We start from the raw sequence: 57,465 nt of genomic DNA on the forward strand, positions 1-57,465 counted from the left end.
GGTTCGTCAGAAGCCCCCGTGCTGACAGGCCGACGATCAGGGACGCCGCACCCGCTGAGGCGAACAGTGACAGTCCGTACTGCTTGACGGACGGGAACAGCATCAGGGCCGATGCTACCGTCACAATCCCCACCAGAATCTCCGTCAGCCGCCGCAGGACGCGGATCTGCGTCTGGTGCGAGCGGATCATGATGTCGTCGGTCTGCTCCCGCGATGCGAGGCGGTTGAGATAGACCTCCGTCATGATACGGAAGACCATGATTGCCGAGAAACCAAAGGTCAGGATCAGCAGAAACAGCAAAAAGAGCTGAAAGTTATCTTCCTGTGCCGCCGTAAAGCCTGTTGCAGCCGGGAGCGCTGACAGCATGGCCAGCAGGGCGACCATCAGCCGCGTCGGTCTGCGGAGGGACGAAACAATACGCCGGATCAACGCGGCCTTGCGCGATCCGGGGATTTTCAGAAGCTGTGTCGTGACAAGATTGCCGCAATAGAACGCCAGCACCCCCACCACCACAAGCATCAACACCGAAACGACGGACGCTGGAAGCCAGGTGAAATAGGATCTTATGGCAAACAGAGTGCTGACAAAATGCTGCATCACCAGATGAAAGACTCCTTGCATCGAAAGAAACTGGAAAAGCCCTGAAGGCCGGATTGATTGGAAAACCGTGATACCTCAAATGCCACGGGCAGCCGCAGGAATGCGACCCGTAAAAAACATCTTATTTTATGCCGCATTTTCCTGAACCTAACGTGTTGACACTCGGAAAGATCCCCCTTAAAACCCCGCCACAACGCCGGTTCGACCGGCAGGATGGCGGTGTAGCTCAGTGGTAGAGCAGGGGAATCATAATCCCTTGGTCGGCGGTTCAAATCCGTCCACCGCTACCATTCTTTTCCTGAAAAATTTGTTTTTTCCTGGCCAAAACGCTGATGCGTGAGGTCATTTCCTGTAGTCTGCGGGACATGATCAAAAAGCCCCTCGCCGTCGTGACCATGGTTTATAACGAACCGGAGCATCTTCAGGTCTGGCGGCGTCATTATGGCGCACAGGCTGGGGAAAGCGCTTGTTACATCATCGATCACGGGTCAGATGACGGGTGTACGACGCATCTGGGACAGGTGAATGTCGTTCGAATTCCCCGCTCTCCCCAAGACGACGAACGCCGCACCCGGGCGGTCGGAAAATTCTGTGACAGTCTGCTCGAATGGTATGACAGCGTCATCTATACGGATGTGGACGAAATCCTCCTCGCGGACCCCGTTTTCGTCCCGTCCTTGACTGAATTCGCGCTGCTGAACCGAAGCCCCGTGGTCACGGCGACAGGCTTTGACGTCATCCACCGTCCGGATGAGGAAGGCCCGTTCGACTACAGCCGTCCCGTCTCTTTACAGCGCCGCCATCTCCGCTTTTCGAGCGCGATGTGCAAACCGGTTCTCACCCGCATTCCCATCACCTGGGCTCCGGGTTTCCACTGCTGCGAAGAAGCGGTTCCCAGCCTCGCCGCACCTCTTTTCCTGTTCCATCTGCGTTATGCTGATCTGGGTTCGGGTCTGGCGCGGCTGGAGCGGACCCGCAGGCAGCCCTGGGTCTCGGAAGACGTCGGACGTCATCAGCGCCTCGACAATGCGGACTGGGAAAATATGCTGCTTGGAATGGCAGGACTGCCCAGAACGGAAAGCACGCTCGACAATCGGGACGCGCGCCTCATGCAGTGGCGCCAGCAGGTCGAGGACAGCACCCAGACGCGCCTGAACGACCTGTACCGCCTTGATCTGCATCTGAGCGGAACAGAACTCTGGCGCCTGCCAGACCGCTTCGTAGGGCGCGTCTGAGGCACAAAAAAACCGGCTCCTTACGGGCCGGTCTTTTTAAGGCGCTGAAGACAGAACGTCTTATTCTGCTTCGACTTCCGCCGCACGACGATCATGATCTTCATCGGAGGAACGCTCCGAAGCGTAGTCCCCTTCCTGCTCGGATGACGGGGCCTCGTCTTCACCACGCTCACCGCGTGCCTCACGACGGTCTTCGTAAGCCCGCTGCCGCTGCTGCTGGCGCTCGTTACGCTCCTGCTGGCTTTTCTCAGCGGCCTGATTCATGGCGTTGAGAATACGGAAATAATGCTCCGCATGCTGGAAATAGGCTTCTGCAAGAATGCGGTCGCCAGTTCCGGTTGCGTCGCGGCCAAGCTGGAGATACTTCTCGAACAGCTGCTGCGCCGTACCGCGGACCCTGAGATCAGGCCCGTTACTGTCAAACACATGGTTGCGGTTCAGAGGTGTCTGGGCATTACTGCTGCTACGTGACGGCCCACTGCCCGCACGATGATGCCGGCCTCTTATGCGCTTCATATTCATCGACCCGTGATGCACTTTCATGATGACGTGGACCGTTCTGCAAGCACAGAAAGTTCCGACCGCCGCTATCGAAAAAGACGTCTGTCTGTTCCGCTATGGCTGAACCCGGCTCAGCCAGTCTTCCATCGTCAGTGCAGAATGACGTGAACGATGGGCAAAGATACGCCTGAGAGTGTCTGTAAAACACCTTCAAATTCGTATGCATTGGCTTTAGCCATACCAAGTTCCGTCAGTCAAGCCAACGGTTTTTCGTTATCTCACGCCACTGTCTGTCCTCTTATGCAGGCAAATGCAGAACCAGCGCTCTTTCTACCCCCCCCAGATCTTTCCGGCGCCCTACGTCCCGCAATCCGTTTTGCACTCCAAGCGCAGACACGTCCTCGATCTGTCCGATCCCCATCTCAAAGATGGCATGTCCTCCCGGCACCAGCAGATCCGGCAGGGCGGCACACAGAATACGATACGCCTCAAGCCCGTCTGGTCCGCCATCAAGAGCCCGCGCAGGCTCATAGCGCACAACTTCGGGCATCAGATCCGACAGATCACCGGTCTCGATATAAGGTGGATTGGAGAGCACGATATCGAACCGGGCATTCAGGGCTTCCGCCCAGCTTCCGGCGAAAAAAACACTCCGTTGCTCAAGCCCCGTACGAGCGGAATTGCGTCGCGCCAAAGCTGCTGCCTGAGGAGACAAATCGACGCCCACACCTGTTGCCTGCGGGTATTCCGACAGGGCGGCGAGCAACAGACAGCCGGTTCCGGTGCCCAGATCCAAAATGGACAGCGGTGCATCCCGATCCGGGTGAATATCTAGCAATGCTTCGATCAGGGCCTCGCTGTCGGCACGGGGGATCAGCGTGTCACGCCCAGTCTCCAGATCCAGTGTCCAAAAACCCGTCTCGCCCGTGATGAACGCCAGAGGCTCCCGGTTCAGTCTGCGCGTCAGGGCATCGGCGAATCGTATCTGCTGGACGTCATCCACGCCATCCAGAGACAGCAATCCACCCAGATCCCGTCCTGTTGCCCAGCACAGCAGAAGCCGCGCTTCGCGACGCGCATCCTCAATCCCGGCCTGCTCCAGCGCCTGTGAGGCCTCGCGCAAAAGATCATCTTTGGCCATCATCTTCAAAGCGAACCTGCTATAGTTGGTGTCATGACGTCCAAACGTGCATTCCTCTTTTCCGCCCTGCTGCTTGGCTGCACACTCACGCCTGTTCAGGCACAGTCAGACCTGTCCAGAGAACTGCCCCCGTCCTTTACGGTAACGGACGAGCGTGCGCCCGAAGAAATTTCGGAAGTCTCGCGCCTGTATCTGGATGGCAATCTGGTTGCAACATTCAGACTCGGGCTGTCCAAGGCCCATGAGACGCAGACCATCGTGCTTCCGGTTGGCCGTTCCGATGTGGATTACGCCCTGTGCGGAGAAATCACCATTGTACGGAATGGCCATCAGGAAACCCATCAGGTGAGCAGCGAGGGCCAGCTCCACCATCCTGAAGGCCATTCCCTCGACGCCGTGGGCAGCAACAATTTCACGGACTTCTTTCTGGTCGATTACGACGACGCCGCTGTTGCAACCCACCGGCATGGGCGTGCTGCCGTCTGCGCGACACCCAACACCTGAGGTTCAGAACCCTGCGGCGGCGAGCAGTTCCGTCTGTTCTTCCCGGGTCAGTGCGTCGATGATCTCGTCGAATTCACCGCTCATGATCCGGTCGATCTTGTAGAGCGTCAGATTGATCCTGTGGTCCGTCACGCGACCTTGCGGAAAATTATAGGTCCGGATGCGCTCCGACCGATCGCCGGTCCCGACCTGTGATTTCCGATCTGCAGCTCGTGTGGCATGAAGCTGTGCACGCTCGCGTTCGTAAAGCCGCGCGCGCAGGATCTTCAAAGCCTTGGCCTTGTTCTTGTGCTGGCTTTTCTCTTCCTGCATCGCCACCACGATCCCGCTGGGCATATGCGTAATGCGGACCGCACTTTCGGTCTTGTTGACGTGCTGACCACCTGCACCGGATGCGCGATACACATCGATCCGCAGATCGTCGTCATTGATCGTGACATCAACCTCTTCAGCTTCGGGCAACACAGCAACAGTTACGGTTGAAGTATGGATGCGACCCTGGCTTTCCGTGGACGGGACACGTTGAACGCGATGCACACCGGATTCGTATTTCAGACGCGCGAAGACAGAACGGCCTGAAATGGTCGCCATGCCTTCCTTCAGGCCTGCGACTTCATTTTCGGAATATTCCATGACTTCGAAACGCCAGCCATTCTGTTCCGAAAAGCGGCGATAGGCATCGAACAGTTCCGCAGCGAACAAACCAGCCTCGTCGCCACCAGCGGCGGGTCGGATTTCAAGAATGGCGCTGCGTTCGTCAGCCGCATCTTTCGGCAGGAGCGCGAGACGCAGGGCGTGCTGGAGGTCGGGCAAGGTCGCCTCGATCTCTGCCAGCTCCATCTGCGCCAGTTCACGCATTTCCGGGTCGTCCAGCAGGGCCTGCGCCCCGGCTTTCTGCTCTTCCGCGCTTTTCCAGGCCTGAATGGACGCGACCACGGGTTCCAGCTCGGCATATTCCTGCGACAGACGGGTGAAATCCTCACCCGTCAGATCGCCGGAAGACATCAGGGCCTGAACTTCCTCTGAACGCGCGACAATTCGCTCAAGCCTGTCGTCAAACGCCATACGCTCAGGCGCGTCCTGCGCTCAGAAGACGCACCAGATCCGTGACCGGAACTTCCTGCTGCTCGCGGCTGGACAGATCCCGAAGCTGCACGACATCCTTGGCGATTTCCTCATCGCCCAGAACAATCGCGTGGGACGCGCCGGACTTCACCACGCGCTCCATCCGCTTTTTCAGATTGCCGCGCGTTTCGATCTCCGCCCGTAATCCGGCAGAACGCAGCGCGCGCGCAAGCGACGCAGCTTTCAGAACAGCCGGATCGCCCATGGGCACCAGCGTAATTCCCGCCGGAAGCTCCGGTGCGCTGTCCAGCAGCATTGCCAAACGCTCAATCCCGCCAGCCCAGCCGATCGCCGGGATGGCCGGACCGCCCATCTGCTCGACCAGCCCTTCATAGCGACCACCGGCCAGTACGGTGCCCTGAGCCCCGAGCTTCGAGGTCACAAACTCGAACGCTGTGTGGCTGTAATAATCAAGGCCGCGAACGATGCGCGGGTTTTCAACGAAGTCCACGCCGAATGCCTGAAGGCTGTCGCGCAACGTGTCCCAGAATTTCCGGGACTCATCGTTCAGATAGTCCGCAAAGGCCGGGGCATCGTCGAGCAGTTTACGGTCCTGCTCGGACTTGCTGTCCAGAATCCGCAGCGGGTTGGCTTCAAGCCGGACCCGGCTCTCTTCCGACAGCGCTTCCGCATGGTCTCGGAAATAGGCGACCAGAGCTTCACGCCATGCCTGACGGCTGGCCAGATCACCAAGGGTGTTGAGTTCCAGTGTGACGTGATCGCCCAGACCCAGTTCACGCAGGATGTCCTGCGCCATGGCGATCGTCTCGGCATCGCGCAGCGGACTTTCCGCACCGATCAGTTCCCCACCGATCTGGTGGAACTGGCGGTAGCGTCCCTTCTGCGGGCGTTCGTAGCGGAACATCGGCCCGTGATAGAACACCTTCTGCGGCAGCGACTGCGTCAGACCGTTCGTAACAAGCGCGCGGCAGATCGCCGCCGTGCCCTCGGGACGCAGGGTGATGCTCTCACCCCCGCGATCTTCGAACGTATACATCTCCTTGGACACGACATCGGACGTCTCGCCGAGCGTACGCGAAAAGACGCGCGTGTCCTCGAAGATGGGCGTGCTCCATTCCTCGAACCCATAGGTCCGCAGAACCCGGCGCGCCGTCTCCACGACATGGTGGTGGCGGCGCATCGTCTCGCCGATGAGGTCGTGTGTCCCGCGAGGGGGCTGAAGTCCGGACATCAGTGCGCTGCCGGGTCCATCTGCTTGGCCGTGGAGGCCTCGACCTTGCCCGCCTCGATGTCTGCGACCTTCTTTTCCACGAGGTCCACAATATGCTCGATCATGTCGCCACCCGGCATCGTGTGATCCTGACGACCGGCCGCATAAACCATGTGACGACCATTGCCGCCACCGGTCACGCCGAGATCGGTCATCAGTGCTTCACCGGGGCCATTCACCACGCAGCCGATGATAGACAGCGTCAGCGGCGTCTTGATGTGCTGGAGGCGATCTTCCAGCGTCTGGACCGTCTCGACGACATTGAAGCCCTGACGGGCACAGGACGGGCAGGAAATGATCTTCACACCGCGATGACGCAGGCCGAGGGACTTCAGGATATCCCAGCCGACCAGCACTTCCTCTTCCGGAGCAGCCGAGAGCGACACACGCATCGTGTCACCCACGCCAGCCCAGAGCAGATTGCCCAGACCGATAGACGACTTCACGGTGCCCGCACGCTTGGAGCCTGCCTCGGTGATGCCGATATGCAGCGGGTGGTCACAGCAATCCGCAAGCTGCTGATAGGCCGCAACCGCCATGAACACGTCAGATGCCTTCACGCTGATCTTGAACTCGTGGAAATCGTGATCCTGAAGGATCTTCGCGTGTTCCAGAGCGCTCTCGACCAGAGCTTCGGGGTTGGGTTCGCCGTATTTTTCAAGCAGGTGCTTTTCCAGCGAACCGGCATTCACGCCGATGCGGATGGAGCAGCCATAATCCTTGGCGGCGTTCACGACTTCCCGCACGCGCTCGGCGCTACCGATATTGCCCGGATTGATTCGCAGGCACGCAGCACCGGCCTTCGCGGCCTCGATGGCGCGCTTATAGTGGAAGTGGATGTCCGCAACGATGGGCACATTCACTTCACGAACGATTTCCGCCAGCGCTTCAGTGCTGGCCTCATCCGGACAGGAGACGCGAACGATGTCCACACCAGCCAGTTCGGACAGGCGGATCTGGTCGATCGTGGCCTGTGCGTCCGACGTCAGGGTGTTGGTCATGGTCTGCACGGAAATCGGGGCATCACCACCGACCGCGACCTTGCCGACATGGATCTGGCGCGACTTGCGACGTTCGATGTGCTGATACGGACGGTAGCTGCTCATGATTTACCTCTTCGTGCCCGGTGGAAACCGGAAGCTCTGACGCAGGGGGCTGTATTCAGGGACACTGAGCCCCCCTGACGGATATAAGGGTTTAATGCGGTGGCGACGATTGTTCCAGCGGCTGATGTTCAAGCTGCCGGGCATTCAGGTCATCGGCCGAAACGTCGCGCTCCGGCGATGGGGCTTTGTGCGGAACGGGTGCCGGAGCCGGTTTTGCAACCATAGGCGGCACGACGGCCGGTGCGTCCGTGGCGGTTGGTGATGGGGAGGCACTGGGCTGAACCGGAAGGGCCACACCCGATCCGAATGAGCCGGAACGGATGGCATCGGCCGTCACCTCAACATTGCGACGGACCTGCCCTTCCCGGCCCAGAGGCGCACTGGTCGCCCCCGCCGTGGTCAGGACCACACCGCCTGCATTCCCGAACGACATGTGAAACGGAGCACCCGCGGGATCGCCCTGCCAGCTTTCGCCCGGCTGCATGACGCGCGACATCAGGACGTGCCCGTCCTTGTCACGAACCTGCGCCCAGACGTGCGACAGCGCCCGCACGACGACAGCCCCTTCTGGAACAGCCGGGGGCAGATCCGTGGCAGGTTGTCCGGGTGTCGGGATTTTTTCAGGCGCGACGGTCTCAGTCGGGGGCGTTGGGACAGGTGCATCATCTTCATCAGAAGACGGAGCCGCTGGTACAGCCTGTTCCGGTGCAGACGCAGGCGGATTTTGCGGGGCCGCAGCCGTCTGCACAGGGCTGGAAACTGTTGGCGACCCAGCAGGAGTGGGCGACGCAACGACCGGCGTATGAGGTTCGGGCGTGGGTGCGCGTCCGGGCATAACAGAGGCGACCTGTGGGGAGGTCGTGGCAGGAGTTGCCGCACCCGGCATCAGTTCTGCCACGGCTGGAACCTGACGCTGCGCCGGTGTGTCATGGGCGGTAAAACGGTACCAGCCGACATAGGCCACAGCCACGACCACCAACCCGGCGCCCACCAGCACACCAACAGGCAACCCCCGATCCCCTTCGGGTTGCGGGAAAACCAGCTCCGTCTTGCGTGTCACCGCCCCACGCGTATCGCGCCGGAAACGCTCGACCAGCGCGTCCGCATCAAGCTGCATGGCATGTGCGTAAGTCCGCAGGAAGCCGACGGCATAAGCCACACCCGGCAGCCCCGAAAGATCGTCCGCTTCAAGCGCGGCCAGAAGTTTCGGGCGGATTCGCAGCCACTCCGCCACGTCTTCCAGTCGCCATCCCAGTTCCTCACGACGCTCGCGCAGCACCTTTCCAACACTGGGCTGGTCAGAAGACTGCGACAACGGGCGGCTGGAGGACGGAGAGGACATGACCGGATGATCCGTTAGCTGGCAGCGTGAATACGGTTTTCACGCTGCTTTATGGCATCAACGGCCTGCTGCACCAGCGTCGCAAGAATATCGGCGACCGGACGGATTTCCTTGACCATGCCGACGGACTGACCGGCCATGACGGAACCCGTCTCCACGTCACCTTCGATAACGGCACGACGCAGCGCACCGGCCCAGTAATGCTCGATCGAAAGCTGGGCTTCTTCCTTGGTCAGTTCGCCGCTCTGGAACTTCTGGAGCGCCTCACCCTGAAGGCGGGCGTAACGGCGGCCACCTTCATTCGACAAGCCGCGTACCGGAATGACCGGGAAGAGCTCGTCAAGCTGGACAGTCGTCACGGCATCGCGGGCATTGGCACGCAGGAAAGCTTTCTTGAAGTTCTCATGCGCGATGCTTTCTTCGGAAGCCGCAAACAGCGTTCCAAGTTGTGCACCGGCTGCGCCCTGCTCCAGATAAGACAGGACGGCATCACCACGTCCAAGACCACCAGCCACAAACACCGGCACGTCGCGGATATGAGGCAGGATTTCCTGCGCCAGAACCGTCAGCGACACGGGCCCGACATGGCCACCCGCTTCCGAGCCTTCGATCACGAGAGCCTCGATGCCCATGCGCACCAGCCGCTTGCCCAGAGCCAGAGCAGGCGCAAAACCGATCGCCCGCGCTCCGCCATCGCGGACCTTGCGGATCGTGGCGCTGTTCGGCACGCCGCCTGCGAGCACGATGTGAGAGACGTTATGCGCCAGACACACGTCCACCAGTCGGTCCAGCTCCGGGTGCATGGTGATAAGGTTGACGCCGAACGGGCGCTTCGTCATCGCCTGCGTGGCAACGATTTCCTCTTCCAGACGCTCGGGAGACATCGCGCCACAGGCGATGACACCAAACCCACCGGCGTTGGAAATGGCCGAGACAAGATGCCTCTCGCTGACCCAGGACATGGCCCCGCCGAGGATCGCAACGTCGCTTCCAAGGAAGTCACAGCCCGGCTTCCACAGCCGGTCCAGCGTCGCGCGGGCGTCCAGAGTCTCGCTCGGGGTCTCGGTCAGGGTTTCGCTCACGCGTCGGCTTCCTCTTTGGCATCAAGCCCATAAGCCGTGTGCAGTGCGCGCATGGCCAGTTCGGTATATTCGGAATCGATCAAAACCGAGATCTTGATCTCGCTCGTGGAAATGACCTGCACGTTGATGCCGCGATCGGCCAGCGTACGGAACATCCGCGCGGCCAGACCGGCATTGGAGCGCATACCGATGCCCACGACACTGATCTTCACCACGTTATGAGACGTGATCAGTTCGCCATACTGGACGTATTCGCGGGCCTTCTCCAGCACGGAGCGAGCAGCAGCCTCGTCGGCTTTGCTAACCGTGAAGGTCATGTTCGTCAGATTGTCCACGCCAACGCTCTGGACGATCATGTCGACATTGATGTTCGCAGCGGCCAGCGGATCGAAAATCGCGGCCGCGATGCCCGGACGGTCCGGAATGTTCCGCACGGAGATTTTCGCTTCGTCATGCGAGTTGGCAATCCCCGCAACCAGTTCCTTCTCCATGATCTCGTCCTCATCAACAACAATCGAACCACTGTCATCATCCGTTTCCGCGAACGATGACAGAACCCGCACCCGGACATTCTCACGCATGGCGAGGCCGACACTGCGGGTCTGAAGTACCTTGGCGCCTACGGAAGCCAGTTCAAGCATCTCTTCGTAAGTGATGCGATCTAGCTTCTTTGCGCGTTTCACGATGCGCGGATCGGTGGTGTAGATCCCGTCCACATCGGTATAAATATCACACTGATCGGCATGGATGGCAGCCGCGACGGCCACGGCGGAGGTATCTGATCCACCGCGCCCCAGCGTTGCGATCCGTCCATCAGGCCCTACGCCCTGAAAGCCTGCGACAACCGGCACGATCCCATCGTCCAGACAGGCCAGCAGCGCCGTGCCGTCCACGCTCTCGATAGCGGCTTTGCCGTGGGCGTCATCCGTCACAAGCGGGATCTGCCAGCCCTGAAACGACCGCGCTTTCACGCCAAGCGCCTGAAGCGCGATGGAGACAAGCCCGCTTGTCACCTGCTCGCCCGCCGCCACCACGGCATCATATTCCTTCGGATCGGCCAGCGGGTCGAGTTCCGCACAATATCCGACCATCCGGTTCGTCACACCCGCCATCGCCGACACAACAACTGCCACGCGGCGGCCGCGGTCATGTTCCGCCTTCACGCGTTTCGCAACGTTCCGGATACGCTCGATATTTCCGACGGATGTACCGCCGAATTTCATGACAACCGTCTTCCGTTTCCCAATTTCGCCAGTCATGGCGGCATGAGGATCGGCACGACCGGAAAGCTGGTCGTGGACGGGAGTATCGGGCATGGACATCGCGGATAAGGCTCCAGTACGTGTCTGGCGTTGCGCGCTCGGGTCTGGCATCGGGTACCGCAAAACACCCGGCGCCTGAACAGACTCTGCCGGTCCACATACTCGTCTCGCTCCGCCACGTCCAGATGACGCACGGCAGACAGGCACACAGAAGGACAGTTCTGATGCCCACAGAAACATCTCCGGGACAGGATTTCAGACGTTCATCCGTTTCGGAATCCGAAATTGCCCATTTCAGCGCTCTGGCAGAAGACTGGTGGAATCCGCGCGGCCCCATGGCCCCGCTCCATGCCATGAACCCCCTGCGGACCGAATGGGTCAGCCGTCACGTTGCCCCGCTGCACGCTGCGTCTGCCGGACCTCTGCGCCTGCTCGATATCGGCTGTGGTGCGGGTCTGGCCAGCGAGGCCTATGCCAAACTCGGGTTTGAAACACTCGGAATCGATGCCAGCGCCGCCGGGATCCGGGCAGCCGAAGCACATCTGGCTCAGCATCCCCTCCCTCCCGAAGCTGCCCCCCTGTCCTATCGCAATGGCAGTGCGGAAGACCTTGTTGCGGAAGGGGCGCGGTTCGACGTCGTCAATGCGCTTGAAGTCATCGAACACGTCAATGATCCGCAGGATTTTCTGATCATGCTGGCTACGCTGACGAAGCCAGGCGGCATGGTTGCTGTGTCCACGCTGAACCGCACGCCACGCTCTTTCGCTGTCGCCAAACTCGGTGCGGAATATCTGCTGCGGATGCTGCCTGTGGGCACGCATGACTGGAAGAAGTTCATCAAGCCGGACGAACTGGCCGCCATGGCCCGAAAGGCCGGTCTGCGGATGCTGGACATCGCAGGCATGAGTTATGTGCCGTTCAAATGGCGCGAGAGCCGCGACACTGGCATCAACTACATCGCGATTTTTCGCAAGGACTGAACAAAAAAGGCACTTGCAGCGGGATCATCCGCCGCAAGTGCCTTAGCCGGAAACACAGCCGATCAGGCCTGCGTGTTCATGAACGCGAAGGTCGTCGGGCTTCCGACTGGGGTGAAATTGTTCGTAAACGCAATTTCGCCCGTCTTTTTATCTACCCGGAACGAGGTCACGGCATCGGAACGCTGGTTGGCGCAGAACAGGAACGTTCCGGACGGATCGAACATCAGGGCACGGCCATAGTCCGCGTGCATCCACACTTCGTCCTGAAGTGTAAGTGTTCCATCGGTACCGATGGCGAACACGGCCAGCGAATCACCGAGCCGGTTAGAGACGTAAACGAACTTGCCACTGGCCGAGATCAGGATTTCTGCCGCAAGTGTCGAGCCGCGGAAATGCGACGTGACCGTACTGACGGTCTGGATATTGCTGATCGCACCGGTAACCGGATCGAAATTGGAAACAACGACCTTCGAATCCTGTTCGCACAGATTGTACAGAATCCGACCGGAATGATTGAACTGGAAGTGGCGCGGTGCCGACCCCGGCTCCATGTCGTAATATGGCGTCTTAGCCGGGATCAGCTTGCCCGTGTCGAGGTTCAGCGTCCAGACATACACCCGGTCCAGACCTGCATCATCGGCCAGCACGAATTTTCCGCTTGGATCGGAATGGATCATGTGGGGATGCGAGCCCGAATGATCGGAAACGGCAAAATTACCCTGCGGATTGTCCGCAGCACGCTCCGGCTGGCGCGGGCCTGTGTTGTGAACCACGTCCGATGCTTCGCCCAGAGATCCGTCCGAACGGATGGGCAAAACCGCCACATTCCCACCAACATAATTGGCCACCAGCACATAGCGGCCCGAATGGTGAATGCTCACATACGCCGGAACAGCACCCATTGAACTGACGACATTCAGCTTGCGCAGTGAACCGGTTTTGGGGTCGATGGCAAATGCCGTGACGGACCCGTCACCATTCTTGTTGAAATCGTCGATTTCGCTCAGCGCGTAGAGGAAGCGCTGGTCTTTCGAGATCGTCAGGAAGGACGGACTGGCGATATCGGTGAACGTCGTGATCGGCGTCAGAACGCCTGTCTCGCGGTCCATATCGAAAACAGCAATGCCCTGCCCGTTTCCGGTTCCGCCGCCTGGGGGGCCGTGTTTCGTATATCCGCCGACAAAGCAGATCGTTTTGGAAACCTGCTTTGGTGGCGGAGGTGGCGTCGGAACCTCCTTCTCAGGATCGGCGGCACCAGCAATACCAGTACCGACAGCCGCAACACCGGCAACCAGTCCGGCCGCAAAACTGCGGCGGGAAACAGGGTGGGACATGATGGGTCTGCATTCCTTTCGATAGGGCGACGATAACGTCCGGGCCATGATGCCGGTTTCGCGACAACAAACCTAGTGTACGTCTTTCGGCAGCTTGCATTGTGGTCCGACTGGCGGACCGGTGTAGCGGCTCCAGGTCTGGGTTTCACCCAGAAGGGGCATTCCCAGAACGAATCCGCGCAGCTTCAGAACATTGGGTTGGGAAACCCATATCCGCGCCTGATAGACCCGTCCGGTTCTCGGATCAAGAATATGGCCCTGCCACTTGCGATCCTCGATTGGGACAAAGTCTGTCAGCATACGGATACCGCATTGCGAACGTCCCCAGACGTCTTTTGGCATTTCCCCGTCGTAAGCCATGCCAATCAGTTGACCACAGAGAGCATGCCCGCAGGGCTGGATCGAAAACAACCCATCGTGCCCTTCCGACAGCCACAGGCCCTGTTCGGGAATGTTCTGCGGAAGAGCATCATCCGGAGCAGGAGACTGGGCCCGAACACATGAAAGTGACAGCACAGTTATCAGGAAAGCCGCGAAAAGGCCCACACAGCGCATTCAGACGGTGCCCAACAGGTCATCAAGCCGCCCGGCGCGATCAAGGGCCATCAGATCGTCGCAGCCCCCGAGCGACTCTCCGTCAACAAACGTCTGAGGCACCGTGCGACGTCCCGAACGACGAATGGAGTCCTCGCGTTCGGCGGATCCGTGCGGGGCGTTGATTTCCTGAAACGTCACGCCCTTGGAGCGCAGAAGACTGACGGCATGCACACAGTAAGGGCATCCAGGCTGGGTAAAAATCTCGATTTTCGGCATAGGATTCTCATTCCTGGACAAAGCGCGGGTTCTGTTCATCCACTCTCCCGGTCCGGGCTGCAACCAAAATATCCACGCTTGCCGCCCCGGCCTGCATCAGAGCCAATGTACAGGCCGTCGCCGTGGAGCCTGTCGTCAGCACATCATCCACCAGCAAAACAGCCTGCCCTCTTATGCAGGCGTCCCGCCCTTTTCTGATCCGGATTGCCTGCGCCATCTCCTCCTCGCGCTCTCCGGCGGACAGACGGGCCAGAGCTTTTGTCGAGCGAACCCGTTGAAGGGCATCTACCATACATGGCAATCCGGCAAGGCGTGCCACACCCTGCGCCATCAAACCGGCCTGATTGTAGCGCCGCCTCCATAATCGGGTGCGATATAGTGGCACCGGCACGACAAGCGTTACTTTCTCCAGAAGATCTTCAGCCGCAACAGCCATATGCCGTGCCAGAACGGCAGCATTTTCGGTATGATCGGAATATTTCAGTGGCAGGATGAGGCGTCGGGACCATGCGTCATAAACGAATGCGGCCCGGGCAGAACGCCAGACCGGCGGATGGGCATGACAGGCAGCACAGCAGCTCTGCGTACCTCCAAGCCCCTCATTTTCCAGAGGAACGCCACAACGATCACATTGCGGAGAGACGATCCGGTGTGCCGTCTGAAAGCAGGTGCTGCAAAAAGCCCCTTCCGTCATGACTTCGGTGCCACAGGCCGCACAGACGGGAGGCAAAAGTGTATTGAGGAGTGTGCGGGCTATACGACGGCCTGTCCGCATTACCGGGGTTTCGGCAGAAGTCGGAGCGTAATACGGGATGCATCGATCAGGACTTTGCCCTGATGCTGGAAATTGACCGTCACCCGCTCACCAACAGCAGACTGAACCTGCCCCCATCCCCAGTCCGGGTAATCGGGATGCAGAACAATCTGGCCTGGCTCAAGAAAAGATTGAAACGGCCCGCCTACTGACATGCTTGCCAGACTCCTCGCCGCAGGATCTGAGCGGATATGGTCTTTAGCTGCTCTGCCTGCAAGGTAAAAAACCTTGCAGGCAGAGCAGATCAGAATCGTACCTGACCGGGATCAGGGGGCGTCTGTGTACTGCTTATACTTCTTGAGGAACGCCTTGACCGACGCCCCGAGATCTTCGCGATCAATCGAGAAGGCAAGCTGGGCCTCAAGGAAGCCGGCCTTGTCGCCGCAATCAAAGCGCGTGCCTTCGTAGCGCAGCCCATGGAACGGCACTTCACCGATCGTCTTGGCCATTGCGTCCGTGAGCTGGACTTCGTTGCCTGCACCACGCTCAAGCTTCGCCAGATACTTCATGACGTCCGGCGTCAGGACATAGCGGCCGATAATAGACAGGTTCGACGGCGCGTCTTCCGGAGCAGGCTTTTCAACCAGCCCCTTTACTTCCACCAGCTTTCCATCGTCGCTGCCAACGTCAAGGATACCGTAGCGGTTCGTGTGCTCGGGCGGAACTTCCGACACAGCCACGACATTGCCACCGGTTTTGTTGTAAGCTTCGACCAGCTGGCCAATGCAGCTGCGCCCCTTGACGATATCGTCCGGCAACAGGATCGCGAACGGATCATCGCCAATGAAGGAACGGGCGCACCAGATCGCATGTCCGAGGCCCAGCGGCTCCTGCTGACGCACGGCCACAAGAGATCCAGCCTGCACACTGCTGGGAGCCAGCGCTTCAAGCGCGCTTTTCTTGCCGCGCTCCTTGAGCGTTGCCTCAAGCTCATAAGCAATATCGAAATAATCGATCAGGCTGTCTTTGCCACGTCCGGTGACCAGACAAAATTCTTCGATCCCGGCTTCGCGAGCTTCGTCGATCGCGTACTGAATCAGCGGCTTGTCGACGACAGGAAGCATTTCCTTCGGCATGGCCTTTGTTGCGGGCAGAAACCGCGTACCAAGACCGGCAACAGGAAGAACAGCTTTTTTCAGTGGTTTGATCACGAAACCTCACACATCATACGAGATGACGCCCGACTGCCGAACGGAAGCCCAGACGCTCTTCAAAGACATTAGAGGAATACCCCTGTCTTAATAGTCTGGCAATAAGATGGCACAGACTATCAGAACCTTAATAAAACCTTCCCCCTTTGAGGGAGAGTAATATTCAGGGGATCCATGATTTTTAATTTGATACACCGACATGTGAATGTCAGTGGTGCGGCCGAGAAGACTCGAACTTCCACGGGGTTGCCCCCACAAGCACCTCAAGCTTGCGCGTCTACCATTCCGCCACGGCCGCCCCGTGACAAACGATCCTGCTTGGTGCATGACCGTCCGGTGTGGGAGGGGCTATAGCCGATGACAGATACGAGGGCAATGACCCGAGATGAGATTTATGAAGAAATTTTGTGGACGTCCTCTGCGGGACTGATGCCCTACCCCGATGCTCTGGCGTTCATGGAGGAGCGCGCACGGGCGATTCATCAAGGAACCGCCGCGCCTCTGGTCTGGCTCGTCGAGCATCCGCCCGTTTTTACAGCCGGAACATCGGCCAAGGATGCCGATCTCTATAATCCTCACGGATATCCGACCTATGACGCGGGGCGCGGAGGGCAATGGACCTATCATGGGCCGGGACAAAGGCTGGGCTATGTAATGATGGATCTGACGAAGCCAAACGGCACCGTCCCTCCCCGCGATCTGCGGGCCTTCGTGGCGGGTCTGGAGGGTTGGATGATCGATGCCCTCGCCCGGCTTGGGGTCACGGCCTTCACCCGTGAGGGACGGATCGGCGTCTGGACGGTTGATCCGCTGAGCGGACTTGAAGCGAAGATCGGCGCTTTGGGCATCCGCGTCAGCCGCTGGGTGAGCTGGCATGGTGTGTCGATCAATGTGAGCCCCGATCTGAACGATTTTGACGGGATCGTCCCCTGCGGCATCCGCGAATTCGGCGTCACCAGCCTTCAGCGATTCGACAGCAGCCTGACGATGAAAGATCTGGATGACGCGCTGGCCGCCGCCTGGCCCGTCCGCTTCGGCTCTATCCCGCAGGAGGCGTGAACACAGACGGGACGATCACCACACCCTGTTTCACATCCGACAGCAGAACGCCGAAATGATGCTGTCGGGCATCCACGCCCTGCAATCCGATCAGGCTCAGCTGGCCGTTCACGTCCGAAAACTGGAGCGTGAGCAGGCCCTGTGAGGGGTTATCGGCCTGGGCTACGGAAATCTGAAGCGATCCGTTCCCATGTCGCACATCCGTGACCTGAATGTCGCCATCAAAGCGGATCGGGTGTTTCAGCAGCAGCCCAAGCGGATTATGTCGCAGCGACAGATGCGTAACAGCGCCTGTTCCTTGATCGTCCAACACAAGATGACCGTCTCCGGCCACGAGTTCCATCGGATGCGGCACGACATAATCCAGTCTCAGATGGCCCGGAATATACGAAAAGCGGCCGCCGCTTTCGCCTGCGTCCGGTCCATGCTGGATAAAAGCCGCCTGCAATCCCTGAATACCGTTCAGATACGCTTCGATGCGATGCACGTCATTCTGATCGGCTTTGGGAAGACGATCATATCCGCTGGTCGCGCAGCCTGAAAGCAGCAGAAGAGCGAAAAGAGCACGTCTCATGGGGTTTGTTCTCCATGCAGGACCAGCGACAGCGCATGAAGACCGGAGCGGAACTCTTCCGCCAGCAGGTCATTGACCAGCCGGTGCCGCGCCACCCGGTTCAGTCCGTCAAAACGCGCACTCGTGATGGCGATGTTGAAATGCGTTTCGCCTCCGCCGCCGAGGGCTTTGGCTCCGGCGTGATGGGCGTGTCGGGCGCTGTCATCCTGGATTTCGAGCTTTGTAGGGGCCAGTCCCTGCTGGAGGAGGGTCGCAATCCGTTCGCGTCGGCTGGAAGGGTGTGCAGTTGTTTCAGACATGATGAAAATCGTCCGGCTTGAGGAATGCCCGCTTGCATCGGGCGGCGGTGATTGCCCATATCAGACACCATGCAGCGCAAATCCACCAGACACCGGGCCTTCGATCCCGATCCTGACGCGCCGGAACAGGTCTGCGACCATCCGGGCTGCAACGAGCTTGCCGGCTATCGTGCGCCGCGCGGGCGTGATGCCCTGCGTTCATATTTCTGGTTCTGCCTTGAGCATGTCCGCGAATATAATGCCCGCTGGGACTTCTATCGCGGCATGACGCCGGGCCAGATCGAGGCGCATCTGCGGGCCGATGTTTCCTGGCAGCGCCCTTCGTGGAAGCTGGGAACCGGCACGGCGAACAAGGCGGAGTTCAACGAAGACGACGTCATCGATCCGCTCGATATTCTTGGTGCGACCCGTCACAGCCGGGCGGAGCGGGCCAAGGATGCGGCACGACAGCGCGCGTCCGCTCAGGCCGCCAGAATTCCCGAGCCTTTACGGCAGCCACTGGCCACGCTGGACCTGACATGGCCCGTGTCTTTCGAGGACGTGAAAAGCCGCTACCGTGCCCTCGCGCGCCAGCATCATCCTGATGCCAATATCGGCGATGCGACATCCGAGGAGCGTTTCAAGGCCATCGGCTCGGCCTATGCCACGCTCAAAGTCCATTTCACGCGTCAGGACGATTTCGTTTCCTGAATTTTTAGACTGGAAGAGAGAGCATCAAGGCTCCATCTTCTCCAGAACGCCCTGATCCAAGAGCCAGAGAAAGCCCCAGAGTCCCATGAGTGATTTCGCGACGATTGATACCCCGGAAGCCGTGACCACCGCTGAAAACTCCTCGGTTCCGACCAGCGTTCTCGGTGCGCCTGACCTCATGGTCTCCTCGGCAGAAATCTTCGGCATCCGCACGGACATGCAGGTTCCGGCGTATTCCGTGCGTACGGAACATGTCCCCGACATCGATCCGTCCTACAAGTTCGACGAGGACACGACCCGCGCAATTCTGGCCGGATTCGCTTTTAACCGTCGTGTCATGGTTCAGGGCTTTCACGGTACGGGAAAATCGTCCCACATCGAGCAGATCGCAGCACGCCTGAACTGGCCCTGCGTCCGCATCAATCTGGACAGTCACGTCTCGCGGATCGACCTGATCGGCAAGGACGCCATCGTACTCAAGGACGGCAAGCAGGTCACGGAATTCCGCGAAGGTCTGCTGCCCTGGTGTCTCCAGCATCCCTGCGCCCTGATCTTTGACGAGTATGACGCAGGTCGTCCGGACGTGATGTTCGTCATCCAGCGCGTGCTCGAAGCGGAAGGCCATCTGACGCTGCTGGACCAGAACCGCGTCATCCGTCCGAACCCTGCTTTCCGCCTGTTCGCCACCGCCAATACGGTCGGACTGGGCGATACGACGGGCCTGTATCATGGCACGCAGCAGATCAATCAGGGCCAGATGGACCGCTGGAACATCGTCGCCACCCTGAACTATCTGCCTCTGGAACAGGAAGTCAGCATCGTCACGTCAAAGCTGAAAATTCCGGCGGACAATCAGGAGGCCACGACGCTTGTTGAGCGTATGGTTGCACTGGCGAACCTCACGCGCGCCGGTTTCATGGCCGGGGATATTTCCACGGTCATGTCCCCCCGTGCGGTGATCGCTTGGGCCGAAAACAATCGTATTTTTAATGATGTGGCATTTTCTTTCCGCCTGACCTTCCTCAACAAATGTGACGAAGCCGAACGCGGAATCGTGGCGGAATACTACCAGCGCTGCTTCAACGCCTCGCCACTGGCCTGATCCCTTGTCCGCCCCCCAGACTTCTCCCACCGACGAAGACCGGCAGGAACGCTTTCGTCAGGCCACCATCGCCACCCTGCGCGCCATGGGTGGCGCGCCGGAACAGGGCGTGGATTTTCAGGGTGCCGTCAGCGGAAACCGCAAAACCGCGCCAGAAGCCGGAAATGTGGAGCTTCCCTATCTGTCGCGCCATATGCACGATTGGGAAATCCGCAAGATCCGGGGGGCCGCGGACGCTGCCGCTCTGCGTATGCGGTACCATGCGGACCGGAATACAAATGCTCCTGCTGAACCCGTAGCCCGGCAGGCTTTTGATGCGCTGGAGCAGGCGCGTTGCGAAGTCTATGGCTCCCGGCACATGGCGGGCGTCCGCGCCAATCTGGAGCAGAAACTCGCCCAGCATTGCGCCGAAATCGGCTGCAACCGCATGAAAACACGCGAGGACATGCCAGCCCCCGTAGCGCTGGATCTGCTCGCGCGTGAAGCTATGAGCGGCCATCCGATGCCGGTTCAGGCCGGACCTGCGTTTGATGAATGGCGCGCGGCCCTCACACCTGCGGCAAAGGCCGCTCTTGCCGACATGGCACGCACCCAGAGCGATCAGGCGGCCTTTGCGCGCGCGACGACGCGCTTCCTTGGGGCCTGCCAGCTTACTACTGTCCCCGATGAAGACGAAGAGCAGACCGCGCCGTCCGATCTGCCGTCCGATGAGGAAGAGACAACGGAAAGCGACGCTCCGGAAACCGAAGGGCAGGATCAGCAGGCTCCGGCTGCAACAGAAGAAGAAGACGGCTATCAGCCCGAAAGTGGCGAAACCGGCCTTTCGGGCGAAAGCGAAGCCACGGATTCCGCCGAAATGTCGGAAGATGGTACGGAGGAAGCTGCTGGCCCTTCGGATCAGCAGGCGGAAACGGGTCCGTCCGAAGCCCTCAATACCTACAAAGCCTACACCACGGATTTCGACGAGGAAGTGAACGCCTCCGATCTGTGCGATCCGGACGAACTGGACCGCCTGCGCCAGAAGCTCGATCAGCAGATGTCCCAGCTTCACGGTCTGGTCTCGCGCCTCGCGCACCGTCTGCAACGCCGCCTCATGGCGCAGCAGCAGCGTCGCTGGGAGTTCGAGCAGGAAGAAGGCATTCTTGATGCCGGACGCCTCTCGCGCGTCGTCACGAACCCCACCCTGCCGCTCTCTTGCAAGCACGAATGCGAGACCGAGTTCCGTGACACGGTCGTCACCCTCCTGATCGACAATTCGGGCTCCATGCGGGGTCGTCCCATCGGTACGGCGGCTATCTGCGGCGATATTCTGGCCCGGACGCTCGAACGCTGTGGTGTGAAGGTTGAGGTTCTCGGCTTCACCACGCGGCAATGGAAGGGTGGACAGAGCCGTGAACGCTGGCTCAAGAGCGGTCGCACAGCCCATCCGGGACGCCTGAACGATCTGCGCCACATTATTTACAAGGACGCAGACACGCCCCTGCGGCGGGCCCGTCGCAATCTGGGCCTGATGCTGCGTGACGGATTGCTGAAGGAAAATATCGACGGCGAAGCCCTGCTCTGGGCCTGGAAGCGCCTGCGTCGCCGGTCGGAGCATCGCCATATCCTGATGGTGATTTCGGATGGCGCGCCGGTTGATGACAGTACGTTTTCGGCCAATCCGCACAACTATCTGGAAGACCATCTGCGTCAGGTGATTGCGCGGATCGAAGCGGACCGGGGCACGGAGCTTCTGGCCATCGGGATTGGGCATGACGTGACGCGCTATTACCGCAACAGCGTCACCATCAGTTCCGCCGAAGATCTCGGCGGAACCATGATGGCCCAGCTCAGCGCTCTGTTCGCGCCTTCAACCGGTCGTCGCGCAGCGCGATAACGGCGTCCAGCATCCGGTCGGTATGGGCGGTTGTGGTTCGGTGATTGACGATCGCTGCCCGCACCGCCAGCCGACCGTTGATCCTTGTCGTGGACGGCGCGGCGATCCCGCTTTCATGCAGGTCCTGCACCAGTTCCGAGATTTCGGCATCTTCCAGACCGTCGAGACCGAAACAGACGATATTCAGCGTCACAGGCGCGAGCAGAACCAGTCCTTCGGTCCGTTCCACACGCCGCGCCAGATCGACTGCGACATCACAGCACGTCTCGACCATGCCTCCCATACGCTCGGACCCGTAATGGCCCAGCGTCATCCAGACCTTGAGGGCCCTGAACCCACGCGACAGATCCGGGCCGAAATCACAAAACCACGGGGCTCCTGCCGCGAGCCCACGCTCTTCACGCACGAGATAATCGAGGGACTGCGCGAAAGCTGCTGCATGCTTGCGGCTGTCACGCACCAGTACGCAGCCGGCGTCGTAAGGAACCTGCGCCCATTTATGAAAGTCGAACGCCAGACTGTCTGCTTTTTCGATGCCGGAAAGCTGTTTTTTGAACCGGGGCGAAAGACAGGCCAGTGCTCCGAAGGCTGCGTCCACATGAAACCAGAGCCCGGCCTCACGAGCGACAGCCTCGATTGCAACGAGATCATCAATCGCCCCGCAATCAACCGTACCCGCCGTACCCGCAACCATAAACGGCACAAAGCCCGCTTTCCGGTCCGCGGCGATCATATCGGACAAGGCCCCGACATCCATGCGATGATCGGCCAGAACCGGCACGCGCCGAAGTGCCTCGCTCCCAAGCCCGGCCAGATCAAACGCCCGGGGCAGGCATCCGTGCGCTGTTGTGGCGGCATAGCCGACAAGCCCGCGGCCGCCGATCCCATCCTTACGGATCGCAAGGTCTTGTGCGCGGCTCGCCGTAATGACGCTGATGAAATTGGCCATGGACGATCCCGTCACCAGACAACCTGAGCCATCCTGGGGCATTCCGACCATCTGCAGAGCCCAGCGGATTACTTCACGCTCGACTTCGATTGGCGCGTGATCGCGTCCACCACAATTGGCGTTCAGCCCTCCGGCCAGCATCTCGGCGAGCATGCCGACCGGCGTTCCTGCCCCATGCACCCATCCCATGAAACCGGGATGGGTGTTTCCCACAGCATAAGGCACGACAAGTTCCTGATAGCGGCCATACAGATCGTCGAGAGAATGTCCCTTTTCCGGCAGACCTTCCTTCAGGCTCTGTCGAGCAGCGGGCAGCATCGGTCGCCAGACGGGGCCTTCGCCCACATGTTCCATGCGGTCAAAGAGCTCATCCAGCATCCGATGCCCGATCTCACGGATGCCGTTCCAGTCCGTGGGGTCCAGTCCGGCCATGAAAATATCCCTTCACCTGAAATCCGTCAGGTGTCTGCGATACAGGGCCGCACACAGGATGTCACGTCAGAGAGAGGTTCAGAACAGCGCAGAATACAGGGAAGAACTGCTGTCTGAACTGTCGCCCGTAAAAAGGGAGAGAATGCTGGTTGTGGAACCGTTTCCCCCGTAGAGGGTCAGCATGCTTGCGGGAGTCGTGGTCTTGGTAGGGTGGATCTGCAACAGCGCCAGATACTGCTGGGCGAACTGCTGGATTCCTTTGGTCGTACTGAGCTTGGACAGATCGAGTTTGGAGCCGAGCAGACGGACCTGCTGATCGTAATCCAGTGCACCAAACTGCGTGGTATCAAACCCCGACACAACTTCCGCCACTTTCAAGAGCTTTGGATCAGCCATCACGTTTTCAAGCGTCATGTCCGTCTTGGCGGTGCGGGTGAAATAGAGCGCATCCCCCAGACCCGGCGTTTCCGTCTGCAAACTGTCTTCGTAGCTATTGGTCAGATAGCTCTGCGTGATGCTCTGAACCGTATCGGCAGAGGCCAACGGAGACGTTGACCAGTCAGAAAATGCTTTGGCAAACGCTTTCCATGACGAATTGCCGCTGGTCTGGGCAAGAGATTTGGCTGATGTGGGATCCTGCGTCATCAGTTTCGTCAGAACGGCCGTCTCGCCGATCGCCGAAGACATGCCATAAGCGCCCAGCACGACCTTGAGGGCCTTGTAGTTTTTCAGAAGCTGCTGCGGGGTCTTGATCGAAGACGCATCGCTCTTGAACGCTGCAACCGCCTGCTGGGTGGAAACGCTTGTTTTTTCCCACTTGTTTGCCGAAGATTCTTCATCCTTGATGATGGAGACATACTGCGGAATGGCGGGCATGGCAGAAATAGAAGACGACACGCGCATTTCTCCGAAAGAGGAGGAGGTGCCATTATTTTACCGCTTCATTCCCTAATACGGTCTTAACGCTTCTTCTCTCTCCATAGTCCGGAACCCTCTCATGTCCCTGCGCCTTACTCTACTCGCCGCGACTGCCGCACTCCTGACACCCATCGTGGCCAGCGCGAACACACCAGCCAGTCTTCCCGCCTCATGTATGACTTATGAACTGGGCGGCCCCCAGACCACCGCACACGGCCTGACGGCGAAGACCCTGCATGCAGCGCTGACAGGAACGGACATCACGCTCGACATTCATGGCGTGACGCTCTCCGATTCTTCCGGTCACGTCGAGACCGCAACTCTGGAGCGTTTCAATGCTGTTGCCGCCTATGCCGCTCTCAGCGCCTTTCGCGGCGGCATCAGTCCCGCCTGCAAGGACCAGAGCCTGACGATCAACAGCAGCGACATCCGTGGCGGCACTCCCCAGGCCACATGGACGAATGTAACGCTGGCTCGCCCCGGTCATGATATGACGATCCGCAAAGCGTCGATCCAGGCGGTTCAGACGACGCCGGATCTGCGCCTGAAGGTTGAGGGCAGCGGCATCCACGACACCAAGCAGCCACTCATGCCCACGCAGCTTTCGGCGGATCTGACGGTTCAGGGCCTCGACACAGCCCGCCAGCAGATCACGATCAACGCCCTGCATGCCGTTACGGGTAGCAGCGCCATCGACGGCAAGGGCACCATCGACCCCGGCCCCACCGCATCCACGTCAGCGGCGGACCTGCATATCGGTGTGACGAACGTCGATACTCTGATCGGACAGATCCGTGATACGGCCCCCAAGAAGGTCGTAGCCGCACTCACGATTGCCCGACTGATGGGTCGTCAGAGCGGCGATGCGACCCTGTGGGATGTCGGGCTGAGCGGCGGCGTCGTGACCGTCAACCGCATTCCGCTGCCGTTCTCAGTCCCCTGATGTCTCGACTTCGAGCTTGCGGATCATTTTGCATAGGACGCTCGTGACCTTCTTGGCATAGCCAATACGGGTCGCATTCGTCATTTCGCGGATGACCGCAAGCTTGTGGTCGGGCCGGATTTTTACGCCCGATTCCTTCTTGCGTGCCACCCAGTCGATCAGCGCAGCAGGGTTGCCGAACCGGTTGCGGCGGAACTGGATCACCATGCCCTTCGGCCCGGTTTCCAGACGTTCCACCCCGGCCTCGCGACACAGACGCTTGATCAGAACCACATCCAACAGATTGCCGACTTCCGGCGGAAGTGACCCAAAGCGATCCACCAGTTCCGCGCGCATCGCCTCGACTTCGGCCTCGTTCGTCAGAGACGCAATCCGGCGATACAGCCCCAGACGCACCGGCAGGTCCGGCACATAGGTTTCGGGGATCAGCACCGGCAGACCCAGAATGATGGTCGGGGTCCAGCTATCGTCTTCCTCCAGGCGTTTGCCGCGTTCGCGACGCATGTCGATTACGGCGTCTTCCAGCATCTGCTGATAGAGTTCGATCCCGACTTCCTTAATATGCCCGGACTGCTCATCCCCCAGCAGGTTACCAGCGCCTCGCAGATCCAGATCGTGGGACGCCAGCGTGAACCCGGCCCCGAGCGAATCCAGCGTCTGCATGATCTCAAGCCGCTTTTCCGACGATGCCGAGAGCGGGCGCGTCTGCGGCCAGGTCAGATAGGCATAGCCCCGCTGCTTGCCACGCCCCACGCGCCCGCGAAGCTGATAAAGCTGCCCCAGACCGAACATATCCGCACGGTGGATGATGATCGTATTCACGCTGGGCATATCCAGCCCGCTTTCCACGATATTGGTGGAGAGGAGGATGTCGTATTTCCCGTCCGCGAACTCCGTCATGACACGTTCGAGTTCGGTCGGCGTCAGGCGGCCATGCGCCTGTACGGTTTTGGCGTCCGGCACGATTTCAGCCAAACGCTCGGCCATCCTGTCCATATCCGCCAGACGTGGCACGACACAGAAGACCTGGCCACCACGGAAGCGTTCACGCTGGATGGCTTCACGGATCATGACGCTATCGAAGGGTGTGATGAACGTGCGGACCGCCAGACGGTCCGTCGGCGGCGTTGCGATCAGGCTCATTTCGCGGACGCCCGACAGCGACAGCTGAAGCGTTCTGGGCAGCGGCGTGGCGGAGAGCGTCAGGACATGCACGTCTTCGCGCAGCGCTTTGAGGCGTTCCTTGTGAGAGACGCCGAAATGCTGTTCTTCATCGATGATCAGCAGGCCCAGACGCTCGAATGCCACGCTCTTGGCCAGCAGCGCATGGGTGCCGACGACGATATCCACCGTGCCGTTCGCCATGCCCTCGCGGACCTTCGTAGCTTCCTTGGGCGTTACGAGACGCGAAAGCTGCACCACATTGACCGGAAAGCCCTCAAAACGTGCCGTGAAGCTGCGGAAATGCTGACGGGCGAGCAGCGTCGTCGGCACCACGACCGCGACTTGCATTCCCGAAAGTGCGGCCACGAACGCGGCCCGCAGGGCGACTTCCGTCTTGCCGAAACCCACATCGCCACAGACCAGCCGATCCATCGGGCGCCCGGCGCTCATGTCTTCGAGCACATCCGCAATCGCGCGGGACTGATCTTCCGTCTCCACGAACGGAAAGCGCGCGCAAAACTCGTCCCACAACCCTTCGGCGGGTGCGAGCATTGGCGCATCTTTCATGGCGCGTGCCGCTGCCGTCTTGATCAGCTCGCCCGCCATGACGCGAATGCGAGACTTCATTTTGGCCTTGCGGGCCTGCCAGGCCGTCCCGCTTAGTTTGTCGAGCTGAACCCCGGCCTGCTCAGAACCAAAACGGCTCAGAAGTTCGATATTCTCGACAGGCAGAAGAAGCCTCTGCTCCCCATCATACAGGATCGACAGATAGTCATGCGCGACCCGCCCTTCCACGACCGTTTCAAGCCCGACATACCGCCCGATCCCGTAATCGGAATGAACGACCAGATCGCCTTCCGCGATCTCGCCGACCTGCGAGATGAACTGCTCTCCACGCTTGCGGCGGCGCGGCGGACGCGAGATCCGCTCGCCCAGCAGGTCCTGTTCAGAGACGAAACACAGACGGTCCGAGACAAACCCGCGCTCCAGACCCAGCGTCAGCAGACCTGTCGTACCTTTCGGCATTCCCGCTGCATCGGGCCAGTCTTCATACGCCGCCGCCGTGACGCCATGCTCAGCCAAAAGATGCGAAATCCGCTCCCGTGAGCCCCGGCTCCAGGCCGTGACGTATGTGCGCCGTCCGGCCTCCGCCCAGGTTTTCACCTGCTGGCCGAAAGCCTCGAACATCCCTGCCCGCGTTCCATCCTTGGCACGCGCAAACAGCGGGCCGGGCCGATAGCCCGCATCCACGCCATGAGCCGTATCAGGCATGGCGAACGCATTGAGAATGACGGACGGCACATCCGCCAGCATCGATTCCCAGCCGTGTGTATCCAGATAGAGCCGGTGCGGCGGCAGCGGACGGTACGGGATTTCGCCTTCGCGCGTCGGAACGCGCCGGGCCTGATAGTGATCGGCGATCATATCCAGCCGCGCCTTGAGGATCTCCGGTGCGTGCTGGTCGAAACTGACGGCGCCGCCAGGTAGATAGTCCAGCAGTGTTTCCATCTGGTGTCCGTCACCGTCATGGAACAGCGGCAGATAATGTTCCAGGCCCGGATAGCGACGCCCATCAGAGACGTTCTCGTAAATCGTATCCGAAGTCGCGGCGGGACCAAACAGATCGCGCCAGCCGGTACGGAAACGGCTGATGCTGTCAGGACCCAGCGAGAATTCGGACACAGGGCGCAGTTCGAAACGCTTCAGGGTCTCGGTGGAACGCTGCGTTCCCACGTCGAACGCACGGATGTTCTCGACTTCGTCCCCGAACAGATCGAGCCGGATCGGATCACTTTCACCCGCCGGGAACAGATCGAAGATCCCACCTCGCGTCGCGAATTCGCCCGCCTCCATGACTGTATCGGTCCGGGTGTAGCCATTGGCCACCAGCAGTTCGATCAGCATCGCCTGATCGAGGCTCTCGCCCGTCTTCACGCTGATGGACTGCCCCCGGAACGCCGAGCGCGGAGGCACACGCTGGATCAGGCTGTGCACGGTCGTCAGGACAATGCGGCGTGCCTTTGTGGGCTCCAGCAGACGGCACAGCGTCCCGGCCCGTTCGGCGATCAGAACCGGATTGGGCGAGACGCGGTCATAGGGCAGACAGTCCCAGGCCGGCAGGCGCAGAACTTCGACTTCAGGCATGAGCCACGCCAGCATGTCGGCCAGCGCGGCCACTGCGGCGTCATCGCGCGCAACATGCAGCAGTGGTCCGTCATGCTCGGCAAGGCGCTGACGGAGAAGAAAAGCCACACTGCCATCGGGCACGCCCCAGACGGTCGGTCCGAAAGACCGGTCGAAGGACGTTGTGGACATTTCACGGGTCATGGTTTCGTTTTGTTCCATCCTGCTCATGCCCTATACCTTCCGTTCCATCGCCTGTCAGCCCGAGGAGCACGGGAAGCGCCCGTTGTCACGATGCCGTCCGAACAGTTCCCGTCCCCTGCCGATCCCAACTCTGAGACAGAGCATGCGCTCGCCCCACTTTTTGCGCCGCTGACGAGCCTGCCCGGAATTGGGCCAAGGCATGCCAGCCTGCTGGAAAAGATCGCCGGCGGCCGAAAGGTGCTGGACCTGCTGTTCACCCTGCCCGAACGGGTGGTTGACCGGCGCATTCTGCGCACAGTTGCGGACGGACACAATCTCGCCCCCGGCGAAATCCTGACGGCGCATGTCCGTGTCGTTGCCCTGCGCAAAGCCGGACGTCCGGGACAGCCCTCGATCATCCGTACCGAAGACGATACCGGAGCGCTGGATCTGGTCTTCTTCCATACGCGGAACATGCCCACCCCGACCGCGGGCGCCGAACTGCTGGTATCTGGCAAAACCGGCAGCTTTCAGGGCGAGCTGACAATGCCGCAGCCCGATCATGTCGTGAGCTGGGCCAAACGCGACAGCTTCCCCTCGCTCGAACCCGTCTGGCCTCTCACCGCCGGGCTTTTACCCTATACGGTCCGCAAGGCCATGCGCGCTGCTCTGGCCCTCCTGCCCGATCTGCCGGAATGGCTGGACCCTGCCCTCGTTACCCAGCGGAAATGGCCGTCCTTCACGCAGGCTCTGCGCCTGATGCAATCGCCGGAGATCATCCCGCCGGACGTTGCGTGGGAGCCGGTTCGCAACCGCGCCCTGTCCCGCCTTGCGGCTGATGAACTGCTGGCCGATCAGCTCTGCTTCGGGCTCGCGCGTCTCAAAGCCCGCGAGCGGCACGGGCGCAGCTTCCCCGGCACTGGCGCGCTTCAGGAGGAAATGCTCCGGCGTTTCGGGCACAAGCCCACCCACGCCCAGACGATGGCGATTGCCGAAATCGCCGCCGATCTTTCAGCCTCCAGCCCCATGATGCGTCTGCTTCAGGGCGATGTCGGCGCGGGCAAGACTTTCGTCGCGATGAATGCGATGCTTCAGGTCGTGGAATCCGGCGCTCAGGCTGCGCTCATGGCGCCGACCGAAATCCTCGCCCGCCAGCATTTCGAAACACTCTCCCGCCTCTGCCCGACGGAATGCGCCTATCTGAGCGGTACGATCAAAGGCGTGGTCCGGCGCAAGGTGCTCGCGGCCATCGCGGACGGCACGGCAAAAATCGTCATCGGGACGCATGCCCTGTTTCAGGACGGCGTGACCTTCCACGATCTCGGCCTCGCCGTCATTGACGAACAACACCGATTCGGTGTCCGTCAGCGCATGAACCTGAGCGCCAAGGGTGACGCGACGGACATTCTCGTCATGACCGCAACGCCTATTCCCCGGACGCTCCAGCTTATGGAATGGGGTGAGATGAGCGTCAGCCGTCTGGATTCGAAGCCCCCCGGCCGCCAGCCGATCCGCACGACTCTGCACAGCATGGACTCGCTCGACAGCGTCCTTGCGGGCATCAGTCGGGCGATACGCGACGGTGTGCAGGTCTTCTGGGTCTGCCCGCTCATTGAAAACAGCGAAACACAGGCGGCGGCTGCCGCGGAGGAGCGCTGGGCTTCGCTGGAGCAACGGTTTGAGGGGCTTGTCGGTCTCGCACACGGCAAACAGGACATTACCGTTCGTCAGGAGGCGCTGGATACGTTCCGTCTCGGCAAAACACGGCTTCTTGTCGCCACAACCGTCATCGAAGTCGGCGTGGACATCCCCAATGCGTCCGTCATGGTGATCGAACAGGCCGAACGCTTCGGCCTTGCCCAGCTTCATCAATTGCGTGGCCGCGTGGGACGCGGTTCAAAACAGTCCTTCTGCCTCCTGCTCCATGACCGGACCGCTACTCCCACTGCAGTCCGGCGTCTGAGCCTTCTACGCGACACCAATGACGGTTTTCTGATCGCTGACGAAGACTATCGGATCCGGGGTGGTGGAGACATTGCGGGGGACCGCCAGTCCGGTCTTCCCGGTTTCCGTCTGGCGCAGGGCGCCCGTCTTGCGCTGCTGCTGACGGCCATGCAGCAGGACAGCGAACGCGAAATCGTCCGCAACCCGCAACTCACTGGTGCGCGAGGCCATGCACTCAGAATTCTGCTCGAAATATTCGACCGCAACGACCCCGACAGACTTCTGATTTCCGGTTAGACAGAAAAATTCACACCGATATAATACTGTGAATTTATCAGTAATGCGTTCAACCGAATTTCATGGAGTCTACGAATGATGGGCAGTCCGGCCAGAGACGTTCAGGAAAAGACGCTCCACGAATACTCTGGCACCTCTCCGGACAGCCGATCCCTGCTCTTTCGTCTGCTTCTGGCCGCAACGGGCGCAACAGCGGTCGCATTTCTGGATATCCCGGAGAACGGAATACCATCCATTCTCCAGTCCGCAGGATCGCCCCCAGTCGCACTCTACAAGCTGGACGCTGGCGAGATCATTCTCGCAGCCGAGCAAAAACGAAACGGCAAAACCTTTTTTTCATGTCCGTTTTTCAAGGACTGGTCACTCATCGGGCTTCCGATTACGAACAGATCCTATGACAGTCACCGCAGCCAGTTTCTGATCGCCATTCGCCTGAACGGCAGCAGCTTCCTGCCGACGGCCGAAGATTCCCTGCAGGACGTGGCCAGGCAGCTTGCCTGTGAGGTTACGGAGAACGCTGGAAAATCCTCTCTTCCCGATCGTGAGGAGAGTCTTCTTGTCCTGCAGCAGTTCATCGAAAGAACGGGGAAACTGCCCCGCCGCGCCGTTTTCAGCCTCATTCATCTTAATCTCGATCACCTTTCCCTAATCAACGATCGATATGGATGGGACACGGCTGATCTTATTCTTGCGGAGATGATCCGGCGCCTGAAAGCCGTCCTGCCGGAAGGGGCTTTCCTCAGCTCGATCGGGGGAGGACATTTCATGGTCCTCACCCCGCCGGGGACAACAGCCGTCACGACCCGCACTCTGGTCAACGCCATCCTGCAGATTTCCAGCACTCCCGTTGACCTGGAGATGGGGGCTGTCCCTTTCTCCATCTCCGCGGGCTGGAGCGTCTATCCGCAGGATGCCGAAGATGCGAACCAGCTCATTCTTGCCGCACGCGCTGCCCTCACCGAAGCCAATCGGACCGGAGGGGGGCATGAACGCCGCGCAAACGCAGAACTCACCAACACCTATACCGTCACGTCCAATCTTGAGCAGGATCTTCTCAAAGCCGTCGAGGACGACGCACTTTTCCTTAAATGGATGCCCATCGTGGATACGGAATCCCAGAAGATCGTCGGACATGAGGCGCTGCTACGCTGGGCGCGCCCCGGACATGGCGAGGTCGCGCCGAACCTGTTCATCCATTACGCCGAAGAAGCAGGCATGATTGAAGCGCTCGACAGCTGGAGTCTGCGCAATGCCTGCCTGGCTGCATTGCACTGGCCTGCTCCCTTGAGGGTCTGCGTGAATGTCTCGCCTGTCTGGCTGGTCAACGAACGCCTGGCCCCCCTCATCGATTCAGTTCTGACCCAGACCGGCCTTCCGCCCGGCCGTTTGCAGATCGAGTTGTCCGAATGCCGACCATTCGGACCATCCGACATCGCTTTCCGTGAACTCTCCCGTGTTCGCGCATTGGGCGTGCGCCTCGCCATTGACGATTTCGGGGCAGGTTATTCTTCGCTGGAACGCCTGCGGACTTATCCGCTGGACCAGATCAAACTCGATCGGGCTTTTGTCCAGTATTTGGGCGAAGACATCCGCGCCGACGAAGTAATGTACGCCATTCTGTCGCTGGCACGATCTCTGAACATCACCTGCTGCGCAAAAGGTGTGGAAACCGAGCATCAGATGGCCCTTCTGGACGCCAATGGCTGCGAGGAAGTTCAAGGCTACCTTCTGGGCGCACCGGTCCGTGACAGTCACACCCCGCATCCTGCCCTGACATAAAAAAAGCCGCCTTCCTTTTCATGGAAGGCGGCCTTTTCAGATCAGCGGTCTAAATGGGTCAGAACTTCACGGACAGCTTGAGCGATCCATAGTTGAACAGGCCGGCCTTCTGAGTCTGGAACTGGGCTGTCTGCCAGTTCTGACTGTAAGACAGGCGCACACCATGCCACATCACCGCAACACCGGCATGAACCTCACCCACATCCCATATCTTGTTCACATGCGGCGCATTCGGGCGGACCGTGCTGCCCTGAAGCGTCACGTCATATCCCACGGCCTGACCTTCAACACCGCCATAGAAATACCAGGCGAAAGGACGAGTCGCGCGGAATGCATCCGTTCCGTCCAGCCCCGGTCCGATTGTCGCGTTGCCAAAATCGCTGTCGAGACCCTGACCAATACGGAACGTCGTCGCCACATCGGCATAGGTCCGGTAATCACCAGCAGCACCCGAGATCGCGGGCAGCACATCCGCGTGAATGCCATAGACATTCAGGACCGGCAGACGCCAAATCCGTCCCGCCTGAACCTGAAAGATCGGCTGATTCGCAAGCTGATGGCCCCAGCCCGTGCTCGGGGTGTCGCTGATAGCCTTGTGAAACCCGTTCTGGACCTGACGCCCGAGTCCTGCCGGGCCAAGCATGCCGAACTGGATTCCCGTAACAGTCCGGGAAAGATCGGTATCGTTGATGAGGTTGACCGTTCCGAGCAGCAGGCCCGCATAAGGACGATCACCCTGAGGCGGATTGTCGGCCTGCGTATCGCGGGGCGTATCAATGATCTGCTGTAAACCGATACTGATGCGCTGAACGCCTTCTCCCATCAGGATGCGGTTCAGCTTGGCAATCGGGCGCGGCAGATTATCGGTTCCGGACGTCCAGTTGATGCGCAGACCGGACGTATAATACTGATCCGACGTGCCTTTCAGCGTGGAGATTGCATCATTTTCACCCTGAATGGTCCATGTTCCATACGGGTCCTGCAACGGTGTTGCCATAGCAGAGGAAGACAGCGCCAGCACGGCAGTGGCTCCAATGGAAAAAGTCAGTCTGCTTCGCATGGGCACCTCTGTTACGTGCGGGATCCGGGACCGCAAAGTACTGGAAAACGTGTGTATGTCATTTCCACGACCGAAATCAAAGTGTCGACCGGACACTTCACAATCTTAAAATCAGCGCGAGTTATGTTTCAGCCTGACATTCCCTGTGGCAGAGAAGGAAAAAACCGTGCTACAGCTTATTGCAGGAGAAAAGCAGCATCGTTTTTTTCCAAATTTTTGAAATTACGTCACGACAGGGTCCGCCCTATCATGGCACCCCAGTCTCGGGATTAGACCGTTGAGAAACAACAGAACCGACCGCAGCAGCTTCAACTCACCTCGCCGCGGCGGGTTTGACGACACATACTCGTCCCAGCCGTCCTATGGCGACCGTGGTGGCTTTGGTGGTGGAAATGGTGGCGGTGGCGGCTACGGCGCACCCCGTCGCAGCAACAGCTTCGTCGCAGCTTCCGGCCCGGAAATCAGCTCCCGCGTGAAGTGGTTCAACACCGAAAAGGGTTTCGGTTTCGTTGAACTGTCCGATGGTTCGGGCGACATCTTCCTGCATGCCAACGCTCTCACCAATGCCGGTGTCAGCGCCGTGAACCCGGGTGCAACCGTCGTGGTCCGCATCGGCCAGGGCCCGAAGGGTCGTCAGGTCGCTGAAGTTCTCTCGGTTGACGAGAGCACGGCAGAAGCACCGCGCCCGCGCGCTGCTTTCGGCGATCAGCCCCGTTTCGGTGGCTCGGCTCGTCCGGGCCGTCCGGCTCCGGACCTGTCCCGCGCTGAAGATATGCGTGGCACGGTCAAGTGGTACAACGCCACGAAGGGCTTCGGCTTCATCACGCCGGAATCCGGTGGCAAGGACATTTTCGTCCATGCTTCCGCTCTCGAGCGCTCCGGCCTGCCGACGCTTGACGAAGGCCAGACGATCAACGTCAAGGTTGTTCAGGGCCAGAAGGGTCCGGAAGCTGCTGAAATCAGCGCTGACTGAATGACCCGGACTTCGGTCTGAGTAAAAAAACCGCTGCCAGCTTCTGCTGCAGCGGTTTTTTTTGTGCCCAAAATTGCGGGCGCTGTCTCAGGCCATAAAAAAGGCCGGATCTGATCCGGCCTTTGCGGGGTTCTTACCCGTAATCCTTACCACTACTGCGGACCAGCCTAGCCTTGTCCCGCTTCCAGTCCCGCTCGGCAATGGCGTGCCGTTTGTCTTCCTTGCGACGTCCCTGACCCAAACCCAGCGTCACTTTCGCCATTCCACGGTCATTAAAGTGAATATCAAGCGGCACCAAACTGGCACCCGCGCGACTGACCGAATCCAGAAAATGCACGATCTGCTTGCGATGCATCAGGAGTTTGCGTGGCGCCCGTGGCTCGAAACGCGAGAGCACACCGCCCTGATATTCCGGAATATAGGAATTGAAGAGCCAGATTTCGCCGTCACGTTCAGCCGCGTAGGCCTCCGTGATGGTCGCGCGTCCAAGACGAAGGCTTTTAACTTCCGGCCCCTTTAGAACAATCCCGGCTTCGGTCGTCTCCAGAATCGTGTAGTCAAACCGACCTTTGCGATTCTGGGCGGCAATGCCGTGAGAAATCATGCCGCTCTTGGTTTTCTTTCCCGCCATACCTGCACTCAGTCCAGAAGCTCAAGAGCACGCAGGGCTTCATCAACAGCCAGACGAGTCGCTTCCTGAGGCTCGACCAGCGGCAAACGCAGGGTTGCACCACACAGACCAAGCCGCGACATCGCGTATTTGACCGGCCCCGGATTGCTTTCCATGAACATCGCGTCATGCAGGGGGGTCAGATGGTCCTGAATGGCGATCGCATCTTCAATCCGCCCTTCCTGCCAGGCCAGATGCATGTCCGCGCACAGATGCGGCACAACATTCGACGTCACGCCGATACATCCGTCGCCTCCCGCAGCGAGGAACGACAGAACAGTATTGTCGTCACCAGAAAGCTGGTTGAAGGACTTGTCCACTGCCCGACGTACCGAGATCGGCCGTGCCATATTGGCCGTAGCGTCCTTTGTTCCGACGATATTGGGATGTTCTCCCAGACGCGCCATGGTCGCCACCGAAATGTCGACAACAGACCGGCCCGGAATGCAGTACAGGAAAATCGGCAGGGGCGTTGCATCTGCAATCGTCATGAAGTGGCGATACAGCCCTTCCTGCGACGGCTTGTTATAATATGGCACTACAACCAGCAGACTGTCCGCACCGACAGAATGAGCGTGTTTCGCCATCAGGACGGCTTCAGACGTGCTGTTTGAGCCAGCACCTGCCATGACGCGGACCCGACCATTCGCCGTCTCGACACAGTGCGCGACAACACGGCTATGTTCTTCGTGCGAAAGTGTGGGGCTTTCACCCGTCGTTCCGGCGGGGATCAGTGCCGTTGTACCAGCGTCGATCTGGCGTTCGATCAGCTTGGCCGAGACGTCGAAATCAATCCGCCCGTCCGTATGCATCGGGGTCACCAGAGCCGTCAGCGATCCCTGATACATGCTCGTGTCAGCCATTGTTCCGTCTTCTGTCATGGGTTCCTGTCCTGCCGTCACGCGGCGTGCCGTGAGAGGCTGCTTGGGTAAACACCCAGAATTCTGAGATCATCGCTGACCTGCTCCAGTTCTGCGAGCGCACTGGCCAGTGCCGCCTGTTCGGGATGTCCCTCGACATCCATCAGGAACTGCGTCGCCGTGAACGAGCCGTCCAGCATGTAACTTTCGATCCGCGTCATGTTGATACCATGCCGGGAAAATCCACCCAATGCCGCATAGAGCGCACCCGGACAGTTTCCGACCCGCATCAGGAGCGTCGTCAGAACATCTGTGCGTTCGGGTGAAGGAATGCAAGGCTTACGGGAGACACGATAAAAGCGCGTCGTGTTGTGAGAGGCGTCTTCCACATTGCTGCGTAGCACCGTCAGTCCGTTCAGATCGGCCGCAAGGGAGGAGGCAATGGCCGCGTCTTCTTTTCGTCCCCACTGCGCGACCATTTCAGCCGCGCCCGCCGTGTCGAACTGTACCACTGGCTCCACGCCAAGCTCGCTGACCAGCTTGCGAACCTGCCCCAGAGCAACCGGATGCGTGTGAATACGCCGGATATCTTCGATCGTCGCTCCCGGCACACCCAAAAGGCAATGCTCCACGCGCTGGAAATATTCCCCGACGATATGAAGCCCGGCGTCAGGCAGCAGCGAATGAATGTCCGGCACGCGCCCGGCGAGCGTGTTTTCGCAGGCCAACAGCGCCTCATCGGCCCGACCATCATGCACGGCGTCGATCGCATCGGCGAAGGTCGGGCAAGGCAGGGTTGTCCAGCCGGGGCGCGCCTGACGGCAGGCCAGATCGGAATAGGCACCCGGACGGCCCTGAAATGCAATGACCGGCATCAGACCAACCCTCTCACATGCTCAAGATCAGCAGGCGTATCCACCCCTTGAGGGGCATGGTCAATCCTTGCACAGCCGATCGTCATACCAGCCTGTAGCGCACGAAGCTGTTCAAGACTTTCCCGACGCTCCAGAGCAGACGGCGCAAGAGCCACAAAACGCTCCAGCGCGGTCCGGCGCCAGGCATAAACGCCCACATGATGCCAATGCGGCCCGTCACCCCATGGAATGGGCAGACGCGAAAAATACAGTGCCCGCGTCACATCCGCCCCGTCAAAATCACACGCAATCTTGACGACCTGCGTAGCATCGCGCTCGGCATCGCTCGTCACAGGAGCGGCCAGTGTTCCGATATCGATCGCCGGATCTTCAAGCGGTTTCAGAACAGCGGTCAGGCTGGAAGGCGCAATCAGGGGCAGATCGCCCTGAAGATTGATGACCACATCATGAGCGCCATTGGGGTCCACGTCCGCCAAAGCGGCATGAACACGGTCGGACCCACTTGCCAGATCCGAGTCGGTCAGCACGCCCCGTACACCGGATATCCCTTTGACGGCCTCCAGAATTTCTTCGTCTCCCGCCGCCACGACCACGGGCCCGAGCTGTGCGGCCAGAGCCTGACGGGCGACCCGGACGATCATGGGAACGCCACCAATATCAGCGAGGGGCTTGCGCGGCAGACGGGTCGAAGCAAGTCTGGAGGGAATGACGATGATCGGATGCATGGCTCCTCTGATGCCGCCCGCCACCACGGGCGTCAATCGCATGCAGCGCTTACAGGACGGGAATAGACACAAATCATGACTGAAAACGTGCTGCAAAGTGCCATTGATGCCGCAACAGCCTGCGCGGATATCGCCCGCAAGACCGTCCTGCCCTATTTCCGGACGTCCCTGCGCGCCGATGCGAAATCCGATGACAGCCCTGTCACCATCGCGGATCGTCAGGCGGAACAGGCCATGCGCGACATTCTCACACAGCGCCTGCCGGAACATGCCATTCTCGGGGAAGAAAGCGGCATGAGCGGCGCGAACGGAGACTGGCTGTGGGTTCTCGATCCCATTGATGGTACCCGCGCCTTCCTGACCGGCCGCCCCACCTTCGGCACGCTCATTTCCCTTTTTCATAAAGGTCGTCCTGTACTCGGGCTGATCGACCAGCCCGTGACCGGGGAACGCTGGATCGGTGTTTCGGGACGGCCCACACAATTTCTGTCCGAGCGCCTACCCGGCACGATCGGCACCCGTCCCTGCTCCAAAGCCGCCGAAGCAGAGCTGTCCTGCACCGCACCGGAGATCATGACCGCCGATCATGCGCCGCGCTTTGCCAATCTGCAGAAACATACCCGCCGCACTTCTTGGGGCGGAGACTGCTACGCTTACGGCCTCCTTGCGCTTGGTCAGATCGACGTCATTGCGGAATGCACCATGAATCCATGGGACTGGGGTGCGCTCGTTCCGGTTGTGGAAGGTGCTGGAGGCCGCATTACGGACTGGCAGGGGCAGAGACTGACGCTCGAAAGCGACGGCACTGTCCTGGCCTGCGGAGACACAACCCTGCTTCCCGAACTCGTGCGCCATCTTTCCTGAAACCCGCTGATCGGCTAGGGAGGGGGCCCCCGGCGGACGTGGCGGCAGACATCAGCCGGGGCCGGTCTGGTCACGGCCAGATCTGGTGAACCAGTTTGAATTGAAACCGGAGCCTTCCGGTTCATGACCGGGACGGATTTATGGAAACGCAGTTCTCTCTCCCCAAGAACAAGATCCGCATTCTTCTTCTGGAAGGCATTCACGAAAGCGCCGCTTCCCATTTCGCCGCAGAAGGCTATGCAGAGGTCACGCGGGTCAAGGGCGCGCTTGAAGGCGATGCGCTGAAAGAGGCTCTTCAGGGCGTGCATATGGTCGGCATCCGCAGCCGGACCCAGCTCACGCGCGAAATCCTTGAAGCAGCAGACCGCCTCATGGCCATCGGCTGCTTCTGCATCGGCACCAATCAGGTCGATCTGAATGCTGCCCGTATGCTCGGTATTCCCGTCTTCAACGCGCCCTTCAGCAACACCCGTTCCGTGGCCGAACTGGTCATGGGCGAGATCGTCATGCTGCTCCGTCGCATCCCGTCGCGCTCGGAAGCCTGCCATAAGGGCGGCTGGGATAAATCCGCCACCAACGCTTGGGAAGTCCGCGGCAAGACGCTCGGTATCGTCGGCTACGGCTCCATCGGATCGCAGCTTTCCGTCCTCGCCGAAGCTTTCGGCATGCGCGTTCTGTATTTCGACGTCATGCCCCGTCTGCCGCACGGCAATGCCATCGCCGTTCCGACCCTGCATGACCTGCTGGCCGAGTCCGACATCGTCAGCCTCCACGTCCCGCAGACGCCGGAGACCGATCTGCTGATCGGAGAGACGGAAATCCGGGCCATGAAGCCCAATTCCATCCTGCTCAACAACGCGCGCGGAAATGTCGTGGACCTCGACGCCCTCGCCGCGGCCCTCAAGGACGGCCATCTCATGGGCGCGGGTGTGGATGTGTTCCCCGTCGAGCCCAAGAAGGCCGGCGAAGAGTTCAAATCCCCCCTTCAGGGTCTGGAGAATGTCATTCTCACGCCGCATATCGGCGGTTCCACCATGGAAGCGCAGGAGCGCATCGGCGTTGAAGTGGCGCGTAAGCTGGTCGACTATTCCGACGTGGGCTCCACGATCGGGTCGGTCAACTTCCCCAGTGTCCAGCTTCCCGAACGCCCCCGTGGGACACGCTTCATGCATGTCCACGCCAATCGTCCCGGCATTATGCGACAGATCAACGATCTGTTCGCAGCCCAGAACTGCAACGTGACGGCGCAGTATCTCCAGACGGATGGTGAAGTGGGATATGTCGTCGTCGAAGCCGAGTCGGAAGGCCCGGACATGGACACGAAACTTCTCGACGGCCTCAAGGCGCTCGATGGCACACTCCGTGCTCGTCTGCTGTACCAGCGTTCCTGAAACCTTTTCCGTTAACCAACGGGAAATAATTTCGGGCTAGGATTTGTCTCATGACGAGTCCCAGCCCGCATTCACCTGCCCTCGCCCGCATCCAGAGCTTCGCCTTCTCGGGCATCGAAGCCGTCCCGGTTAAGGTCGAGGTTCAGGTGTCCAGCGGCCTTCCGGCGTTTCTCGTCGTAGGACTGGCGGACAAATCTGTCGGGGAAGCCCGCGAACGTGTCCGTGCTGCATTAACAGCCATGGGACTGGCGCTCCCGCCCAAACGCATTCTCGTCAATCTCGTCCCGGCCGATCTTCTCAAGGAAGGCGCGCATTTCGATCTGCCCATCGCACTTGGGTTGCTTTGCGCTATGGGCGTTCTGTCTTTTGAGGCTGTCTCGGCCTATGCCGCCGTTGGCGAACTCTCATTGGATGGGCGGATCAACCCCGTTGCTGGTGTTCTTTCGGCTGCCATCGGCGCCGTTGCGGACAAACTCGGCCTGATCTGCCCGATCGCGCAGGCTCTTGAAGCACGCTGGGGCAATGGGAGCACGGACGTTCTCGGTGCGCCGACGCTTGCCGCTCTCGTCTCCCATTTTCAGGGGCAACAGATTCTGTCTCCGGCACCGCTGCCAAGTGCACAGGTTCTTGAATACGGACCGGATCTTTCAGATGTCAAAGGCATGGCGCTCGGACGGCGCGCTCTGGAAATTGCCGCCGCAGGAGCACATTCCATGCTCATGAGCGGACCGCCCGGTGCCGGGAAATCCATGCTCGCCAGCCGTTTGCCCGGTATTCTTCCCAATCTGACACGTGAAGAAGCGCTTGAAACCAGCCGGATTCACAGTGTCTCCGGCATCCTACAGAATGGGAGACTGGTCGTCCGGCCGCCCTATCGCGCACCGCATCACAGCGCGAGCCTTCCCGCCATCGTCGGAGGCGGCGCGAAAGCCCGCCCCGGCGAGGTCAGTCTTGCCAATAACGGCGTCCTGTTTCTCGACGAGCTTCCGGAATTTTCACGCTCCTGTCTGGAGTCCCTGCGTCAGCCCATCGAAACTGGCAGCATTTCCATCGCCCGCGCGGCCCATCACACGACTTATCCCGCGCGTTTTCAATTCATCGCCGCCATGAACCCCTGTCGCTGCGGCTATCTGGGCGATCTCGAGCGAAGCTGCCGCAAGGCCCCGCGCTGTGGCGAGGATTACACGGCCAAGATTTCAGGCCCGATGCTCGACCGTATGGATCTCTGCGTCCAGATCGAGCCGCTCTCTCCGATCGACATCAGCCGAGCCTCGAAAGGCGAGAACAGCGCCACGGTTCGCGCCCGGGTTGAGGCCGCCCGCAAACGTCAGATTGCCCGTCAGGGCGTTCCGAACTCACAGGCGTCCCCGGACGACCTCGACATGGACGATGACGCCCGCTCTCTCGCCGAACAGGCTGCCGAAAAGCTGCGCCTGTCCAATCGCGGCATCACGCGCCTGATCCGCGTCTCTCGCACCATTGCCGATCTGGAAGGAACGCAGAGCATCCAGCGCCATCACGTCGCTGAAGCCCTGACGTTCCGCCGCCACTAAGGTTCAGAACTGAAGGCCATCCAGTCCACGCGCCAGATCGGTTTTCAGGTCCTCAACGTCTTCAAGCCCGATATGGAGGCGGAACGTTGCCGATGTCGGGCCGCCCTCACCCGTGACGCGCCGGATATGCCCGGTCGTCGGCAGGACGAGGCTTTCATAACCGCCCCACGATGCCCCGATCCCGAACAGGCTCAGCCCATCAATCATGCGCTCGGTCGCCTCAACGGAAATGCCCGGCTGAAGCTCCACCCCGAACAGTCCGCAGGCGCCCGTAAAGTCGCGTTTCCAGAACTCATGCCCCGGACAGTCTTCAAGCGCCGGATGCAAAACCCGCGCGACTTCTGGGCGCGTTTTGAGCCATTGAGCGATGTCCAGAGCCGAGCGCGCCTGATGCGCCAGCCGCACCCCCATCGTTCGCAGGCCGCGCAGCGTCAGCCAGCAGTCATCCGGCCCCGCGCACTGGCCGAGCTGGATCGCCGCATCGCGCAGCGTTTTCCAGTGTGCTTCGTCATTGACCGTGACCGATCCCATGATGACGTCCGAATGCCCGGCGGGATATTTCGTCAGGGCCTGAATCGACACGTCCACACCATGAACGAAGGGCTGAAACACACCGATCCCCCAGGTGTTGTCCAGCATGAGTAACGCCCCTGCCTCATGCGCCACTTCGGCCAACATCGGCACATCCTGCACCTCGAACGTATGGCTGCCCGGGCTTTCGGCAAACAGAACCTTCGTTTCAGGACGGATAAAGGCCTTGATTTCGGCGCGTGAGGCCATTGGCGGATAATAGGTTGTCACGACGCCCAGCCGTTGCAGCATTGTCCCTGCAAAACGTCGCGTGGGGCCATAAACCGAATCGGGTAGAAGCAGGTGATCGCCACAGCCGAGAAACGCCAGAAGCGGCATCGTACACGCCGCCAGACCTGAATTGACGACCTGCGTATGCGTCCCGCCTTCGATCAGGCTGAGCATTTTCTCAAGCTGGTGCTGGATCGGCGATCCCATCGCCCCATACACCGCCTTGTGCGCGTGGCTGCGTCCGTCTGTCCTGTTCATGGCTTCCAGCGTCGGGAACAGGACCGTTGAACCCCGGCTGACCGGCGCGTTTACGAACTCTCCCGTTTCGGGAAGATCATGCGAGCGTCCCTCCCGCACCAGCATGGATGCCATCCGGCCCCATCCCGCGCTCACCCGCTGCTCCAGATCACTCATGCTCATGCCTCTCCCGTCACAACCGGCGCGTCGGGATCGCTCCCCCATTCCGCCCAGGACCCATCATACAAAGCCGCGTCGTCATAACCTGCGATTGCCAGTGCCGCCACGATCGTTGCAGCCGTGAGGCCGGACCCACAGCTTGCAATAACGGAGTGTCCTTCGGCAGCTGCCAGAATCTCTTTAAGTTCAGACGGCGGCAGAAAACGGCCATTTCTGTCCACAAGGCGCGTCCAGTCCATGCTCTGCGCGCCCGGCATGTGACCACCCCGTACGCCCGGACGGGGCTCCGGCACCGTTGCGGCGAAGCGGCCCGCACTTCTTGCGTCCAGCACCAGTGCATCGGTCCGGTTCAGCGCGTGACGCACATCGCCCGTGCCAGCCAGAAGCTCGTAACGAGGACGGGAGCGAAAAATTGCCGGCTCGATTGCGGGTGGCGCACCGCTTTCAACCGGACCGCCCGCCTTCACCCATTCCTCAAGACCACCATCCAGAATCCGCGCATTCCGATCCCCAAAGAGCCGTGCAAGCCACCATCCACGACAGGCGCCCACGCTTCCGCGGCCGTCATAGAACACGATCGGCGTCTCCTCGTTCACGCCCAGTTCACCCATCAAGCGGGCAAAGCGTGCTGCACCCGGTACCGTATGAGGGAGCGGACTCTCCGGGTCGGCAAAGACGTCGATATCGAATCGTCGCGCATCCGGCAGGTGCTGCGCGACAAATGCGGAATCGGGATCGCCCTTCTGCCCTGGCAAAAGCACGCTGGCATCAAGGGGAATGAACCGGCCGACCTCGGAGATCAGGGTCGCGGAATCAACAAGTGGCGAGATCGTCATACCCACACCATAGGTCGAGGGATGCGTCCGGCGCCAGAGCGTGCCAATGTGTCGTTCAATGAACATGCAGCCCACACCGTCATGCAGTCCGTGTCCTTCGTCTCTTTCCAGAGAGGAGCGCATCCTCGCATGACGACCGAACGGATTATCCTTGGCCTGGTGCTGGCGGGAATCGCCTATGGATGCGGCATTATCCTGTGGCCGTTTCTCTCGGCCATTCTGTGGGCCGCAATTCTCGCCTTTACGACATGGCCGATCTATCGGCGTATGCGCCGCCATGTCCGCCCGGTTCTGGCAGCGCTCGCCATGATGGCCCTGAGCGCCTTGTTCATTCTGGTCCCGATGACAGTACTGACAAGCGCGGGCATCAACGACATTCCCGGCACGATCTCGGAAATCGACACCCTGATCCTGCATGTCACCAGCGCGAACCCGCCCCCCGAATGGATCAACCGCATCCCCATGGCAGGCCCGCATCTCGTGAATGCGTGGCATCATTTCAGCCATGATGTCGGTGCTTTTGCGACGGAAGTTCTGCGTCCTTATGCGGGGCAGATCGCGCATCTCACCCTGACAGTTCTGCTGCGGCTCGCAAGCGGCCTCGCCGAACTCGTCATGGCGCTGTTCGTCGCATTCTTCCTCTGGCTGAACGGCGATACGCTGGGCAATACCATTGCGGCCCTGATTGACCGTATCGCCGGTCCGCAGACCACACCAAGGCTCATCAACATCATTGGCCGCACCGTGCGCGGGACGGTCTATGGCATCCTCGGCACGGCGCTGATTCAGGGCGTGCTGACAGGAATTGGCCTGATGCTGGCAGGAGTGCCGTCTCCCGTTCTGCTGGCGGGCATCACCGCTTTCGTCGCGGTGTTCCCGATCGGCGCACCGCTGGTCTGGGTGCCAGCTGCCATCTGGCTGGGCATGACGCATCATGTCGGGCATGGGCTGTTTCTTGCGACTTATGGCGTTCTCATCATCTCCGGCGCCGATCACATCATCCGTCCCGCCTTCATCGCCCGCGGTGCCCAGCTTCCCTACTTGCTGACCGTCCTCGGCGTTCTGGGGGGCATCGTGACCTTTGGCGGCGTCGGTATCTTCCTCGGTCCCGTCCTGCTGGCGGTCGGCTATACCCTGACCAGCGAATTTGCCGCCGGTCCCCATCACCGCGGGCGTAACCCTCTCTATCTGTCGGAGCCTCCGAAATGACGGCATTTCCTCAATCCGGAGCCTCTTTCAAGATCCTGAGCTGGAACCTCTATCGCTGGGAAGGCGCCTCGCTTGAGGACGTTCTGACCGTCATCCGCGCGGAAAATCCGGACATCGTCGTGATGCAGGAAGCGCAGGAGGCCGTGGACGAACTCCCCGAAATCCTTGGCGGCTATTACGACCGGATTCCGCTTCCCGGCCGTCCACATGGCACGGCCTGCTGGAGCCGCCTGCCCTTCACCCGTCCGCCGTCATTCTGCCGCCTGCCGCGCGGTCTGCTGGTCAAACGTACGGCACAGCTTATTGATTTCGGCAGCTTTTCGCTCGCCAACGTCCATCTGTCTCACGGCCAACTGCTCAACCGGCGGCAGCTTCGCAGCATCAGCACCAATATGCGACACCGCGCTGTCATCATGGGCGATTTCAATCTGGTCGGCCCTGTCCTGCTTCCCGGATTTCTCGATGTCGGTCCGCAGGAAAAGACGCATCGGATGCTGAACCATCTTCCCCTACGGCTGGACCGATGCCTCGTGCGTGGGCTGGCGCGGATGGAAGCTCGCGCTCTGCCACGCTTCGGCTCGGATCATCGACCCATCTGCGTTACGCTCAGGCTGGGCGCCTGACACCTCTCAAAGATAGGGCAGCAGAAGCCTGACGGCGTTATTGCGCATCCGGATCAGGAACGTCTTGCTGTCCAGATCATGATGGGTCAGCCGGTTTCGGCGATGCGTTTCCATGAAAGTGGCCAGTTCTTTCGCCACGTCCCGGTCATAGATTTCCAGATTGATCTCGAAATTCAGTCGCAGGGAGCGCATGTCGATATTCGCACTTCCGACAAAGCTCCATTCATCATCCACGACCATCAGCTTGGAATGATTGAACGGTGGGTCCGCCATCCAGATGCGGCAGCCCGCATCCAGAAACTGCCGCAGATTGGCGTCCCGCGCGTGATCGATCAGGGCGTGATTGCTGCTTTTGGGCACGACAATATCAATCACCACGCCCCGAAGGGCCGCGAGAACAAGTTCTGTCGAGAAACGGTCATCCGTCAGGAAATAGGGCGTCATTACCCAGATATGGCTCCGCGCCAGTGAGAAAGCCTGCAACATCCCATATTCGATCTTTTCCAGATCCGTATCCGGGCCTGACGTGACGATCCGCATCGGCACATCACCCACCGGCTGCGGCTCAGGCAGATAACGCTCGCCTTGAAGTTCTTCGCCTGTGGTGAACGACCAGTCCCATGCGAACGCGACTGCAAGCTGATGCACGATCGGCCCTTGCAGACGGAAATGCGTATCCGCCACCGGCAGTTTCGTCCGCAGGCGGAGCATGTTCTCCTCGCCGATGTTCAGGCCGCCCATGAAGCCGATAGTGCCGTCCACTACGAGAATCTTGCGATGGTTGCGCAGGTTGATGAACGGCATGCGCCACGGCCAGACCGAGTGCATGAAGCGCGCGCAGGCCACACCCTCACGCCGAAGGCGACGTTCGATACCGCAGCGGAAATATCCGCTCCCGATCCCGTCCACCAGAACACGGACCTCCACGCCCCGCCGTTTGGCCGCCACCAGCGCCTCTGCGAAACGCTGGCCGACTTTGTCGTCACGGAAAATATAGGAGCACAGAATAATGGACGTCTTCGCCTGCCCAATCGCCTCCAGCATCACGGGATAGGCATTGTCCCCGTCATGCAGACAGGTGATGGAGTTGCCCCGCATCAGGGGTCGTTCCGTCAGACGCCCCAGCATTTTTGAAAGGGGCGCCAGAGTTCCGTCCACGGTCTGACGGTACTGCGCCAGCGGATCGCGCCCTTCCCACAGATGACGGTTGACCATTTTCTGCGCCCGGCGCCGGACGCGATTGATGCCGAACATCAGATACAGAACCGTACCCAGAAACGGCGCAATCCAGCAAACACCGATCCATCCCGTGCAGGACGCCGTGTTCCGCTTGTGAACGAGGGCATGAACAGTCACGAAAAGAGGAAGAACCCAGCGCAGGATCTGCACGAGAAAATGGAAAACGGTCCAGTGCAGCATAAATTTCCCTGTTATGGACGATCCGCGCGGATCATCTTTCGTCATCCTTTCGCAAAGATCGTGGATGCGCCATCCCCTCTCCTTGCGATAGGATCATCTTTCAGCCCGTCATCTGAAAAGGAGAGCGTTCCATGCAGCACCGCCCACAGCTCTTCTACACGACGGCTCCGGCTCCGTGCCCCTACCTGCCCGACCGGACAGAACGCAAGGTTCTGACCGAACTGGCTGGCCCCGATGCCGTTGCCTTACATAACCGTTTGTCACAGGCGGGGTTCCGCCGCAGCCATGCCATCGCCTATGCGCCCGTCTGTGTCGGCTGCCGCGCCTGCACGCCCATGCGCATTCCGGCTGCCACGTTCGTCCCGACCCGGACCCAGAAAAAAATCAGCATTCGCCATAGTGATCTTATCGTCAACATGGTGCCTCCGGTTCCCACGGACGAGCAGTTCCGCCTGTTTGAGATGTATCAGGCTGTCCGCCATCCCGACGGCGACATGGCCCATATGTGCTGGCGCGATTATGTGGAACTGATCGCCAACACGCCGGTCGAGACATTTCTGGCCGAGTTCCGTCGCCCCGATGGAACGCTTGTCTGTGTCAGCCTGATTGACCGTCTCTCGGATGGGCTGTCCGCCGTCTACACGTTCTATAATGTCAACGATCTGACGGCATCTTGGGGGACGTTTTCGATCCTGTGGCTGATCGAACAGACCGCCCGGATGGGGCTGGAGCACCTGTATCTGGGCTATTACGTCCCCGGCAGCCCAAAGATGGCGTATAAAGCCGCCTTCGGGCCTGCCGAAGTTTTTCGGGACGGGCATTGGAGCCTGCTGGCCGGGACACTCCCGGCCTAATTGCTTTTAGCCCTTACGCAGCATCCATTGCGGGGCCGCGCGGCCTACGGCTCCCCGGCGACCTTCAAGTGGTGTCAGATCGGCCGTTGCACGAACACGCTGTCCTTCCTGCCACAACAGCCCCTCGGACAGGGTCAGGGTCCGCATGTCGCGCAATGTGCTGTCGCCCAGTTTCTGGAACGCGACACCACCGCCACGGGTCATTTCCGGCACCTGTTCCAGCGGGAAAATCAGTGCCCGCTTGTTCTGCCCCAGCGTCAGGACATGCGTACCGCTCACCGGAATACAGGCAAAGACCTCATCCCCGTCCTTGACGTTGAAAACCTGCTTGCCCGTCCGCTTTTCCGCCACGAGCCCGGCTTCGGACACGATCATCCCACGCCCTGATGCAGAGGCGATCAGGCGACGTCCCTCGTCTGAAACCGGGAAAAGGGTCACAACCCGGTCTTCCTGCGGCACCTCCACCACAGTCCGGAACGGCTGGCCGAACCCGCGCCCGCGCGGCAGGTCAGCCGCCTTGATGGTATAGGCCTTGCCACTGCTGGAGATCAGGCACAGCCGGTCCGTGCTCTGACATTCCACCGACAGCCAGCCTTCATCGCCTTCCTTGAAGCGATGTCCCTGCGGATCAAGCCCGTGACCCTTCATGGCCCTGATCCATCCCTCGCGGGACAGCAGAACCGTCAGGGGCTCACGGTCGATTTCCAGTGCCGCCGAAATATCCACCGGCTCTGGCGCCGCCGCAATCAGCGTGCGCCGGTCCCCAAGCGGGCCGGAGCCGAACTTCTTGATGGTGCCATCCAGATCCTTACAGATCCGCGTCCAGCGCCGACGCTCCGAACCCAGCAGCGTTTCAAGCGCCTTCTGCTCGTCAGCAAGCTTGTCCCGCTCTCGCCGGATTTCCATTTCCTCAAGGCGTCGCAGAGAGCGCAGGCGCATGTTCAACACGGCTTCAGCCTGAATATCCGTCAGGCTGAACGTCTCCATCAGGCTAGCTTTGGGCTCGTCTTCCTCTCGGATGATGCGGATGACCTCATCCAAGTTCAGATAGACCGCAAGGAAACCCTCAAGAATTTCCAGTCGCCGCAGCACCGCTGCCAGACGATGATTCGACCGCCGCACCAGCACTTCGTGCACATGGTCCAGCCATGCCCGCAGAACCTCTTTCAGAGACAACACACCCGGAACGCGATCCCCGCCCAGAACATTCATGTTCAGACTGAAACGGTTCTCAAGCGCCGTATTGCGAAACAGCGTCTCCATCAGGACTTCAGGCTCGACGCCCTTGGTCTTGGGCTCCAGCACAAGGCGGATATCGGTCGTGCTCTCGTCCCGCACATCGCCCAGAAGCGGCAGTTTGCGCTGCTCCATCAGGTCCGCGATCTGCTCGATCAGGCGCGATTTCTGCACCTGATACGGAATCTCGGTGACGATAATCATCCAAGTGCCGAAACGACCTTGTTCGACTTCCCAGCGCGCACGGGTCCGGAAACTCCCGCGTCCTGTTTCGTAAGAACGAATGATGGAATCGCGTTCCTCCACCAGAATACCGCCCGTGGGGAAGTCCGGCCCCGGGATCAGATCCACCAGTTCGGCGATCGTCACATCCGGCTTTTCGATCAGAAGCTTCGCAGCCCGGCAGATTTCAGCGGCATTATGGGGCGGAATGCTCGTCGCCATGCCAACGGCAATGCCTGCCGCACCGTTGGCCAGCAGATTCGGGAACATTCCCGGAAGTACGATCGGTTCATGATCTTCGTTATCGTACGTCGCGCGGAAATCGACCGCATCATCCTGAATACCGTCCAAGAGCGCCTGCGCCACTTCCGTCAGGCGGCTTTCGGTATATCGCATGGCCGCCGCGCCATCGCCGTCGATGGAGCCGAAATTGCCCTGCCCCTCGACCAGCGGATATCGGACCGCGAAATCCTGCGCCAGACGCACCAGTGCCTCGTAAACGGACGCGTCGCCATGCGGATGGAATTTACCGATCACATCACCGACGACACGTGCACACTTTTTAAACCCTGATGTGGGATCAAGGCGCAACTGCTGCATCGCATAAAGGAGGCGGCGGTGGACCGGCTTCAGGCCATCACGCACGTCCGGAAGGGAACGCGACATGATTGTCGACATCGCATACGCAATATATCGCTCGCTCAGAGCCTCAGCGAGCTTGGTATCCTCGATATGACCAGCCAGATCCGTTCCCATAGCGCTCCCCTTTTTCGAGCAGGACTTAGACACTGGCGTGCCCTTCTGTCCAGCGCCCTCCTTGTCGGCACGGCCGCCTGTTCACCATACCGTCCGATCCAGAAAGCCGAGATGTCTCTCGCGCTGGCAGGCTTTACGGCACACCCGGCCGACACAACGGCACGTTGGGCCATGATGAACCTGCTGCCCCCCGACACATTGGCCTACCGCATGCAGAACGGGCAACCGATCCTGCTTTACGCTGATCCCATCGCATGTGGCTGCGTCTATATGGGCGACAAGAATGCCTACGCCGCCTACAGAGCCAGCCATCCGGTCGATCTTGCGCAGGAACAGCGCATGACCGCCGAGATCAATCAGCATCCCGGCTGGGACTGGTCCGTCTGGGCGAGTACGGCCGACGTGGACGTCGTCAGCGGCCTGCGTCCCGGCCCCAGTCACGTTTTCTACTGAACGGAGTCCACTGCATTGTCCGGGGGAGCGACCTGAAGCCGTTGGACATAATCAACCAGCCGCTCCCGCGCTGCCGGCAAAGGCTGGTGCCGCACACCAAACACCCAGCGCGACAGGAAATGTCCTGTCAGCGCAAGGCCGTTTTTCCAATCTTCAGGCGTCCCGTCATCTATTTCATTCATCATCAACGCGGGCAACGGCAACAGACGGTCCCGCCACTCTCCCGCGCCATTCTGACTCACGGCGTGGCCGGAACGAGGAGACACATACACCAGATCTTCCCGCGCGCCCGTCACAGCGCAGTCCGAAAGATCAAGCCCATAGCCCAGTCCGGCCAGAAGCTGGCTTTCCCAGCGCAGATAAGCCCCCATCGGGGCCGGATCCGGGGCCACACTGATCAGCGTCAGAAGTCGCACCAGCCGCATAAACAGTTCCGGATGCGCCTCACCCTGCGGCAGTGCTCCATCCACCAGAGCGCACGCACTGCTCATCATCTCAAGCTGGAGCGGCGCATCCAGAATACGCCCCGCTACGCACTGCACGGGCTCGGCTGTCAGTGTGCCAAGCTGGTCCGCCAGCCGCGCCCTCCAGCGCGCCATAACCAGATTGCCCGTCTGCCACAGGGATGCCTGCCGACGTGACGCCCCGCCCCGCACCATTCCGTGCGAAACGCCGTGTTCCTCGCTGAACAGATGGACCAGCGCACTGCCCTCGCCATAAGGCCGGACAGACAGAACCAGCGCTGCCGCTTCCCATTCCATCCCTGATCCCTCCGCACTGGCAAAAAACAAAAAAGCCCCCGCACGCAAGAGCGCACAAGGGCCTTTCTATAGAATTTCAGGTCCAATCTGAACCAGACAGACCTGGCTCAGATTGGAAACGGAAAAACCTTACTTGGTGCCAGCGGCAGCGGCGACTTCAGCAGCGAAGTCGCTCTCTTCCTTCTCGATGCCTTCACCGAGCTGGAAGCGCTCGAAACCAGCCAGCTTTGCGCCAGCCTTCTCGACAACCTTGGACACGCGGCTTTCGCCATCCAGAACCCACACCTGCTCCAGAAGAACGACTTCTTCATAGAACTTGCGGATACGACCTTCGACCATCTTCTCAATGATGGCTTCCGGCTTGCCGGACTCACGAGCCTGCTCGATCAGAACAGCACGCTCGCGCTCCAGGGACTCCGGATCGACGCTGGCAACATCCAGTGCAGCCGGACGGGTTGCTGCAACATGCATGCCAATCTGGCGACCCAGTGTCAGCAGCGCGTCGGACTCGGACGGAGCCTCAAGAGCCGCGAGAACGCCGATCTTGCCGATACCCGGACGCAGGGCGCTGTGGACGTAGCTGGCAACAACGCCAGAGTCGACCGACAGGACCTTGGCGCGACGAATGGCCATGTTCTCGCCAATCGTTGCGATCAAATGCGTCAGTTCGTCAGCAACCGTACGACCGGACGGAACCTTGGAAGCCTTGATGGTGTCGAGATTGTCACCGACTTCGAGCGCAACATGAGCAACCTGCTCGACGAATGCCTGGAAGGCTTCGTTACGACCCACAAAGTCCGTCTCGGCGTTGACTTCGACCATAGCGGCGCGGTTCTTGCCGGACACAACGCCGACCAGACCTTCAGCCGTCGTACGGCCGGACTTCTTCGCAGCCTGGGACAGACCCTTCGTGCGCAGCCAGTCGATGGCGGCGTCCATGTCGCCTGCAGCTTCCGTCAGGGCCTTTTTGCAATCCATCATGCCTGCGCCAGTGGCTTCGCGCAGTTCGCGAACCAGGGCTGCTGTGATTTCTGCCATTTATCTCATCCCTCAAAAAAGATCATGCGGCCGGACGAACTCGCCCGGCCGCATGCCATGTTTCAGTTGCCGTTTTCCATGACCGGACCCCGGCAGTCTGTTCAGCCTGCGGAAGCGGGAGCTTCTGCGCCTTCAGCAGCGGCAGCTTCCAGAACAGCCGTCTCAGCCGGCAGTTCTTCGGCAGCACCGATGTCCTGACCCGAAGCAGCCAGCTCAGCGGAAATACCGTCGAGAACCGCACCGGAAACCAGATCGCAATACAGGGTGATGGCGCGGATGGCGTCATCGTTGCCCGGGATCGGATAGGTCACGCCAGCAGGGTTGGAGTTGCTGTCCAGAACGCCGATGACCGGAATGCCAAGCTTCGTGGCTTCTTCGATCGCCAGCTTTTCCTTATTCGTGTCGATCACGAACAGCAGGTCGGGCAGGCCACCCATTTCCTTGATGCCGCCGAGGGAACGCTCGAGCTTCTCGCGGTCACGCGTGATGTCGAGAACTTCCTTCTTCGTCAGGCCAGCCGTGCCGCCAGCCAGCATTTCGTCGATCTGGCGCAGACGCTTGATGGAGCCCGTGATGGTCTTCCAGTTGGTCAGCATGCCGCCGAGCCAGCGGTGGTTGACGTAGTACTGGCCGCAACGCTGTGCAGCTTCAGCAACATGGTCAGCCGCAGCACGCTTGGTGCCAACGAACAGAACGCGGCCACCGTTGGCAACGGTGTCACGGACAACCTTCAGGGCGCGGTCCAGCATCGGAACCGTCTGCTGCAGGTCGATGATGTGAACCTGGTTGCGCACACCGAACAGGTACGGCGCCATGGCCGGGTTCCAGCGACGGGTGTGGTGACCGAAATGAACGCCGGCTTCGAGCAGCTGGCGCATGGTGAAATCAGGCATTGCCATGATTCAGAATTCCTTGCGTCTGGTTGAACCTCCGCATGGCAACGTCCCCTTAAAGGACACCAGAAAACCCGAGAGCCATGCGTGCGGATTGCTCCCGTCAGGACAGATCCCGACAAAGAACGGTCGCGATATGGCGGAAAATCCCTACGGACGCAAGCTCTGTCCGCAGGATTTCACACAATATCCACACACAGGATCAGACCTGCTGCGCCTTTTCCACGCCTCGGATCGTCCGCAGCCGCTCCGCCAGACGGGGGGTCACGCGATACAGTCCCGGAATGGAGATTTCCACGTCCTGCGTTTCCTCGACGGACGGCAGGAGCTTCACCCGACCAAATCCGCCCTGAACTTCTTCCAGAAGCGCCGTAAGTTCGGACAAAGCACTTTCCTGCTTCAGCCAGACCCGAATTTCCGACCGCTCTGCCGCCGCCGCGGCCTCAAGATCAATAACGCTCTGGGCCGTAATCCGCAGGGCATCTCCATCAATCTTGAGTTCGGCGTTCACCAGAATGGCCTGTCCGGCCACCAGCAGATCCCGGCAGGAAATCAGCGTTTCTGAGAAGAGCGTGACCTCGCATCCTCCGCCGCTATCAGACAGATTGACCCAGGCCATCTTCTTGCCAGTCCGGGTCGGCCGTTCTTTACGATCGACGACGCAACCTGCAATCTTGACGCGCGTAGTGCCTGTTTTTGCAGCATTTTCCAGAGCGTTCGATGGTGTGACCCCAAGCCTGCGCAACACGCTGCGATAAGCATCGAGCGGATGGGCACTCATGTGAAAGCCGATAGCCGATGCTTCAAGCGAAAGACGCTCGAAATCCGGCCAAGCACGCCCTTCGTTCAGGCGCAAGATTTCACGTTCCTGCCCAGCGCCGCCAAACAGACCGGTCTGACCTACTCTTTCTTCCTGAGCACGCGCCTGAGCCCGCCGCAGGAGAATGTCAGCACTGGCAAAAACAATGTGCCTCTCTTTAAGAAGACTGTCGAAAGCTCCTGCTTTTGCAAGACTTTCGATCTGGATCTTGTTCAGGCTCTTCGGATCACAGCGCTCTGAAAAATCCGTCAGATCCTGAAACGGACGGTCCCCGCGCGAATCAACAACGCTTTCCATCGCCACGGCTCCCACACGCTTGATCGCGGAAAGCGCATAGCGAATACCCTGCTGCCCATCCTCCATCATCTCGATGGAAAAATCTGCCATAGATTTATTGATATCAACGGGCAACACGGGAATCTTCATCCGGCGCGCCTCCTGACACAATGCTGCCAACTTGTCCGTTTTTTCCCGCGCCAGAGACATGCAGCCAGCAAGAAACGCCACAGGATGGTTCGCTTTCATCCAGGCCGTCTGATAGGACACCAGCGCGTAGGCTGCGGCATGTGACTTGTTAAAGCCGTAATCGGCAAAACGAGCCATAAGATCAAAGACTTCGACTGCTTTATCCTGTGGAATTCCGCGCGCCGTTGCACCTTCGGTAAAGATCGCGCGCTGCTTTTCCATTTCAGAGGCAATCTTTTTGCCCATCGCGCGCCGCAGCAGATCAGCGCCACCCAGACTGTAGCCAGCCATCTTCTGCGCGATCTGCATGACCTGTTCCTGATAGACCATGATGCCATAGGTCTCTTCAAGAATGTCGCGGATTTCCTCGTGCGGAGGCTCCCAGTGCTCGCCGTGTTTGCGTCGGCAGTAATCTGGAATATTGGCCATTGGTCCTGGACGATACAGCGACACGCCCGCAATCAGATCTTCGAGCCTGCTGGCCGCCATCTGCTTAAGCATATCCCGCATGCCGGCGCCTTCAAACTGGAACACACCGGCGGTATCGCCTTTGGCCAGCATTTCGAAGGTTTTGGCATCATCCAGCGGAATCCGTGAGAGATCGACTGTAATACCCTGTTCTTTAAGGAAATCCAGACCACGCTTGAGGATCGTAAGCGTGGTCAGGCCGAGGAAGTCGAACTTCACCAGACCGGCCTGCTCGACATACTTCATATTGTACTGCGTCACGAGCATGTCGCTCTTCGGGTCGCGATACAGGGGGACAAGTTCCACCAGTTCCCGATCACCAATCACCACACCCGCAGCATGGGTGGAGGCGTGACGGTACAGCCCTTCGAGCTGCAACGCGATTTCCATCAGGCGTTTGAGCGACTCATCACTGTCGCGCATTTCCTGAAGCCGTGGTTCTCCGTCAATCGCGTCCGAAAGCGATACAGGCTTGGCGGGGTTGTTCGGGATCAGTTCGGCAACCCGGTTGACCATGCCATAAGGCAGTCCCAACACACGGCCCACGTCCCGCACCGCTGCCTTGGCTTGGAGTTTTCCGAAGGTGATGATCTGCGCCACCCGGCTTCCGCCGTATTCCTCGCGCACATAACGGATCACCTCATCGCGACGATCCTGACAGAAATCGATATCGAAATCCGGCATGGACACACGCTCGGGGTTTAGAAACCTTTCGAACAGCAATCCAAACGGAATGGGATCAATATCCGTAATCGTCAGCGCATAGGCAACAAGTGACCCTGCGCCTGACCCACGTCCCGGGCCGACCGGAATGTCGTGCGCTTTCGCCCACTGAATAAAGTCGGCAACGATCAGGAAGTAGCCGGGAAAGCCCATCCCCGCGATAATATCGAGTTCAATCTGCAGACGTTCGGAGTAAAGCTTACGTTTTTCGTCATTCGCACTGACTGCTTCCAGACGCTTTTCCAGCCCTTCCCAAGCCATGGCTCGCAGAGTTTCTTCTTCCGTCGAGCCTTCCCGGACCTTCGGGCAGATTGGTAGAAGTGGCTTGCGCGTACAGGCCGCCACGGCGCATTTTTGTGCAATAATCAGCGTGTTATCGCAGGCCTCTGGCAGATCATGAAAAACAGCCCGCATTTCCGCCGGGGTTTTGAACCACGCCTGCGGAGAAACATGCCAGCGATCGTCCTCTGCAATGGTCCGTCCCTGCGCGATGCACAAAAGCGCATCATGGGCCTCGTGCATTTCAGGCTTGGGGAAGAAGCACTCATTGGTCGCCACCAGAGGAATGTTCATCTCGTCCGCCATCGGGATCAGAACACTCTCGACCTCCTGCTCCCCAGGCTCTCCAAGCCGGTTCAGCTCGACTGCGATATTTCCCCGGAAAGCCTCTTCCAGCCGTGTCAAAAGCGATTTTGCCTCAGACTTTTGCTCTTCCAGGATAAGCCTGTTGATCGGGCCGCGATTGCCGCCAGTCAGCAGAAACAGTCCTGCCGCGTGCTGGCAAAGAAATTCGACCGCAATGGAGGGATCGGCAGGATCTCCGTTCAGGAATCCTTCGGAAGACAGGATCTGAAGATTTGCGAGACCTTCTTCATTCCGCGCCAGAATAACGAGAGGTTCTGAAACAGCCCCTGGCTTGGTCGAACGGGGTGGAAGCGAAATCTGGCAGCCCACGATCGGCTGCACACCGCTGCTTCGACAGTAGAGCGAGAACTCAAGCGCTCCGAAGAGATTGCCGCTATCCGTAAGGGCCACGGCGGGCATGGCATTTTTAGCGGCCAGACTCACGAGGTCCGGAATCCGGATTGCGCCCTGGCTCAGGGAGTAGGCAGAGTGATTTCTGAGATGAACAAAATCGGCATGAGACATGCCGCAAGTCTATCAGGGACGGGCATCGGATGCAGGGGTTTTTGAACCCTGTCGCTCCGATTCAGCGCCCTACAGCGAAACCAGTTTCCCATCCCGCAGTGTCACGGTCCGGTCCATCCGTGAGGCCAGTTCGTCGTTATGCGTGGCGATCAGCGCCGCTGCGCCCTCTTCCCGCACAACGCGCAGAAGCTCTCCGAACACATGATCCGCCGTGCCGATATCCAGATTGCCCGTCGGTTCGTCTGCCAGAAGCAGTTTGGGCTGATTGGCCAGCGCACGCGCAATTGCGGTCCGCTGCTGCTCCCCCCCGGACAGACGACCGGGCAGAGATTCAAGGCGATGAGAGAGTCCAAAACGGCCGAGCAGATCCTTGGCGCGTGCGCGAGCTTGTTTCGGAGAAACGCCAGCAATGAGCTGCGGCAGCATGACGTTTTCGCAGGCCGTGAACTCACCCAGAAGATGATGAAACTGATACACAAACCCGATCTGATCCCGCCGGATCGCCGTGCGTAGTGTATCGCTCAATCCGCTTGCTGGGCGATCGGCCACGAAAACCGTCCCTTCGGACGGTGCTTCCAGAAGACCTGCAAGATGCAGAAGAGTGGATTTTCCGGTGCCGCTCGGTGCAACAAGAGCCACGATTTCGCCAGCCCGAAGCTCGAATTCGGCACCGCTCAGGATTTCAAGCGTCTCTTCGCCCGACCGGAAACGGCGTTTCAGTCCCTCAAGACGCAGGGCACTCGCCCCGACTGAACGGTCATTCATGACGCAGGGCCTCAATCGGATCGGTTCTGGC

At 60.0% G+C, this 57,465-nt stretch carries 53 protein-coding genes and 2 tRNA genes (2 of these 55 only partly in view); 19 read left to right on the forward strand and 36 right to left on the reverse strand.

Going from position 1 to position 57,465, the window contains the following annotated elements; translation table 11 throughout:
• Positions 1-601 carry the 5' portion of a mechanosensitive ion channel family protein gene (locus JK208_RS04235; protein ID WP_211574472.1) on the reverse strand. 599 nt of this gene lie to the left of the window's left edge, so only the first 601 of its 1,200 coding nucleotides appear in the window; the start codon lies at positions 599-601; its stop codon lies off the left edge, out of view.
• Between the two features lie 215 nt (positions 602-816).
• On the opposite strand from JK208_RS04235, the gene JK208_RS04240 reads away from it, so the two are divergent.
• Both JK208_RS04240 and JK208_RS04245 read left to right on the forward strand, forming a co-directional pair.
• Positions 817-891: transfer RNA gene (locus JK208_RS04240), tRNA-Met, on the forward strand.
• 42 nt (positions 892-933) lie between these two features.
• Positions 934-1,836: a glycosyltransferase family 2 protein gene (locus tag JK208_RS04245; RefSeq protein ID WP_249201936.1), complete on the forward strand. Its 903-nt coding sequence runs from the start codon at positions 934-936 to the stop codon at positions 1,834-1,836.
• A gap of 60 nt (positions 1,837-1,896) precedes the next feature.
• Here JK208_RS04245 and JK208_RS04250 read toward each other — a convergent pair whose 3' ends face one another.
• Together JK208_RS04250 and prmC are read right to left on the reverse strand one after the other, a co-directional pair.
• Entirely contained in the window at positions 1,897-2,358 is a 462-nt protein-coding gene (locus JK208_RS04250) for a DUF4167 domain-containing protein (protein WP_228125447.1), read from the reverse strand.
• 277 nt (positions 2,359-2,635) lie between these two features.
• Entirely contained in the window at positions 2,636-3,481 is an 846-nt protein-coding gene (gene prmC / locus JK208_RS04255) for a peptide chain release factor N(5)-glutamine methyltransferase (protein ID WP_211574473.1), read from the reverse strand.
• Positions 3,482-3,511: 30 nt separating this feature from the next.
• On the opposite strand from prmC, the gene JK208_RS04260 reads away from it, so the two are divergent.
• Positions 3,512-3,982 carry a hypothetical protein gene (locus JK208_RS04260; protein WP_211574474.1) on the forward strand — a complete coding sequence of 157 codons (471 nt, stop codon included), beginning with the start codon at positions 3,512-3,514 and terminating at the stop codon, positions 3,980-3,982.
• 3 nt (positions 3,983-3,985) lie between these two features.
• Here the strand turns inward: JK208_RS04260 and prfA are convergent, their stop codons facing one another.
• From prfA to JK208_RS04290, 6 genes are all read right to left on the reverse strand, one after another.
• The gene (gene prfA, locus JK208_RS04265) at positions 3,986-5,047 is read right to left on the reverse strand and encodes a peptide chain release factor 1 (RefSeq protein WP_194267727.1); all 1,062 of its coding nucleotides are present in this window, start codon (positions 5,045-5,047) and stop codon (positions 3,986-3,988) included.
• A 4-nt stretch (positions 5,048-5,051) separates the two neighbouring features.
• A complete protein-coding gene (hisS, locus tag JK208_RS04270; RefSeq protein WP_211574475.1) occupies positions 5,052-6,299 on the reverse strand; it encodes a histidine--tRNA ligase in 1,248 nt (415 codons plus the stop codon).
• On the reverse strand, positions 6,299-7,444 hold the full coding sequence (gene ispG, locus JK208_RS04275; protein WP_062031453.1) for a flavodoxin-dependent (E)-4-hydroxy-3-methylbut-2-enyl-diphosphate synthase: 1,146 nt from the start codon (positions 7,442-7,444) through the stop codon (positions 6,299-6,301). Before ispG ends, hisS begins: the two co-directional genes overlap by 1 nt.
• Before the next feature lie 91 nt (positions 7,445-7,535).
• Entirely contained in the window at positions 7,536-8,786 is a 1,251-nt protein-coding gene (locus tag JK208_RS04280; RefSeq protein ID WP_211574476.1) for a helix-turn-helix domain-containing protein, read from the reverse strand.
• 14 nt (positions 8,787-8,800) lie between these two features.
• On the reverse strand, positions 8,801-9,868 hold the full coding sequence (locus JK208_RS04285; RefSeq protein WP_349291959.1) for a nitronate monooxygenase: 1,068 nt from the start codon (positions 9,866-9,868) through the stop codon (positions 8,801-8,803).
• Positions 9,865-11,190 (reverse strand): aspartate kinase, encoded by a 1,326-nt coding sequence (locus JK208_RS04290; protein WP_194262052.1) that lies wholly within the window; start codon positions 11,188-11,190, stop codon positions 9,865-9,867. The genes JK208_RS04285 and JK208_RS04290 overlap by 4 nt, the downstream gene beginning before the upstream one ends.
• A 164-nt stretch (positions 11,191-11,354) precedes the next feature.
• Here JK208_RS04290 and ubiG point away from each other — a divergent pair, with 164 nt between their 5' ends.
• Positions 11,355-12,110 carry a bifunctional 2-polyprenyl-6-hydroxyphenol methylase/3-demethylubiquinol 3-O-methyltransferase UbiG gene (gene ubiG, locus JK208_RS04295; RefSeq protein ID WP_211574477.1) on the forward strand — a complete coding sequence of 252 codons (756 nt, stop codon included), beginning with the start codon at positions 11,355-11,357 and terminating at the stop codon, positions 12,108-12,110.
• A gap of 62 nt (positions 12,111-12,172) precedes the next feature.
• Here the strand turns inward: ubiG and JK208_RS04300 are convergent, their stop codons facing one another.
• From JK208_RS04300 to JK208_RS04330, 7 genes are all read right to left on the reverse strand, one after another.
• The gene (locus JK208_RS04300) at positions 12,173-13,444 is read right to left on the reverse strand and encodes a lactonase family protein (protein WP_211574478.1); all 1,272 of its coding nucleotides are present in this window, start codon (positions 13,442-13,444) and stop codon (positions 12,173-12,175) included.
• 72 nt (positions 13,445-13,516) lie between these two features.
• Complete coding sequence (locus tag JK208_RS04305; protein ID WP_211574479.1) at positions 13,517-13,999, reverse strand: DUF2147 domain-containing protein; 483 nt, start codon at positions 13,997-13,999, stop codon at positions 13,517-13,519.
• Positions 14,000-14,257, reverse strand: coding sequence for a glutaredoxin 3 (grxC, locus tag JK208_RS04310; protein WP_211574480.1), 258 nt, complete (start codon positions 14,255-14,257; stop codon positions 14,000-14,002).
• A gap of 7 nt (positions 14,258-14,264) precedes the next feature.
• The gene (locus tag JK208_RS04315) at positions 14,265-15,032 is read right to left on the reverse strand and encodes a ComF family protein (RefSeq protein ID WP_283092408.1); all 768 of its coding nucleotides are present in this window, start codon (positions 15,030-15,032) and stop codon (positions 14,265-14,267) included.
• A complete protein-coding gene (locus JK208_RS04320) occupies positions 15,032-15,226 on the reverse strand; it encodes a DUF3553 domain-containing protein (protein WP_211574481.1) in 195 nt (64 codons plus the stop codon). The genes JK208_RS04315 and JK208_RS04320 overlap by 1 nt, the downstream gene beginning before the upstream one ends.
• A 111-nt stretch (positions 15,227-15,337) precedes the next feature.
• Positions 15,338-16,222: a UTP--glucose-1-phosphate uridylyltransferase GalU gene (gene galU, locus JK208_RS04325; protein ID WP_194262058.1), complete on the reverse strand. Its 885-nt coding sequence runs from the start codon at positions 16,220-16,222 to the stop codon at positions 15,338-15,340.
• Between the two features lie 212 nt (positions 16,223-16,434).
• A tRNA-Leu gene (locus JK208_RS04330) sits at positions 16,435-16,520 on the reverse strand.
• Between the two features lie 59 nt (positions 16,521-16,579).
• Here JK208_RS04330 and lipB point away from each other — a divergent pair.
• The gene (gene lipB, locus JK208_RS04335; protein ID WP_211574482.1) at positions 16,580-17,281 is read left to right on the forward strand and encodes a lipoyl(octanoyl) transferase LipB; all 702 of its coding nucleotides are present in this window, start codon (positions 16,580-16,582) and stop codon (positions 17,279-17,281) included.
• Here the strand turns inward: lipB and JK208_RS04340 are convergent.
• Positions 17,262-17,855 carry an outer membrane lipoprotein carrier protein LolA gene (locus JK208_RS04340; protein ID WP_194262060.1) on the reverse strand — a complete coding sequence of 198 codons (594 nt, stop codon included), beginning with the start codon at positions 17,853-17,855 and terminating at the stop codon, positions 17,262-17,264. The two genes, lipB and JK208_RS04340, sit on opposite strands and share 20 nt — an antisense overlap.
• Positions 17,852-18,154, reverse strand: a complete 303-nt coding sequence (locus tag JK208_RS04345; protein WP_194262061.1) for a BolA family transcriptional regulator — start codon at positions 18,152-18,154, stop codon at positions 17,852-17,854. Before JK208_RS04345 ends, JK208_RS04340 begins: the two co-directional genes overlap by 4 nt.
• A gap of 69 nt (positions 18,155-18,223) precedes the next feature.
• Here JK208_RS04345 and JK208_RS04350 point away from each other — a divergent pair, with 69 nt between their 5' ends.
• The 3 genes from JK208_RS04350 (at position 18,224) to JK208_RS04360 (ending at position 21,822) form a co-directional block, all read left to right on the forward strand.
• The gene (locus JK208_RS04350) at positions 18,224-18,844 is read left to right on the forward strand and encodes a J domain-containing protein (protein WP_211574483.1); all 621 of its coding nucleotides are present in this window, start codon (positions 18,224-18,226) and stop codon (positions 18,842-18,844) included.
• An 85-nt stretch (positions 18,845-18,929) separates the two neighbouring features.
• On the forward strand, positions 18,930-19,946 hold the full coding sequence (cobS, locus tag JK208_RS04355; protein ID WP_194262063.1) for a cobaltochelatase subunit CobS: 1,017 nt from the start codon (positions 18,930-18,932) through the stop codon (positions 19,944-19,946).
• Between the two features lie 4 nt (positions 19,947-19,950).
• Positions 19,951-21,822, forward strand: coding sequence for a cobaltochelatase CobT-related protein (locus tag JK208_RS04360; RefSeq protein ID WP_211574484.1), 1,872 nt, complete (start codon positions 19,951-19,953; stop codon positions 21,820-21,822).
• Here JK208_RS04360 and JK208_RS04365 read toward each other — a convergent pair.
• Positions 21,776-23,203, reverse strand: a complete 1,428-nt coding sequence (locus tag JK208_RS04365) for a pyridoxal-dependent decarboxylase (protein WP_211574485.1) — start codon at positions 23,201-23,203, stop codon at positions 21,776-21,778. The genes JK208_RS04360 and JK208_RS04365 overlap by 47 nt on opposite strands.
• Before the next feature lie 78 nt (positions 23,204-23,281).
• On the reverse strand, positions 23,282-24,100 hold the full coding sequence (locus tag JK208_RS04370; protein ID WP_194267738.1) for a DUF1217 domain-containing protein: 819 nt from the start codon (positions 24,098-24,100) through the stop codon (positions 23,282-23,284).
• Positions 24,101-24,200: 100 nt separating this feature from the next.
• Between JK208_RS04370 and JK208_RS04375 the strand changes: the two genes are divergently transcribed.
• Positions 24,201-25,064 carry a DUF2125 domain-containing protein gene (locus JK208_RS04375; protein WP_211574486.1) on the forward strand — a complete coding sequence of 288 codons (864 nt, stop codon included), beginning with the start codon at positions 24,201-24,203 and terminating at the stop codon, positions 25,062-25,064.
• Here the strand turns inward: JK208_RS04375 and mfd are convergent.
• Entirely contained in the window at positions 25,053-28,574 is a 3,522-nt protein-coding gene (mfd, locus tag JK208_RS04380; RefSeq protein ID WP_211574740.1) for a transcription-repair coupling factor, read from the reverse strand. The two genes, JK208_RS04375 and mfd, sit on opposite strands and share 12 nt — an antisense overlap.
• Before the next feature lie 72 nt (positions 28,575-28,646).
• On the opposite strand from mfd, the gene recG reads away from it, so the two are divergent.
• Positions 28,647-30,776, forward strand: coding sequence for an ATP-dependent DNA helicase RecG (gene recG, locus JK208_RS04385; RefSeq protein WP_211574487.1), 2,130 nt, complete (start codon positions 28,647-28,649; stop codon positions 30,774-30,776).
• A 75-nt stretch (positions 30,777-30,851) separates the two neighbouring features.
• Positions 30,852-32,555 carry a bifunctional diguanylate cyclase/phosphodiesterase gene (locus JK208_RS04390; protein WP_249201937.1) on the forward strand — a complete coding sequence of 568 codons (1,704 nt, stop codon included), beginning with the start codon at positions 30,852-30,854 and terminating at the stop codon, positions 32,553-32,555.
• Between the two features lie 58 nt (positions 32,556-32,613).
• Here the strand turns inward: JK208_RS04390 and JK208_RS04395 are convergent, their stop codons facing one another.
• Positions 32,614-33,615: a lipid A deacylase LpxR family protein gene (locus JK208_RS04395; RefSeq protein ID WP_194262069.1), complete on the reverse strand. Its 1,002-nt coding sequence runs from the start codon at positions 33,613-33,615 to the stop codon at positions 32,614-32,616.
• 277 nt (positions 33,616-33,892) lie between these two features.
• Here JK208_RS04395 and JK208_RS16055 point away from each other — a divergent pair, with 277 nt between their 5' ends.
• On the forward strand, positions 33,893-34,588 hold the full coding sequence (locus JK208_RS16055; protein WP_194262070.1) for a cold-shock protein: 696 nt from the start codon (positions 33,893-33,895) through the stop codon (positions 34,586-34,588).
• Between the two features lie 133 nt (positions 34,589-34,721).
• Here the strand turns inward: JK208_RS16055 and smpB are convergent, their stop codons facing one another.
• The 4 genes from smpB to JK208_RS04420 are packed head-to-tail and all read right to left on the reverse strand — an operon-like array spanning position 34,722 to position 37,718.
• The gene (smpB, locus tag JK208_RS04405; protein WP_062031523.1) at positions 34,722-35,219 is read right to left on the reverse strand and encodes an SsrA-binding protein SmpB; all 498 of its coding nucleotides are present in this window, start codon (positions 35,217-35,219) and stop codon (positions 34,722-34,724) included.
• Positions 35,220-35,227: 8 nt separating this feature from the next.
• A complete protein-coding gene (gene dapA / locus JK208_RS04410; protein WP_194262209.1) occupies positions 35,228-36,121 on the reverse strand; it encodes a 4-hydroxy-tetrahydrodipicolinate synthase in 894 nt (297 codons plus the stop codon).
• A gap of 35 nt (positions 36,122-36,156) precedes the next feature.
• Positions 36,157-36,993, reverse strand: coding sequence for a prephenate dehydratase (locus JK208_RS04415; RefSeq protein WP_194267741.1), 837 nt, complete (start codon positions 36,991-36,993; stop codon positions 36,157-36,159).
• On the reverse strand, positions 36,993-37,718 hold the full coding sequence (locus tag JK208_RS04420; protein WP_211574744.1) for a 3-deoxy-manno-octulosonate cytidylyltransferase: 726 nt from the start codon (positions 37,716-37,718) through the stop codon (positions 36,993-36,995). Before JK208_RS04420 ends, JK208_RS04415 begins: the two co-directional genes overlap by 1 nt.
• A 75-nt stretch (positions 37,719-37,793) precedes the next feature.
• Here JK208_RS04420 and JK208_RS04425 point away from each other — a divergent pair, with 75 nt between their 5' ends.
• From JK208_RS04425 to JK208_RS04435, 3 genes are all read left to right on the forward strand, one after another.
• A complete protein-coding gene (locus JK208_RS04425) occupies positions 37,794-38,582 on the forward strand; it encodes an inositol monophosphatase family protein (RefSeq protein WP_211574488.1) in 789 nt (262 codons plus the stop codon).
• Positions 38,583-38,722: 140 nt separating this feature from the next.
• Entirely contained in the window at positions 38,723-39,973 is a 1,251-nt protein-coding gene (gene serA, locus JK208_RS04430) for a phosphoglycerate dehydrogenase (RefSeq protein ID WP_211574489.1), read from the forward strand.
• A gap of 50 nt (positions 39,974-40,023) precedes the next feature.
• Positions 40,024-41,526, forward strand: coding sequence for a YifB family Mg chelatase-like AAA ATPase (locus tag JK208_RS04435; protein WP_211574490.1), 1,503 nt, complete (start codon positions 40,024-40,026; stop codon positions 41,524-41,526).
• A gap of 3 nt (positions 41,527-41,529) precedes the next feature.
• Here the strand turns inward: JK208_RS04435 and metC are convergent, their stop codons facing one another.
• Complete coding sequence (metC, locus tag JK208_RS04440) at positions 41,530-42,741, reverse strand: cystathionine beta-lyase (protein ID WP_211574491.1); 1,212 nt, start codon at positions 42,739-42,741, stop codon at positions 41,530-41,532.
• A 2-nt stretch (positions 42,742-42,743) separates the two neighbouring features.
• Complete coding sequence (locus JK208_RS04445; protein ID WP_249201938.1) at positions 42,744-43,703, reverse strand: sulfurtransferase; 960 nt, start codon at positions 43,701-43,703, stop codon at positions 42,744-42,746.
• Between the two features lie 6 nt (positions 43,704-43,709).
• On the opposite strand from JK208_RS04445, the gene JK208_RS04450 reads away from it, so the two are divergent.
• Together JK208_RS04450 and JK208_RS04455 are read left to right on the forward strand one after the other, a co-directional pair.
• Positions 43,710-44,789 carry an AI-2E family transporter gene (locus JK208_RS04450; protein ID WP_099286437.1) on the forward strand — a complete coding sequence of 360 codons (1,080 nt, stop codon included), beginning with the start codon at positions 43,710-43,712 and terminating at the stop codon, positions 44,787-44,789.
• The gene (locus tag JK208_RS04455; RefSeq protein WP_062029707.1) at positions 44,786-45,412 is read left to right on the forward strand and encodes an endonuclease/exonuclease/phosphatase family protein; all 627 of its coding nucleotides are present in this window, start codon (positions 44,786-44,788) and stop codon (positions 45,410-45,412) included. The genes JK208_RS04450 and JK208_RS04455 overlap by 4 nt, the downstream gene beginning before the upstream one ends.
• A 6-nt stretch (positions 45,413-45,418) precedes the next feature.
• Here JK208_RS04455 and cls read toward each other — a convergent pair whose 3' ends face one another.
• Positions 45,419-46,831: a cardiolipin synthase gene (gene cls, locus JK208_RS04460; RefSeq protein WP_211574492.1), complete on the reverse strand. Its 1,413-nt coding sequence runs from the start codon at positions 46,829-46,831 to the stop codon at positions 45,419-45,421.
• Positions 46,832-46,962: 131 nt separating this feature from the next.
• Between cls and JK208_RS04465 the strand changes: the two genes are divergently transcribed.
• Positions 46,963-47,685 (forward strand): arginyltransferase, encoded by a 723-nt coding sequence (locus JK208_RS04465; RefSeq protein ID WP_211574493.1) that lies wholly within the window; start codon positions 46,963-46,965, stop codon positions 47,683-47,685.
• A 6-nt stretch (positions 47,686-47,691) separates the two neighbouring features.
• On the opposite strand, the gene parC is transcribed toward JK208_RS04465, so the two are convergent.
• Entirely contained in the window at positions 47,692-49,899 is a 2,208-nt protein-coding gene (gene parC / locus JK208_RS04470; protein ID WP_211574494.1) for a DNA topoisomerase IV subunit A, read from the reverse strand.
• Between parC and JK208_RS04475 the strand changes: the two genes are divergently transcribed.
• Positions 49,876-50,352, forward strand: coding sequence for a hypothetical protein (locus tag JK208_RS04475; RefSeq protein WP_206033819.1), 477 nt, complete (start codon positions 49,876-49,878; stop codon positions 50,350-50,352). The genes parC and JK208_RS04475 overlap by 24 nt on opposite strands.
• On the opposite strand, the gene recO is transcribed toward JK208_RS04475, so the two are convergent.
• From recO to JK208_RS04505, 6 genes are all read right to left on the reverse strand, one after another.
• Entirely contained in the window at positions 50,346-51,113 is a 768-nt protein-coding gene (gene recO, locus JK208_RS04480) for a DNA repair protein RecO (RefSeq protein WP_211574495.1), read from the reverse strand. The two genes, JK208_RS04475 and recO, sit on opposite strands and share 7 nt — an antisense overlap.
• Before the next feature lie 129 nt (positions 51,114-51,242).
• On the reverse strand, positions 51,243-52,151 hold the full coding sequence (gene tsf, locus JK208_RS04485; RefSeq protein WP_211574496.1) for a translation elongation factor Ts: 909 nt from the start codon (positions 52,149-52,151) through the stop codon (positions 51,243-51,245).
• Positions 52,152-52,252: 101 nt separating this feature from the next.
• Positions 52,253-53,050 (reverse strand): 30S ribosomal protein S2, encoded by a 798-nt coding sequence (gene rpsB / locus JK208_RS04490; protein WP_099286443.1) that lies wholly within the window; start codon positions 53,048-53,050, stop codon positions 52,253-52,255.
• 196 nt (positions 53,051-53,246) lie between these two features.
• Entirely contained in the window at positions 53,247-56,669 is a 3,423-nt protein-coding gene (gene dnaE / locus JK208_RS04495) for a DNA polymerase III subunit alpha (RefSeq protein ID WP_211574497.1), read from the reverse strand.
• Positions 56,670-56,738: 69 nt separating this feature from the next.
• Positions 56,739-57,434: an ABC transporter ATP-binding protein gene (locus tag JK208_RS04500; RefSeq protein WP_211574498.1), complete on the reverse strand. Its 696-nt coding sequence runs from the start codon at positions 57,432-57,434 to the stop codon at positions 56,739-56,741.
• On the reverse strand, positions 57,427-57,465 hold the 3' end of the coding sequence (locus JK208_RS04505) for a lipoprotein-releasing ABC transporter permease subunit (protein WP_211574499.1). 1,212 nt of this gene lie beyond the right edge of the window; only the last 39 of its 1,251 coding nucleotides appear in the window; the start codon falls outside the window, past its right edge; its stop codon occupies positions 57,427-57,429. The genes JK208_RS04500 and JK208_RS04505 overlap by 8 nt, the downstream gene beginning before the upstream one ends.

Source organism: Gluconobacter sp. Dm-74, from assembly GCF_018256135.1.
GTDB classification, from domain to species: domain Bacteria; phylum Pseudomonadota; class Alphaproteobacteria; order Acetobacterales; family Acetobacteraceae; genus Gluconobacter; species Gluconobacter cadivus.

Coding starts and splice junctions, on each gene's coding strand:
- JK208_RS04245 (WP_249201936.1), top strand. CDS start 934: ATGCGTGAGGTCATTTCCTGTAGTCTGCGGGACATGATCAAAAAGCCC.
- JK208_RS04250 (WP_228125447.1), bottom strand. CDS start 2,358: ATGAATATGAAGCGCATAAGAGGCCGGCATCATCGTGCGGGCAGTGGG.
- prmC (WP_211574473.1), bottom strand. CDS start 3,481: ATGATGGCCAAAGATGATCTTTTGCGCGAGGCCTCACAGGCGCTGGAG.
- JK208_RS04260 (WP_211574474.1), top strand. CDS start 3,512: ATGACGTCCAAACGTGCATTCCTCTTTTCCGCCCTGCTGCTTGGCTGC.
- prfA (WP_194267727.1), bottom strand. CDS start 5,047: ATGGCGTTTGACGACAGGCTTGAGCGAATTGTCGCGCGTTCAGAGGAA.
- hisS (WP_211574475.1), bottom strand. CDS start 6,299: ATGTCCGGACTTCAGCCCCCTCGCGGGACACACGACCTCATCGGCGAG.
- ispG (WP_062031453.1), bottom strand. CDS start 7,444: ATGAGCAGCTACCGTCCGTATCAGCACATCGAACGTCGCAAGTCGCGC.
- JK208_RS04280 (WP_211574476.1), bottom strand. CDS start 8,786: ATGTCCTCTCCGTCCTCCAGCCGCCCGTTGTCGCAGTCTTCTGACCAG.
- JK208_RS04290 (WP_194262052.1), bottom strand. CDS start 11,190: ATGTCCATGCCCGATACTCCCGTCCACGACCAGCTTTCCGGTCGTGCC.
- ubiG (WP_211574477.1), top strand. CDS start 11,355: ATGCCCACAGAAACATCTCCGGGACAGGATTTCAGACGTTCATCCGTT.
- JK208_RS04300 (WP_211574478.1), bottom strand. CDS start 13,444: ATGTCCCACCCTGTTTCCCGCCGCAGTTTTGCGGCCGGACTGGTTGCC.
- JK208_RS04305 (WP_211574479.1), bottom strand. CDS start 13,999: ATGCGCTGTGTGGGCCTTTTCGCGGCTTTCCTGATAACTGTGCTGTCA.
- grxC (WP_211574480.1), bottom strand. CDS start 14,257: ATGCCGAAAATCGAGATTTTTACCCAGCCTGGATGCCCTTACTGTGTG.
- JK208_RS04315 (WP_283092408.1), bottom strand. CDS start 15,032: ATGCGGACAGGCCGTCGTATAGCCCGCACACTCCTCAATACACTTTTG.
- JK208_RS04320 (WP_211574481.1), bottom strand. CDS start 15,226: ATGTCAGTAGGCGGGCCGTTTCAATCTTTTCTTGAGCCAGGCCAGATT.
- lipB (WP_211574482.1), top strand. CDS start 16,580: ATGACAGATACGAGGGCAATGACCCGAGATGAGATTTATGAAGAAATT.
- JK208_RS04340 (WP_194262060.1), bottom strand. CDS start 17,855: ATGAGACGTGCTCTTTTCGCTCTTCTGCTGCTTTCAGGCTGCGCGACC.
- JK208_RS04345 (WP_194262061.1), bottom strand. CDS start 18,154: ATGTCTGAAACAACTGCACACCCTTCCAGCCGACGCGAACGGATTGCG.
- JK208_RS04350 (WP_211574483.1), top strand. CDS start 18,224: ATGCAGCGCAAATCCACCAGACACCGGGCCTTCGATCCCGATCCTGAC.
- cobS (WP_194262063.1), top strand. CDS start 18,930: ATGAGTGATTTCGCGACGATTGATACCCCGGAAGCCGTGACCACCGCT.
- JK208_RS04365 (WP_211574485.1), bottom strand. CDS start 23,203: ATGGCCGGACTGGACCCCACGGACTGGAACGGCATCCGTGAGATCGGG.
- JK208_RS04375 (WP_211574486.1), top strand. CDS start 24,201: ATGTCCCTGCGCCTTACTCTACTCGCCGCGACTGCCGCACTCCTGACA.
- mfd (WP_211574740.1), bottom strand. CDS start 28,574: ATGGAACAAAACGAAACCATGACCCGTGAAATGTCCACAACGTCCTTC.
- recG (WP_211574487.1), top strand. CDS start 28,647: ATGCCGTCCGAACAGTTCCCGTCCCCTGCCGATCCCAACTCTGAGACA.
- JK208_RS04390 (WP_249201937.1), top strand. CDS start 30,852: ATGATGGGCAGTCCGGCCAGAGACGTTCAGGAAAAGACGCTCCACGAA.
- JK208_RS04395 (WP_194262069.1), bottom strand. CDS start 33,615: ATGCGAAGCAGACTGACTTTTTCCATTGGAGCCACTGCCGTGCTGGCG.
- smpB (WP_062031523.1), bottom strand. CDS start 35,219: ATGGCGGGAAAGAAAACCAAGAGCGGCATGATTTCTCACGGCATTGCC.
- dapA (WP_194262209.1), bottom strand. CDS start 36,121: ATGGCTGACACGAGCATGTATCAGGGATCGCTGACGGCTCTGGTGACC.
- JK208_RS04415 (WP_194267741.1), bottom strand. CDS start 36,993: ATGCCGGTCATTGCATTTCAGGGCCGTCCGGGTGCCTATTCCGATCTG.
- JK208_RS04420 (WP_211574744.1), bottom strand. CDS start 37,718: ATGCATCCGATCATCGTCATTCCCTCCAGACTTGCTTCGACCCGTCTG.
- JK208_RS04425 (WP_211574488.1), top strand. CDS start 37,794: ATGACTGAAAACGTGCTGCAAAGTGCCATTGATGCCGCAACAGCCTGC.
- serA (WP_211574489.1), top strand. CDS start 38,723: ATGGAAACGCAGTTCTCTCTCCCCAAGAACAAGATCCGCATTCTTCTT.
- JK208_RS04435 (WP_211574490.1), top strand. CDS start 40,024: ATGACGAGTCCCAGCCCGCATTCACCTGCCCTCGCCCGCATCCAGAGC.
- metC (WP_211574491.1), bottom strand. CDS start 42,741: ATGAGTGATCTGGAGCAGCGGGTGAGCGCGGGATGGGGCCGGATGGCA.
- JK208_RS04445 (WP_249201938.1), bottom strand. CDS start 43,703: ATGCGCTCCTCTCTGGAAAGAGACGAAGGACACGGACTGCATGACGGT.
- JK208_RS04450 (WP_099286437.1), top strand. CDS start 43,710: ATGACGACCGAACGGATTATCCTTGGCCTGGTGCTGGCGGGAATCGCC.
- JK208_RS04455 (WP_062029707.1), top strand. CDS start 44,786: ATGACGGCATTTCCTCAATCCGGAGCCTCTTTCAAGATCCTGAGCTGG.
- cls (WP_211574492.1), bottom strand. CDS start 46,831: ATGCTGCACTGGACCGTTTTCCATTTTCTCGTGCAGATCCTGCGCTGG.
- JK208_RS04465 (WP_211574493.1), top strand. CDS start 46,963: ATGCAGCACCGCCCACAGCTCTTCTACACGACGGCTCCGGCTCCGTGC.
- JK208_RS04475 (WP_206033819.1), top strand. CDS start 49,876: ATGACCAGCCAGATCCGTTCCCATAGCGCTCCCCTTTTTCGAGCAGGA.
- parC (WP_211574494.1), bottom strand. CDS start 49,899: ATGGGAACGGATCTGGCTGGTCATATCGAGGATACCAAGCTCGCTGAG.
- recO (WP_211574495.1), bottom strand. CDS start 51,113: ATGGAATGGGAAGCGGCAGCGCTGGTTCTGTCTGTCCGGCCTTATGGC.
- tsf (WP_211574496.1), bottom strand. CDS start 52,151: ATGGCAGAAATCACAGCAGCCCTGGTTCGCGAACTGCGCGAAGCCACT.
- rpsB (WP_099286443.1), bottom strand. CDS start 53,050: ATGGCAATGCCTGATTTCACCATGCGCCAGCTGCTCGAAGCCGGCGTT.
- dnaE (WP_211574497.1), bottom strand. CDS start 56,669: ATGTCTCATGCCGATTTTGTTCATCTCAGAAATCACTCTGCCTACTCC.
- JK208_RS04500 (WP_211574498.1), bottom strand. CDS start 57,434: ATGAATGACCGTTCAGTCGGGGCGAGTGCCCTGCGTCTTGAGGGACTG.